The organism is Nocardia glycosmidis, assembly GCF_052545115.1.
In genome coordinates, this window is sequence record NZ_JBQWRH010000020.1 from 55,588 (window position 1) to 113,258 (window position 57,671).

Below are 57,671 nucleotides of genomic sequence, written 5' to 3' on the forward strand. Positions count from 1 at the left end.
GGTTCATGAGTTTGCGCGCGGCACTACAGCTCGGCGCGCTCCGCAAGGCCGCGTCCAGCGGTCCTGACCTGCGGATAGTCGCCGGTGGATCGGGAGTCGAGCGGGCGCTGGAGGTCACCGGTGTTCGGCCGCTGTTCCGACGCTACCCCTCGATGCGGACGGCACTGGACGCGTGAGCGGGCGAATAACGGACATAGCCGAGCGTCGGCGAATGAACCAGGACGCAGCACGCGCACGACGCAGCCATGCGTAGACAAGCCACTGTGGTGAACTGACCACGACTTTCGGTTCTGGCTCGTCGACCAGCGATGGGAATGGTCCGGACGAGGTGGCTCTGCTGCACGGCTATACGCCGGGATGCACGGCTGAACGCCAGGCATGGTGACACCGACAACGGCGCTGTGGCAGACACACAAGCACCCGACGACCGCGCGGCGGTGGCCCGGTGCCTTGGCGAGATCGGTGCAGGACGTGGAGCCGTTCTCCAGCCGCCATCGGATCGTCGATACCGCTGGTGCGATCCACCATGTGATCTTGGTGGCCGATCCCAGTAGCCGATCCCATGGTGGACGAGGCCGTCGGCGCGGTCGAGGAGCATCGGCAGGAAACGCTGGACGACGCGCTGGCGCGTTGTACGCCGCTCGTGCCGTGATCGAACAGGCGAAAGGCGCACGCATGCTGGTCGACGGTGTCAGCGCCGAGCAGGCATTCCGTGTGCTGTGCGGGCGGCCGCAGGAGACCGACGTGAAGCTGCGCCCCTGCGTGAGGCTGCGGCCCCCTGGCTGCGCGATTGGTCGCCGACTTGCCGGCATAACCGTTGGCCTGCGTACCGAATTCGATCACCTGCCGCTCGCCGCCCACAAGCGGAGCGACGCAGAATGACCAGGGGTTTCGATCCGGCGGCGCCGGGTACGTCACGACCGAGGAGCGCGGCGGTCATTCGATTCACATCCGCGGCGAATGCGGCGTCGCGGGCGGCTCGGGACAATCCGCAGCGGCACCCAGGTCGCCTTGCGGCGGCTGCGAGGACAAGGTGGTGATCGGCCATGGGGGAAATGGGGGAGTGGATCTCCCAATCCGCTACCGAGACGACGACGGTCGGCGTGCGCGTGCCCGCCCAGCTGGAGCAGCTGACCATGCTGCGCGCTCTTGCCGAAACCGTCGCCCTCATCGCGGACTTCGCCCTGGACGAGGTGACCGACATCCGGCTCGCACTGGATGAGGTGGCGACCTCGCTGATCCTGGACGCGGCGCCTGGCTCGATGCTCGACTGCGAGTTCACCTACGACGCCGACAAGATGTTCGTGCACGTCTCGTCGGTCGCTGCCGCGGAGTCGGTGATCGGCCAGGCGGGCTTCGGCTGGCACATCGTGCGGACCCTGACCGCCTCGCTCGCCGCTGCTCAGGGCTCCTACGACGGCATGCTCGGCGGACATCCGACAGTGATCGACTTCAGTTGGGTGCGGGGTGCCGCGGATGACGGGTGAGTCGAGATCGCGCGGTGACAGCTACGACAACATCGAACCTCTGTTCGAGAAGATCGCCGCCCTGGCCTCGGACGATCCGCGCCGGGAGGCGATGCGGCAGGAACTCATCGAACGCTGTCTTCCGCTGGCCGAGCACATCGCGCGGAAGTTCTCCGGGCGCGGCGAGAATTTCGACGACTTGCTGCAGGTCGCTCGGCTGGGGTTGGTGCAGGCCGCGGACAGGTTCGATGTGGCGCGCGGATCGTCGTTCCTGTCGTTCGCGGTTCCGACCATCATGGGCGAGGTTCGTCGGCATTTCCGGGACAACACCTGGGCCGTGCGGGTACCGCGCCGGACCAAGGAGATCCAGCTGAGCATCGGCGCGACCGTCGAGATGCTGTCGCAGCGCCTCGGCCGGATGCCGAAGGCCAGGGAGATCGCGGCGGAGTTGGAGGTCGATCTCGTCGAGGTGACCCAGGCCCTGATCGCGGGCAACGCCTACCAGTCGTCGTCCATCGACGCGGTGGCCGGCGACGACATCGAGAACGCCCCGTTGCCGCTCTTGGACAGCCTCGGCGCCGAGGAGCCCTCCTATCACCTGGTCGAAGACTTCATGGCGGTGAAACCGCTGATCGGCGAGCTTCCCGACCGCGAGCGTCAGGTGCTGATCATGCGATTCTTCGAGTCGCTGACGCAGAACCAGATCGCCGAGCGTCTCGGTGTGTCCCAGATGCATGTCTCGCGGATCCTGTCCAGGACCTTGAACTCGCTGCGTGAGCAGGCGCTGCGGGATTGAGCGCTGCGAGATCGAGCACTGTCACACCGCATCCGGCGGTCGGGGGTCCGGCGACGGTCCCGGTAGTCGCGGGGCCGGCGCGGGTCTGCCTGGTTCCGGCGGCGGCGCCGGTTCCGGAATCGGCGGCAGGGGGCCGGGGCCCGGTGGAATGGGATCGGGCGGAACAGGATTCGGGTTCGGGATGGGATCCGGTTCCGGAATCGGCGGCACCGGATCCGGTTCCGGGAAGGGCGGCACGGGGTCCGGCTCGGGCGTCGGGGGAACGGGATCCGGGACCGGCCGCGCCGTGCTGACGCTGCGCATGCGAACTCCTCCTCGTTTGTGTGATCGGGCCGCAGCCGTGTGATTCGCCGCAGGTGTGTGATTCGCCCGCCGCAGCCGTGTGATCGACCGCAGCGGCGGCGGGTGCGGCGCAGGTCCGATCACCGGCCGGTTACCCGCTGATTGCGGGACGAACCCAGCCGGCCCTCGGATTTCACCCGGCAGGGCCGACCAGTTTGCGGCGTTCGTCCCCCGGGTAGTCAGACAGGAGCCGGACAACAGATGCCGATGGCTCGAGGAGCTCGTCATGACCGACCAGCGCCGACCAGGCACCCGGAATCCGCAATTCGGGCCGGGTGGTTCTGGGTCGCCGACGCAGGCCCAGCGTGTTTCCGTCACGAGGAATCACGCCGTCATTCGCCGCTGGGCGCAACAGCGTGGCGCCCGGCCCGCGACCCTGCCGGGTAGCGAGTACGACGGTCGGCTCGGCGTGCTGCGCTTCGACTTCCCCGGGTACGGGGGCGCCGTGCTGCGCCGGGTGGGATGGGAAGAATGGTTCGCCACTTTCGACGCCAGAAAGCTGCGTTTCTGGTATCAGGAGCGCAACGCGGACGGGTCGCCGAGCAACTTCAACCGCCTCGAGGCGCCGCGGTAGCCGTGGGGCCGCTGTGATTCGAGTTCAATCCGGCCGCCTTTGATAGCCAGAATCCCGAATTGGTGGTGCAGAACACAATTTCACTGCCACCCCAGGCATGTCGCCAGCTCGTCGGCGGGGCATCGGTATTGGGTGCTGTGCTAGCGAAAGCAACTGCACCCGAGGGTATTTCGTGAAGATCCCGGTGGACTGCCCAGCACCCGCGCCGGCGCGATGTCCAGGTCAGCCGAGGACCCGATCGCCGCCGGGCTGGCGCGGCATATAGCGTGTACGGACGACCCGAGGAGGCTCCGAGCCGGTCTGCCGGACGTTTACCGGCCGGGATCTCGGGTACTCGAAGGCGAGCAAGGTTGCTCGAAAGCGGAAGGTCGCGTCGGTATGGGGATGCGGTTGTCCGCATCGTGACGCGCTTACGCATGTCTGCAAGGGATAAGGTCTTGAGCGCAAACCTGATGATCGTGGAAGACGACGACCGAGTCCGTGGCGCGTTACGCCTCGCGATGGAGGATGAGGGCTACGACGTCGACGAGGCGGAGGAAGCCGAGGATGCGCTCACCCATCTGCGCAGCAACGGCGTGCCCGATGTCATGATCGTGGATCTGATGCTCGGCGGCATGGACGGATTCGAATGTATCCGGGAGATCCGCCGCGACCACGACGTGCCGATAATCGTGGTGAGCGCCCGCGACGACACCCATGACGTGGTGGCCGCCCTGGAAGCGGGCGCCGACGATTTCGTCACCAAGCCGTTCGAGATCAAGGAGATCACCGCGCGGATGCGGGCGGTGCGCCGCCGCGCCCGGCTGACCGCTGAGCGCGAGACACCACAGGAGATGGTGCTGGAGGCCGACGACACGGCTCCGCTGGTGCTGGCGCAGGACAGCGGCGTAGTGCGCCGCGGCGACGAGGAGATCCGCCTCACACTCACCGAGTTCCGGTTGCTGTGCGAGCTGGCGGAGTCACCCGGCCGGGTGCTCAGCCGCACGGTACTGCTCGAACGCGTCTGGGACCGCGGGTTTTTCGGTGACGAGCGGATCGTGGACGTGCACATGCGCAGGTTGCGCACCAAGATCGAACGGGATCCGTCCGATCCGCGCGTCGTGGTGACGGTGCGCGGCCTCGGCTACCGCCTCGATGTCCGGCGCTGAGCGCCGCTTCGATGCGAAACGCTGGAGTCCAGGTGTCTGGAGCCTGCGCGCCCGGGTGACCGCGGTCTTCGCGGCGATTGCCGCGTTGATGTCGCTGGTGCTGGTCGTATCGATGTTCGTCGTCAGCCGCGGCTACCTGGACGTGCAGCGGCAGAGCGCGAGCGGCGAGCCGTCCGGTGACCTGAACGCCGATCTGGATCTCCTGCGTAACGTGCTGATCGGCTGTGCCGTCGCGGTCACTCTGATCGGCGCTGCGGTCGGCTGGTGGGCGAGCAAGCGGGTGCTGACCCCGCTGCACCAGCTCGCCGGCACGGCCGCGCGCATAGCCTCCGGAGACCTGGACCTGCGTCTGGCTGCCAGCGGGGACCAAGACCTGGCCACGACGGTCGAATCGTTCAACAGCATGGTCGACTCGCTGCAGCGGCGCATCGAACGTGAGCACCGCCTCTTCGGCGACGTCAGCCATGAGCTGCGCACCCCCCTGACCACTCTGATGGCCAGCGTCGACGTGCTCAACCGCAACCGCGGTGATCTGCCCGAACGCTCCCAACGCGCGGTCCAGCTGGTGACCGCCGAGGTGGACCACTTGCGCAGGCTGCTGGACGATCTGCTGGCGTTGGCCCGGGTGGAGGCGGGCATGCACCATGGCGACGCCGAGCCGCTGTCGGTGCGCGAGCTGCTCACCCACACGTTGGCCGATCGTCGCTACCCAGCGGAGCTGCTCACCGTCGACCAGGACGTCACCGTGCGCGGTCGCAAGCTGGAGCTGGAACGCACGGTGGCGAACCTGCTGCACAATGCCGATCGGCACGGCGGCGGTGTGGTCGCGGTCACCTTGTGCCGGGACGGCGCCGAGGCGGTGATCAGCGTCGATGACGCGGGACCAGGCGTGTCACCCAGGGACCGGACGCGCATTTTCGAGCGGTTCGCGACCGCGCGCGGCGGCCGCCGCTCGGCGGGTGGGACCGGGATCGGCCTCGCACTGGTCGCCGAAACCGTCGCGACTCATCACGGCAGGGTCGACTGCACCGAGCGGCCCGGCGGCGGCGCGCGGTTCGTCATACGCCTGCCCCGCCTCGACGACATCCATTCGTAACACGACCGTAAAGAACTCGACCACTTCAGCTCAAAGTCGCTTCGCAAGCCTGGATAAGTACTGCTGACCCGACGAGGGAGTTGTATGTCACTGCCAACCCTGTCTCCAGCGGAGATCGAACGATCGCACGTCGAAAACGCTGCGGCCGCTCTGGGATCCGCACCGTCCCGGAACCACACCGGGCCGGTCGTGGTCCTGCGCACACCCCGACTGGACGATGGCGCCGCGATGTGGCGGATCGCCAAGGATTCCGTGGTGCTGGATCTCAATTCGAGTTACGCCTACTTGATGTGGTGCCGCGATTTCGCCGGCACTTCCGTAGTCGCCGAACTCGACGGCCGCATCGTGGGATACGTGATCGGATATGTTCGCCCGCAGGCGTCCGACACCCTATTCGTCTGGCAGATCGCGGTGGATCAATCGCAGCGCGGCCGCGGCATCGGTGCCGAGCTGCTGCACACCTTGCTCGATAGTGTTGTGGCGCAAGGAGTTTCGGTACTCGAGACGACGATATCGCCGGACAACGCTGGATCCATCGCATTGTTCACGTCGGTGGCGAGAACGAGGGGGAGCGACATCACCGAGCGCCCCCTGTTCGATGCCGGCGTCTTCCCGGACAGCCACGCACCCGAAGAGCTGTACCGCATCGCACCGACCGCCCGAACCACCGAGGAGGATCACCGATGATCAACGCCGACACCACCATTTTCGAGAGCCTGGAATCCAACGTGCGGGGTTACTGCCGTGCCTGGCCCACCGTGTTCACCACCGCGAAGGGCAGTTGGCTGCGCGATGAGGAAGGCAAGGATTACCTGGACTTCTTCGCCGGAGCCGGTGCGCTGAACTACGGGCACAACAACGACGTGCTCAAGCGTTCGCTGCTGGACTACATCGCCTCTGATGGCATCACCCACGGCCTGGATATGTCCACCGCGGCCAAACGGGAGCTGCTGCATGCGTTGCGCGACACGGTCTTCACGCCGCGCGGCCTGGATTACAAGGTCCAATTCCCCGGCCCGACCGGGGCGAATGCGGTGGAGGCCGCGCTCAAACTCGCCCGCAAGATCACCGGCCGCGAGACGATCGTCAGCTTCACCAACGCCTTTCACGGCATGACCCTCGGTGCGCTGTCGGTCACGGGCAACGCCGCCAAGCGCGCGGGAGCGGGAGTGCCGCTCGTGCATGCCGCTCACATGCCCTACGACGGCTACTTCGACGGCACGACCGCCGATTTCCAATGGATGGAGAAGGTCCTCGACGACACCTCGTCGGGCTTCGACCGCCCCGCCGCCGTGATCGTGGAAACCGTACAGGGCGAAGGCGGCATCAACGTGGCGCGCGCCGAGTGGCTGCGGCATCTCGCCCAACTCTGCGCGGCGCGGGAGATCCTGCTCATCGTCGACGACGTGCAGATGGGTTGCGGACGCACCGGACCGTTCTTCTCCTTCGAGATCGCGGGTATCACCCCGGACATCGTCACCTTGTCCAAGTCGATCGGTGGCTACGGCTTGCCGATGGCGCTGGTGCTGTTCAAGCCGGAGTTGGACGAGTGGTCGCCGGGCGAGCACAACGGCACCTTTCGCGGCAACAATCCGGCGTTCGTCACCGCGACCACCGCGCTGCGGCACTTCTGGTCCGACAGCACCCTCCAGTCCGCAACCCAAGCCAAGGGGGAGCGGATCGCACGTGCACTCAGTGAACTGGCCGGGTACTTCCCGGGTGTCTCGACGCGCGGTCGTGGTCTCGTGCACGGCATCGTGTTCGACGACCCTTCGCAGGCGGGCAAGGTCTGCCAGATCGCGTTCGAGCGTGGGCTGCTGGTGGAGACTTCCGGCTCCACCGACGAGGTGGTGAAACTGCTTCCACCGCTGACGGTCACCGAGCAGGAAATCGAGCAGGGCCTGCACGTTCTCACCGGAGCGGTCGAGTCGGTATGCGGCGGAATCGGGGCGGCCGCATGATTGTGCGCACCACCGCGGAGATCACCGGCACCGAGCGAGACGTTGCGAGTACGGGCTGGCGCAGCAAGCGCATCATCCTCGGCGGCGATAACGTGGGTTTCTCCTTCCACGAGACCACCATCGACGCCGGCACCGTGCACGAGTTCCACTATCAGCATCATGTGGAAGCGGTGTGGCTCATCGAGGGCGAGGGCACGTTGACCGATCTGGACAACGACGTCAGCTACCAGCTCGCGCCCGGCTCGATGTACCTGCTCGACGGGCACGAACGCCACCGGCTCGAGGTTCGCACCCGGATGCGGATGATGTGCGTGTTCAACCCGCCGGTCACCGGGCAGGAGGTTCACGACAGCAACGGCGTCTACCCACTGGTCGCCGCGACGATCGGAGGATGAGCGCCCCAATGGTTCTGCGGCACACCGGCACCCGGCCCGAGACCGACCGCTACGATCGCTACCCGACCCGACTCGGCACACCCGCGCCGCATTTGGAGCGCGCCGACCCCACGGTGTGGGGGAAGATCGAGAGTCCGCAGCTCGCATCGTTCGACGCCGATGGTTTCGCCATCCTCGACGAGTTGCTCACTCCTGCCGAGGTGGCCGAGTTCGGCGCGGAGATCATCCGGCTCGCCGGGGATCCCGAGTTGCGCGACGACAAACGGCTCATCGTGGAGAAGTCGTCGAATCGGGTGCGCTCGATCTTTCAGGTGCACAAGCTCAGCGCGGCGGTCGCTGAGCTCGTGCGCGATCCCCGGGTGCTCCGGTTGGCCGAGCAGGTGCTCGGATCGGAGGTGTACGTGCACCAGAGCCGGGTGAACTACATGCCCGGCTTCCGGGGCACCGGTTTCTACTGGCACTCGGACTTCGAGACCTGGCACGCCGAGGACGGGATGCCGGCCCCGCGCGCGGTGAGCCTGTCGATCACGTTGACCGACAACTATCCGATCAACGGCAGCCTGATGGTGATGCCGGGCTCGCATCACACCTTCGTGCCGTGCCTGGGCAGTACCCCTGCCGAGCACTATCGGGAGTCGTTGCAGGAGCAGGAGATCGGGGTGCCGACCACCGAGGACATCACCACCTTGGCGAACCGGTACGGGATCAGCCAGTTCACCGGGCGGGCGGGCTCCGCACTGCTGTTCGACTCCAACCTGATGCACGGTTCGTCGAACAACATCACGCCGTTTCCCCGCTCGAACATTTTCGTGGTGTTCAACAGCGTGCACAATGCCCTTGTCGAGCCGTTCGCCGCGCCGGCGCGGCGGCCGGGCTATATCGGCAGCCGCGACTTCACGCCCCTGTCGGCCTGACCGATCCGTCGGCTGGGCAGCCTTCGGGCTTGTTCACGACTCGGCGCGGCCGCTTTTCGGCACGCCGTGACGTGATGTTCTCGAAGGCGCCCAGGCCGGATCCACGCCGCGGCACAACGGTCGAACGCGGCGCCGGATCACCGACCCGCCGCGGTTGGGCGGCGTGAACGCGAGGCCGGGGCAGTAGCGATACCGGTTGCGCAGCCGCAGGATGGCTGTGCCGACTCGCGGCACCAGCCGGAAGCTCTGCCTTCCGATGCGCGCGCTGCGGACACCATGGTGAGCCGGTACTCGTTGATCATCCGGAGGGCGGCCCGGCGACCACGTCGGAATGCTCGGCGGCGCCGGCCTGCCCCGAATCGGCCTCGGTGTGCTTGCCCTGCTGGGCGAGCAGGTCGGCGAGCCCGGCCATGGCGCGAGGTTCACGGCGGTCGGCGGCGGTACGCCACCAGGATTCGGCGCCGACCGGATCACCGTGCCGGTATCGGACCAGCCCTAGTTCGTATGCGGCGCCCGCGTGCCCTGCCGCGGCGGCCTGGGCCCATAGGCCACAGGCCTGTTCTTCCTCACCCATAGACGACAGGGCGACGCCGAGATCGTAGAGTGCGTCGCGATAGCCGGGGTCGCCCGAATGCTTGGTCTCCGTCGTGCGCTGCGGCGGCGCATCTGCCGCGGCGGGTTCGCCGACTGGCGGTGATGACGGCGCAGAGCCGAGAGCCGCAGCTGGGGGTGGCGAGTTCTGGGGGGACAGGCTGGGAACTGACTGCGTGGAACTCGTCGCGTTCGGCATCGTCGGGAACAACGGGCTGTCCTCGTCCTGCTGCGGGATGTGTGTTGTTTGCGTATTCGACGGCTGCGGGCGCAGCGCTGAGATCCAGGAATCAGCCTCCGGCTGGGTGTTCGCAACCGGCGGGCCGAAGGGAGGACTCGGAGCATCTTCAGTGTGCTGCACCGCATTCGACGCCTGTGGGCTGGAAGCGGGGCGCAGGATATCCGCTGCCGCAGACGTGGTCAGCGGGCTGGAAGATTTCCGGATGGCGGTAGTGGCGGATTCGACTGCAGCGGCGTCGATGCGCGGAACAGGCGTCGTCGGAGCGGTAGGGGGATCTTCTGGGGATGCGGACGAGGCCGCTGGTGTACTCATCGCCATCGGTGTCGTTGTGGGTTCAACGGCGGCGGGTGCATTCGGCGCGCCGACCGCGGGGGCGGTCGACACCTCCACGACCAGGTTGGCGAAATTCGGTGGTCCCTCACCGATACTGCACCACAAGACGACTCGCCCTTCGGGCTGGTGCTCGACCACGATTCCATAGTTTCCGGTCCACGACTTCTGGGTGCCGAATTCGTCCACCCAGACCGGCGTGAGCCGCACCAATGTGCTCGGCGCTGTCGGTGTCACGTGAAAACCGACGCCTGCTGCCAATGCGTCACTCCAGGCATCGACTCCGCCCAACAACCTTCCGTGCAAATCCACGTAGCCGTCCACCACGGATAGACCGATCCCCAGTCCGCGTAGTCCGGCGGGCGGGGCCGCGGAGAGCATTGTCACGGTGACGGTCGTCGGCGAAGGGCCGATCTGCTCGGTGTACATCGGATACACCATGCTGCCGCGCAAGCGAATCGGGTCAGCGCTCTGGTAGCGCGCGGCCAATGGCACGGCTTCGGGCGAATGCCGGGCCGCCCAGGACGAATACGGATCGTTCACGCTCGCGTCCGCCTTTCCGCCCTCTCCCGACCGCCGCCCCGCGCCGGGCGGCCGGGTATACGGTACTCGCCGCCAACCGGAACAGCGCCGCTATCCCATGGCACTCGGCAACACCCTGCGCGACAACGCTGCCGATGAGCTCACGGCGCTCCAGCCGCGCTCAGCGCGGGTCTGCGGTGTCTGATTCCGGTAATGGTTCGAACCTGTCGTGCACCCGGGTCCCGGCACGGACCGCGTATGCACCGAACGTAGCGTGAAGACATGGGCGAGCGACTGGTTGTTATCGGTGGTGACGCGACAGGCATGTCGGCGGCCTCGCAGGCGCGCCGGATGAAGGACTCGACCGCACTGGAGATCGTGGTCTTCGAGCGCGGCGAGTTCGCCTCGTTCTCGGCGTGCGGCATCCCGTACTGGGTGGGCGGCCACCTCAGCGAGCGGGACGCCCTGATCGCGCGCACAGCCGAAGAGCACCGCTCCCGCGAGATCGACCTGCGGATGCGCACCGAGGTGACCGAGATCGATGTCGCCGGAGGCCGGGTGCGTTTCCGCGCCCGCGATACCGGCACTCGAGCGTGGATGGCCTACGACCACCTGGTGATCGCCACCGGCGCCCGGCCGGTCCGTCCGCCGCTGCCGGGCATCGATGCGGGCGGCGTGCACGGCGTGCAGACCCTCGACGACGGCCAGGCATTACTGGAGACGCTGCAGCGAGCCCGGGGCAACCGCGCTGTGGTGGTCGGCGCGGGCTACATCGGCGTCGAAATGGCGGAGGCGCTGATCCGGCGCGGCTACGACGTCACGATGGTCAACCGTGGCGCCGCGCCGATGTCCACGCTCGATCCGGACATGGGTGCCATGGTCTGCGAGGCGATGTGCGGTATGGGCATCAAGGTCGTCGGCGAGGCGGAGGTCTCCGAGATCCGGACCGGGGACGACGGCCGGATCACCGCCGTGGTGACCGACACCGCCGAGTACCCGGCGGACGTCGTGGTCCTCGGCATCGGTGTGCAGCCGGAGACAGAGCTGGCACGCGCCGCGGGACTGCCGCTGGGAGAGCATGGCGGACTGCGGACCGATCTCGCCATGCGCGTACGCGGGCACGCGAATATCTGGGCGGGCGGCGATTGTGTCGAGGTCCTGGATCTGGTCTCCGGCCGCGAACGCCACATTCCGCTCGGCACGCACGCCAACAAGCACGGCCAGATCATCGGGGCCGGGATCGGCGGTGGATACGCGACCTTTCCCGGAGTGGTCGGCACCTCGGTGAGCAAGGTATGCCAACTGGAGGTGGCGCGCACGGGTTTGCGCGAAAAGGACGCGCGGGCAGCAGGCCTGCAGTACGTGACGGTCACCGTCGAATCCACCAGCCGCGCCGGCTATTACCCGGGTGCGGAGCCGATGACGGTGAAGATGCTGGCCGAGCGGCACACGGGCCGGCTGCTCGGCGTGCAGATCGTGGGACGCGAAGGCGCGGGCAAACGCGTCGACATCGCCGCCGTCGCACTGACCGCTGGGATGACCGTCGAGCAGATGACGATGTTGGACCTCGGCTACGCGCCGCCGTTCTCCCCGGTGTGGGATCCGGTTCTGGTCGCGGCCCGCAAAGCGGTGAGCGCCGTCCGTGAGCGCGGATAGCGGCGCGCTCAGCTGGTGGTGGCCTACCCGTTTCCGCGGCCTTCGCACGGCGCGTGCGAGCGGACCATGCCGCATGCTGCCCCAGCGGACCGAGGTCGGTATAGTCGCCGCGGATGAGTAGTGTCAGCGCCACAGCCGAAACGCCGATGTCCCATAACCGTCGACTCGGGCGTGTGCTGCGGCTGGCGCCGGTCTTGGCGGTCGCCTTCTCCGCTTTTTGTCTCCTGGCGCCGGTATGGCCCTTCCGGGAGATCACGGGAGGGTTCATCGATCTGCAGGTATATCGGCTCGGTGTCGATGCCATGCGACACGGCGCCGACATGTACGGCCAGCTGCCGCAGACCACGATCGGCGCGGGCCTTCCGTTCATCTATCCGCCGTTCGCCGCGCTCGCGCTGGGTCCGTTCGCGATGCTGCCCTGGGATGTGGCCGCGCTGAGTTTCTTCGTCTCCTCGGTGGCCGCGCTCACCATTGCGCTCTACGTGGTGGCGCGGCGGGTGTGGCCGGACGAGTCGCAGCGCAAGGTGGCGGTGTGGGCAACGGCCTGCGCGGCGCCGCTGGGACTGCTGCTCGAGCCGGTCCATTCGACGTTGGACTTCGGTCAGGTCAACCTGCTGTTGATGGCGCTGGTCGCCGCGGATTGCCTGACCCAGAAGCCGCGCTGGCGCCGGGGCATGCTGATCGGCATCGCCGCGGCGATCAAGCTGACACCGGCGGCATTCGTGCTGTACTTCCTGGTGCGCCGGGACTACCGCGCGGCGGCGACCGCTGCCGTCACCGGTGCCTGCGCAACGGCACTCGGCTTCGCGATCCTGCCGAAAGAATCAATCAAGTACTGGTTCGGTGGTCTCGGCAACGTGTCCGGGCTGAGCGGGTCCGCATTCCATACCAATCAGTCGATTCAGGCCGTGCTCTCCCGGTTCGAGGTGTCCGAGCCTGCCTTCACGGCGATCTGGCTGGTGCTCGGCGCCGCGCTGCTCGCACTGGTCGTCACCGCGATGCGCCGAGCTGCCGAGCTGCCCGCGCTCGCACTGGCCATCAACGCCGTCTTCACCCTGCTCGTCTCGCCGATCTCCTGGTCGCACCACTGGGTATGGATCGCGCCCGCATTGTTCGCTGTCGCCGGATACGCGACTCGTTTGCGTGGCAGGCACGCGATCTGCTGGTGGGCGACGTTCGCGGTCACCACGGCGGTATTCGTGATCGGTCCGCACAACTGGTTGCCCGATGGCGAGCATCGCGAATCGGCGTGGACGCCATGGCAGCACGTCATCGGCAACACCTACGTCTGGTACAGCGTGGTGCTGGTCGTGTTGTTCTTGTTCGGAAGCGGGCGCAGTGCCCCGCTGCGCCCGGAGCGGCCACACGCGGCGATCGACGCGGCCGCTGATGCCGCGACATCAGCTCGATGTGGCTAGCGGCCACCAGGATTCGATGCGCGGGAAAGAACCTGCCCGTCTTACGTCCGGTGCGGCAAGATGTTCAGAACCAGTGTGATCCCGGCCACGATGCTCCCGCACGCCACCAAGGTGGAGAAGGCTGACTGCGTGAGCGTCGCGATGCCGATCGAAAAGGCAAGGCACGTAGCTAAAGCAAGCGCGCCGGTTCCCCGTTCCACACCGGCGATCCGGCTTGGTCGGTGATCCGTCATAGCTGTGAGGTACCCAGGACGGCCGTTACGAAACCGTGATGCGAGGTCTGTTTTCTCCCATATTCATTCCGGGCGTACCGTACGGACGTACGGGTTTGGCAAGCGACCCCCGGAGTGGACGATGTGGGATCCTCGGCAGTACTTGGCTTTCGGCGACCACCGGTCCCGGCCCTTCTTCGACTTGCTGACCAGGGTCGGCGCCACTGAACCGCGGCGGGTGGTCGACCTCGGCTGCGGCCCGGGACATCTCACCGACGCACTCGCGCGGCGGTGGCCCGCTGCGTGCGTGCAGGCGCTCGACTCGTCACCCGACATGGTCGCGGCCGCGCGCGATCGCGGCATCGAAGCGACACTCGGCGCGGTGGAGGACTGGCAGCCAGGTGTGGATACCGATGTCGTCGTATGCAACGCTGTCCTGCACTGGGTGCCCGAACATCCCGCGTTGCTGACGAAATGGATGCGCCGACTGCCCGCGGACGCATGGTTGGCCATCCAGGTTCCCGGAAACTTCGACGCGCCCTCACATCGAGCGATCCGGCAGGTGGCCGCCCGAGGCGAATGGCGCGACCACCTCGGTCCGGCGGGCATCCTGGAACCTCCTGCAGTGCTCGATCCGGCGGGATACGCCGACCTGCTCGCCGCCGCGGGTGGCGTCGTCGATGCCTGGGAAACGACCTACCTGCAGCGTCTGGCCGGCGCGGACCCAGTGCTGAATTGGGTCACGGGGACCACGCTGCGCCCGGTCCGCGCGGCGCTCGATGATGAGCAGTGGCGTGAGTTCACCGCCCAGCTCGCCCCGCTCTTGCGGGATGCCTACCCACGCCGGGCCGATGGCACTACCTGGCTGCCGTTCCGCAGAGTGTTCGCCGTCGCCCAGAAGCGGTAGCCACCACATTCGGGCACTACCCGGCTACGGCGATCTGACACCTATTCCGGACTCACCATCGGCCGGCCGCGGATGTCCGCGGCCTGGCGGAGGGTTGACGGATGCCGCGTCGATCGCGATACTTCGATCGTCATAGCGATTGCGTATAACTTGTCCAGCGGCAACGCGACGGAGACAGATCAATGATGATCCATGCGGCAGTCGATGCCTTCCTGATGGCTCAGGTGGACGATCCTGTCCCCGAGGCTCCACCCAATTCGGACAAGATCCTCCAGCTACTCCGATACTTCACGTGGTTCGTGATCCTCTCCGGTGTCACCGGAATCATGTACGCGGGCGGAAGATTCGCCTGGGAGAAATGGCAGGGCGGTCCGCTCGCGTCGGCGAAAATGGTCGCGGGCGGCATGCTCGGCGGCGTCATCGCCACCAGCGCGGGGACGATCATGAACGCGCTGATCGGCTGAGCAGGTCCTGCGGCAGGGCGGCGTCGATTGCGGCGAGGCGAAATTCGGATTCGGCAATAGGCTGACCGCCGAATTCAGCTGGAGCGCAAAGCAAGAAAACGAATAGGCGCCGCCCATGGCGTACAGTTCGGGCGGCGCGGCCGGGGATTCGTTTCGGTTACGATCGGCAGCGTCGCCGCATCGGCTGATCGATGGACGGCGACAGCTGCAGGCTGCGCCTCCTAACTCACCTGATGACTGCGTCGAAATCTGCGAATGCAGGCCACATTCAGCTCACTGTGGTCCGCCGCGTAGAAGGCCTCAGATACACCAGACGACGCTACCGAGCGGAATGCATATGAAGGCCGAGCCGAAAGCCGGCGTCGCCGCGTCGGATGGCGTTTCGGCGGAGGCGGCGGGACCTGCGATGAGGCCAAGTGACAAGACCATTGCGGTCGCGGCGCAGATTTTCGTGATTCCTCTGGACATTGCGATCCTTCTACTGGATGACTCTTGAATCTGACTCACGGATTTCATGGTTCACCGTATGGCCGGCAAACGCTAGGCAAGGAAAAGTCAAGTTCGCTCGTGGTGCGTAACGGGAAGATCACCCCGAGGGACTTTTTCGGGGCGCGGGCCTCGAATCGCCCGCAGAAAAATACCGATAGCCTGTCGGAGGAAATCAAACCGTCCATGTCGCATGCGTTGTATCGGCCAGAAGGAACGTTGTGCCGGGTGACAGCAGTTCGGGAATTCTCTGCCGCCTCCCGTGGCGCGCGAAAGTGATCACATCGAAACGATCTTCGGATACGGACCCTGCCCGACTACCGGCGACCACTCGCCTCCCTCTTGCGTATCACCGGCTCGATCGGGTAGGCCGGATACCAGGAGGTGTTCGATGTCGTCGACACCCTATCCCGTGACGCGGACAGAAGAGGTCATCGTGCCGCCGGAACGTATCCGGCTGGCGGGGGTGCTGGCTGTCCCACAGGACTGCACCGCTGTGATTGCCTTCGCACACGGCAGCGGCAGTGGCAGGCACAGCCCGCGGAATCGTTTCGTTGCCGAGGTCCTGAATCGGGCCGGATTCGCGACGATGCTGGTCGACCTACTGACCCCGGACGAGGAGGGCGAGCGTTCGCGGATTTTCGATATCGAGTTGCTCGCCCAACGCCTGATCGAGACGACCCGCTGGCTGCGGACGCGTCCCGAATTGAGCGGACTGCCGACCGGTTACTTCGGAGCCAGCACCGGCGCCGCAGCGGCGCTGTGGGCGTCCACCGAACCCGGCGCCGAGATCGCGGCCATTGTCTCCCGCGGTGGTCGCCCCGACCTGGCCGGTCCGCGGCTGGCGCAGGTCCGGCCGCCGACGCTGCTCATCGTCGGCGGCAACGACCACTGGGTGCTCGAGGCCAACCGGGCGGCCCGGCTGCGGATGCCGTGCCCGAGTGAGATCGACGTGGTGCCCGGCGCGACACATCTGTTCGAGGAACCGGGCGCACTGGAACAGGTGGCGGATCTCGCCCGCGACTGGTTCCACCGCCATCTCACGGTCGTGCGGCGGTGAACACCACCGGGAAGTCATCGGGTCGCGACGCGACGCGGGTACCGAAGTCGTGGCTGATGTGCTCCATCATCTCGCACAGCCAGCGAGCTTCGCCCCGGGTGGCCCACTCGAGGCGCATGTGCCGTTCTCGCAGCGGAATCATGCGCACCTGCACCGTGTCGGCATCGATGGACGCGAGATAGAGCAAATGCAGTTCGGTGCGGTACCGCTCGTGACCGTGGATGCCCTCGTAGTCATCGATGACATCGCCGCATCCGTACAGAATCGGTTTGCCGCGGTAGATCTCGATCGGCCGCGGATGGTGTGCGGAATGTCCGTGTACGACATCGACCCCGGCGTCGATCAAACGATGCGCGAACTGCTTTTCGCTCGACGCCACCCCGTAGCCCCAGTTCGGTCCCCAATGCACTGAGACAATGGCGATATCGTGGTCGCGCTTGTGCGCCAATACTTTTGCGGCCACGTCATCGGCGGCCCGAGCGCTCGGTGATTCGCCGACCCGCCACAAGCCCGGCCGGTCGTGTCGCGCCGCCCAGGATTCCGGAACCCCGCTGGATCCGCCGGCGACCGAGACGATCACGACCCGGTGTTCGTGGTCGAGGTCCACGATCGCGGGTGCCTGTGCCTCGTTCAGATTCGCGCCCGCCCCGGCACGGCGGATGCCTGGGGAGTCGAGCGCTTCGAGGGTGTCGGCCAGCCCTGGGATACCGAAGTCGAGGACGTGATTGTTGGCCAAAGCGCAGACGACCGGCGCGATCGCGGTCAACACCGGCAAATTGTCCGGGTTCATCCGATAGTGGACGCTTTTGCCGGGCGCGAACAAGCCACCCGCGGTGATCGAGGTCTCCAGGTTGATCAGTCGAACCTCGGGGTCGACCTGGGAGAGCAGCGAGAGGACCGCACCCCAGGGCCGACCGTAATCGACCGGATAGGCGAACGCACCATATGCCCGCTCGGCCAGCTCCACATAGGTTCGCGCATCGTCGACGTACGGTTCGTGCAGCGTCGGCTCGCCCGGATGCGCCAGAATCTGGTCCACACCCCGGCCCAGCATGACGTCGCCGCCCAGCAGAACCGTCGACATACCACCATTGTCGATCTTCCGCCGGCCATGCGCTCGTGCAGGGACACGCTCGCGAGCGGGAAAATGCGCTCGGTGGTTCGCAACCACGCCCAGGATCGCGGAGCCGCACGGAGTCGGGTGTGGCCGGGAACGGATCAGCGGTTGGCCATCGAGAGCAACTGTTGCGGGTCGTCGGCATAGACCGTGGCGATGACGTTGGCGCGGGCCGCGAGATCGCGGGCGAGGTCACGGATGTCGACCGGTGCGGTCGGGTCGTTGTCGATCGCGATCAGCAAGTCTCGGGTATGGATCGCCGTTGCCTGCGCGCAGTGTCGCAAGCGCGCCTTGGCCACAGTGTCGAGCGCGGCGGGACTGAGGTAGCGCTGAATGTGCTCACCGCGGTCGGTGACCTGGTTGACGATCGGTTCCGTGGCCGCGTCGGTGAGCCATCGTTCCGCGTCGGCCGTAATTTCGAAGACCAGATCGTGGTCGCGGATATCGGTCGGATTCAGCGAGCTGGTCAGCAGGGCCATGCTCGCCCGCCCGATCGCGAGGAACCCGCTCATAGCGTGGGCGAGCAGGACATCCGGGTTTGCTGTGGGCAATTGGTGGAGCCGTTGCCCGACGACGGTCACCCAGCAGGCGAGATGCTCGGCCCCCGTGTCAATCGACGTCAGTGTCGGCATAGCGCGACCATACGCTGTTGCGCACACGCGACACACAGCGAAACGCTGAAAGTTCGCCGGATATCGTTGCCACGGGGAACGGATGGCCCGGCCGCGGCGAGCATTGGATCCGGATCCGAGGGGTTCCGGGTCGGGAACGATCGACCCTCTGAGCATCGGTTTTCCAGCGCTTCGTCGGCTTTTTCGCCAGGGCGCAGCGACGTGCGTGGCAGCTGTTGCCTCCGTTCGAGAAGCGTGTCAATCCGGCATGACGGGAGAGTCGGCATCTAGCCCGAGTGTTGCTGACCGCAGGGGAGTGCTGCGGATCGGATGGTGTCTCGCATTCGCGGTTTTCTGTATCGGATGCCGGGTACGCCCGCCACGAGCCGGCCCGGCAATCGACCGGCTTCTCGCAGCCCGGCAGGAGGTGACGATGCGTATCGGATACAAATTGGCGGCCGAGGCATACGGTCCGAATGAGCTTGTCCGCCAGGCGATTCGCGCGGACGAGCTCGGATTCGACTTCGTCGAGATCAGTGACCACTTCCATCCGTGGCTGGACAATCAGGGCCATTCACCATTCGCCTGGACCGTGCTCGGCGCCATCGCGGCGAAGACCGAGCGGATCCACCTGGCCACCGGCGTGACCTGCCCGATCCTGCGATACCACCCCGCGATCATCGCGCAGGCCGCAGCCACCCTGGCGATCCTGTCCGGCAACCGGTTCACGCTGGGGGTCGGCTCGGGTGAACGCCTCAATGAGCATGTGGTCGGTGGTGAGTTTCCTCCGGTGCGTATCCGGCAACGGATGCTGCGCGAGGCGCTCGAGATCATCCGGCTGCTCTGGCGCGGTGGCTATCACTCCTACGATGGGGAATTCCTGACCATCTCCGAGACCCGGGTTTTCGATCTGCCCGATGAGCCTGCGCCGATCGCTGTCGCCGCGGGTGGCCCGGAAGCAGCTCGAATCGCCGCGGAACTCGGGGATGGCCTGTTCGCCACCGAACCGAAGCCGGACCTCGTCGAGGACTACCGCGCAGCGGGTGGCTCGGGTCCGCGTTACGCGGAGGTCGCCGTGGCCTGGGCTCCGGACGAGGAGACGGCCGCCAAGGCAGTGCTGGACACGACGCGGTGGGCGGTCACCGGGTGGAAAGTAATGAGCGAACTACCCAACCCGGTCAACTTCGCCGCCGCGACCACCACGGTCCGTCTGGAAGATATCCTCCACAACTTCGCCTGCGGCCCCGACCCGGCCCGCTATCTGGACGCCGCGAAGCAGTACAGCGACGCGGGTTTCGATCATCTCGTCATGCAGAACGCGGGTCCCGACCCGGACGGCTTTCTCGACTTCTACCGGCGCGAACTCGACGAACCCCTGCGCGCGCTGAGCCCGAGCAGCTGAACCGCGGCTGAATTCCTTCGGCCGCTCCCGGAAATCGATCCGAGGGCAATGACGTACTGCGTTCGGGCCAGGTTCCGGCTTACGGAGCGAGGGGATTGTTGCGCGTGACGATCAAGGGATCGGTCGGCGTGAAGGGCAGGTCCGGGAGTTCGTCCAGGGCGACGCCGAAGGTCGCGGCGAGCACCGCACGAGAGTAGGCGCTCATCGAGGCGCGGTAGCCGATGTCCGCGGGTGTCGGTTGGTCGAAGAAGATGAGCAGGTGGATACGCGGCGCATCGATCACTTCGATGTGATGGGGATACGCGCGCGGTACGAAGTACACCTCACCCTCGCTGACGGTGTAGGTGTCCAGGGCGCCATCGGGATTCATGATCGTCATGCGGGCACAACCCTGATGAACGTAGCCCATTTCCGCGGTGACGGGATGCCAATGTGGTTCGCGCATGCCGTCTTCCCGGACTCGCAGCGAGTACATCGAGAGGTCGCGCAGTGCGGGCCAGAACTGTTCCCGTGCGGTCCGCGCGGAGCCGACCGGGGAATCCACCGAAGCCGGCATTGCTTCGATGGCGAAGTGGTGCGGGTCACCGAAATGGGCGGTGAACGGGATTTCCGGATCGCCCGCGCGGCGCACGATGAGTCGGGCTGTGGTGCTGCGCCGGATCTCGGCGAAGTCCGCGGCGGGCAGATCGTAGGTGTTGCCGAGCACGGAGTCGGTCATCGCGCCGAGCGCGGCGCTGAATCCGAAGTCCTCGGGTCGTTCGTGGCGAAAGGCGAGGATGAATTCCGCGTCGGTCTCGCCGATATTCTCCACGTGATGCAGCGCGCCGGAATCGATGTGGAACATTTCCCCGGCGCTCACCAGAAAGGAGGAGAAATTGCTGCCGTTGTCCAGCACCGAAACCAGCGCCTGCCCCGCGGTGCAGTAGGTGAGTTCGGTGGCGTTGGCGTGCCAGTGCGGTTCGCGGATCGCACCGGGCGTCAGAGTGAGACGTTTGATGGAGAGATTGCTGAGAATCGGGAAGTTGTCGGCGGTGAGCCTGGTCAGCGAGCCGAGTTCGCCGCGGTAGATCTCTTCGCCCTGCCACAGAGAGGCGACGTGAATCGAGGGAATGCGCACGGTTCCTCCTGGCTCGCGGATCGAAGTGCGGTTCGGGTCCGATCATGCCGGTAATCTCGGCGAACGCACGCGGGTATGGAAGCATTGGGAGCAATGCCGTTACATACCGTCGAGGACTTTCGGCAGACTGTTCGGCAGACAGCTTTTTCGACAGAGAGTTGCCGGTCGGGAAAGCCGCCGGAATATGTTGTGCCGCACGACTCCAGCTGCCGGCGACAATCGAAATACCGATAGCCTGGAAATGTTGCCGACCATCCGCTCGGTCCTTCGGTGGCGTCACCCACGGAAGGATGACCTCGGCATCCGAGGCGAATCAGAGGGCCGATGCGTGGACAAGACGTCGCGCCGGCGAACTGTGCGGCGGACCGACCGATCAGCCCGCGAACCAGCGGCCGAGCCGAGCGGCAGCTGAGGCGGCCTTCTCTTCGGCGAGCGCCACCGAGGGTGCGGAGAACGGCGCCACCGGCGCCGGACCGGAGAGGAAATCGGCATCGACCTTGCCGACCAGCCCCCCGCCGAACTCGATATGGCACACGCCCCGGCCGTGGAACCGCTCGGACGGCGTCGATCCACGCACCTTCGCGGCGATGCCCGCCGCGACCGTGCGGGCGGCGTCCTCGGCGAAGACACCCGCACGCGGGACCGGGGCATCGGCGCAGTCGCCGATGGCGTAGACGCCCGGATAGGGCGTTTCGAGGGTGCGCGGGTCGACGGCGATCCAGCCATCGGTCCCGCCCGCAGTCAGCCCTGACGCCTCGACGACGGCTGGGACTCGATGCTTCGGGATCCCGATGAACAGGTCGTAGGCGAGATCACCGGCCCGGGTGAGCGCCACGTGCCTGCTCGGATCGAGGGCGTGCACCTTGCGCCCGGGGCAGTACTCGATGCCGCGCTGGGTCAGCGCCTCGACGAGGGCGGCAGAGCTATCCGGGGACACCGGGATCGGCGAGTCCATCGGAGTGATCACCTGCATGTGGGTACGGGCGCGCACGCCGCGCCGAATCAGCTTCTCGTGCAGGAGCATCGCACCCTCGTAGGGCGCGGGCGGGCACTTGAAGGGGACGCTCAGGATCGCGAGGATCACTGTCCCGCCGTCGAAGCTGTCGAGCCGGTCCCGCAATCGGCATGTGCCGTCCATCGAGTAGTACTCGTACCCGTCGTCGACGAACCCAGGGGTCGCGGCCGGGTCGTAGTCGGCGCCGAGCGCCACGACGAGGATGTCCGGCTCGTATTCGGATCGGTCGGTCACCACATGGCGGGTCCGCGGGTCGATCGCGGTGACTTCTTCCCGCCGGAATTCGACACCTTGGTGCGCGAGGTCGCGGTAGGGAACCCGAACAGCGTGCGGCGGCACGTCCCGGAACAGGACCTCCAGCTTGGCGAAGCCGAAGTAAAAGGAGTCGTTCCGGTCGACGAGGACGACCGAGACTTCGCCGGGTAGGGAACCCGACAGACATGTGGCCAACTCCAACCCCCCGAACCCGGCACCGAGAATGAGCACGGTTCGCATGTCGCCATTCTTCACCCGGACCACCACTTGCGTGGGTGGAACGACCAGGTTGCCCCAGGTGCGAGCCGAGGCTCAGCGCAGTGGGACCTTCCAGCACAGCCGAGTCCCGGTCGGCTGCCCCGCTGGGCCGGTGCCGGAGGCGATCGTGAAGGTCCCGTTGGCTTCCTCGGCGCGCCGGGCCAGGTTCGTCAGGCCGCTGCGGGTGACATTCGCGGCCATTCCGCAGCCGTCGTCCTCGACGAGGATGGTCAGGTCATCGGCGACCGCGATGGCGACCGACACCGACTGGGCGCCGGAGTGCCGGACCGCGTTGCTGACCGCCTCGCGCACCACGGCTTCCGCATGGTCGGCCAACTCGGGTTCGATCACGGAGAGAGGCCCGGAAATGTGGACGGATGTACGGATCGGACAGGACCGGGTCTGCTGCCGGATCGCCTCCTCGATCCGCTGCCGGACCCGGGCGCTGTGGCCGTCGCCGCCGTGCAGATCGAAGATCGAGGTACGGATTTCCTGGACCACGTCCTGTAGGTCGTTGATCGCGTCGGCGAGCCGCTCCCGTACTTCGGGCACGCGCGATCGGGGCACAATGCCCTGCAGGCTGAGGCCGACGGCGAACAGCCGCTGGATGACGTGGTCGTGCAGATCCCGGGCGATCCGGTCGCGGTCGGACAAAATATCCAGTTCCCGCATGCGCCGTTGCGCGTCGGCCAATTGGATCGCCAGCGCCGCCTGGTTGGCGAAGACGGCGGTCAATTCGAGAGTTTCGTCCTCGTACGGCGCCGACTCCACCGAACGCAGCGCTATCAGCACACCGACGGTGGAGTCGGATGTCTGCATGGGCAGGACCAGTGCCGGCCCGGCGTCCGGGAAGATCTTGCCGAGATCGGCGCGGCGCGTGTCGTCGAGACGCTGCGGTGCCCGCAGCTGGAACGCCTTACCGATCGTGGTGTCCCCGAAGGGGAGCTTGACGGGCTGTTGGTTGGCTTCGGCGCCCGCGGCATGCGTGATCAGGAGTTCGGTGATGTCCGCCGGGCTGTTGTCGGGGTCCGGGACGACCGCGAGAAACATCTGCTCGGAGCCGGTGAGCCGACGCGTCGCGTCGACCAGATTCGCCAGCACCTGGTCGGATGCGGTGCCCGCGAGAAATTCGGTGGTGATGTCGCGAGTGGCCTCGATCCAGGCCTGCCGGGTGCGCGCGGATTCGTACAGGTGGGCGTTGTCGATGGCGATGCCGGCCGCCGCGGCCAAGGCCCGCACGATGACCTCGTCGTCCTCGGTGAACGGCTGGCCGTTGGCCTTTTCCGTGAGATACAGGTTGCCGAAGACCTCGTCGCGAATGCGGACGGGGACGCCGAGAAAGGTGCGCATCGGCGGATGATGCGCGGGGAATCCGACCGAGGAAGGATGGTCCGCCAGGTTGTCCAGCCGGATCGGTTTGGGCTGGCTGAACAACAATCCGAGGACACCGTGACCTTGCGGGAGATCACCGATCAGTTTCCTGGTCGGTGCGTCGATGCCTTCGTAGACGAACTGGATGAGTTGCTGTTCGTGGCCGCGGATGCCGAGTGCGCCGTAGCGAGCGTCGACGAGAGAGGTGGCGGCCTGCACGATCGTGTGCAGGGTGCGATCGATGTCCAGGCCGGAGGTAACCGAGAGCATCGCCTCGATCAGGCCGTCCATCCGGTCGCGGGCGTCGATGATCTGCTCGACGCGGTCCTTGACTTCGGCGAGCAGCTCCCGCAGCCGCAGCTGCGACAGCGTGTCGCGCACCGAGTAGGTATCGCTCAGCGGGTCATCGGTCATGATGGTTCCCGCGTCCCGGTTCGTGCATGGCAGGGGCCATAGAGCAAGGTTATTTCACGCACTGCTCGAAGTGAACGCACGGCAACCCGGCCACGGAAGTGGCGCGTGGCCGAATTCAGCTGATCAGCCGTCGGGCCCGAGTGCGTGCGCGGGTCGCGTTCGGCCAGCTGGGCGGCGGACGGGCCGGTAGCAGTGGCGAAGATCAGAAGTCGACCGTGGACCCGGATGACCGCGTCCGCAGTTTCGACGCGTAGACGGCCGCCTGGGTGCGCCGTTCGAGACCGAGCTTGGCCAGCAATCGGGAGACGTAGTTCTTGACCGTTTTCTCGGCCAAGAACATGCGCTGCGCGATCTGCCGGTTGGTGAGGCCCTCACCGAGTAGATCGAGCAGTTTGCGCTCCTGGTCGGTGAGTCCGGCCAATGGGCCATCCTGCTGGGTGTTCGCGCGAAACCGCTGCATCAGGGCGGCGGCCGCGCGGTTGTCGAGCAGTGAGCGTCCGGCACCGATCTCCTTGATGGCCTTCGCCAGCTCCATTCCTTTGATGTCCTTGACGACGTACCCGCTGGCGCCGGCGAGGATGGCGTCGAGCATGGCTTGTTCATCGGTGAACGAGGTGAGGATCAGACAGCGCAGATCCTCGAGTTTGGACAGCAGATCGCGGCAGAGCTCGATGCCGTTGCCGTCCGGCAGACGCACATCGAGCACGGCGACGTCCGGCCGCAGCGCAGGGATGCGGGCCAGAGCCTGTGCGACGTTGCCCGCCTCGCCGACGACGGACAGTTCCGGGTCCGCCGAGAGCAGATCGACCAGGCCGCGGCGGACTATTTCGTGGTCGTCGACCAGAAACACCGTGATCATGGTGGCGTCCAATCCGGAAAGAAGCGGTGGGGTCGACACTACGCAGCACAGTGGCCCTCTGGGTGGGGACCAAGGTCCCTTTTTCCGGACGACCGTTCGTCACATCGGCGTCCGACGGGCTCGGAGTTCGTCGAAGCATCGCACCGTAGCCGGCCCGGCGCCTGGGCTGATCCGTGGCGGATGGCCCCGCATTCGGTGACTTTCGACTGCTATCTGCGCGGCCGCATCGCGCGATGCTGAAGGAGGGCCAAGGCGGCGGTATAGCCAGCTGGAAGGTGCATATCCGTGGTTGAGTTCAACGGGCACGCGATGCCGCGAGCACATCCCGGCCGCGACACGCTTCGGATCGCCCTCGCCGCGGCGGTGCGGGCGCCATCGGTGCACAACACCCAGCCATGGTTGTGGCGGGTCGGTGACAGCACCGTGGACCTCTATGCCGACGAGAGCCGATGGCTGCCGCATACGGACCCGGATGGCCGCGATCTGCTGTTGAGTTGTGGGGCGGCACTGCATCATCTGCGCGTAGCGGTGCGCGGATTCGGGTGGGAGACAGTGATCCATCGACTGCCGGATCCTGCCGAGCCACGGCACCTGGCCGTCGTCGAATTCCAGGCCGCCGCCGCCACTCCCGAAGCGATTCGGATGGCCGGCGCCATCGACCGGCGGCATAGCGATCGCCGGCAATACGCCGCCAGGACCGTACCCGGCGCATACCTCGCGGCCGTCGCCGCCGCTGCCGGGAACGGGGTCCATGTGCGCGGCGTCGATGCCGAACCTGGTCGGACCCAGTTGCTGCTCGCATTCGAGCAGGCGGCCTGGGAACACGCCCGCGACTTTTCCTACGGTCTGGAACTCGCGCAGTGGAGCGGCAGGCACGGCGCACCTGGGCATGCGGTGCTGCTGGCCGCCGATCCGACCGTGCGGCCGTTCTCGAATCCAGGGCTGCCGCAGGCGGTTATCGGCGATGGCGAGGCCGCCGACCGGCTGCTGCTGCTCAGTACGCCCAGAGACGATCGGATGTCACGATTGCGGGCCGGCGAGGCCGTCAGCGCGGTGTTGCTGGCCGCTACGACACTCGGTCTGGCGACCTGCCCATTGACGGAGCCGCTGGAGCTGTCCGGCACCAGAAACCGGATCCGCACGAATGTTCTCGGTGAGAACGGTTACCCGCACATCGTCGTCCGGATCGGTTGGGCGCAAGAGGGTGCCGGCCCGGTGCCGGCAACACCCCGCCGTCCACTCGACGAAGTGCTGCATCCGCTGGACCCGGCTGTCTCTGACGCGGGTGCTCGAGAGAGGTGATCCAGGTGCCGCAGTATCCCTCGCCCGTGGTTCGGCTGTGGCGATCGCAGCCGTGGAGCGCCAATCCGCTGATGCGCGCCTCGGACCGCTGGGAGGCGCTGGTGCGACTGCTGGCCGCGGTGGTGGTCCTGATCGCGGTTCCGGTGGCGGGTGCGGCCGGGACAGCGGGTTACACCTGCGCCGTAGCGCGGATTCGTACCGAGAACGCCGAGAAAGTCGCGGTGACGGCCACCGTAACCGGTGAACCGGAGCGGAGGGTGACGGCAGCCCGCTACGAGGGCATTCAAGAACAGCGCGAAGCCCCCGTGCGTTGGACCTACGGCGACCGGGAACACACCGCGACCGTGGAGGTTCCCGGTGCGACCGAACTCGGCGGCCGCGTCACGGTGTGGCTCGGCTCGGATGAAAGCGTCACCACGCCGCCGCGGCCGGCCTCCGACGCGGCCTGGGCCGGAATACTGGCCGGTTTGGCGGCGCTGGCCGGAATATGTTGTGCTGCCGTAGCTCTGGTGCTGACTACCAGCTGGTTGCTGGGCCGGATGCACAGCGCGGCCTGGGAGTCCGAGTGGCGGCGGATGAGCAGGCCGATCGGCACGGACACCTAGTGACGCATGCGGAGCGTGCACCATGACGGAACTGCGACCTCTCGATTCGGGCTTCATGGAACTGGAGGACGCCGACCGGCACCTCAGTCTCGGCATCGGTGCGGTAGCCATCATTTCCGGCATGCCGCCGAGCCGGGATGAACTCAGCGCCATGCTCACCAAAGGCATGGAACAGAACATCCGCCTGCGCCAGAAGGTCCGCCGAATGCCGCTCGACCTGGCCACGCCGGTGTGGGAGAACGACCCGAATTTCGATCTCGCGCACCACGTCAAATGGACCGCGCTGCCGGAGCCCGGCGACGAGCCTGCCCTGTGCGAACTCGTCGCGACCGAACTGGAAGAGCGGTTCGACCGCGATCACCCGCTCTGGCAGTGCGTCGTGGTGGAACATCTCGCCGGGGACCGGTGGGCGCTGATCGTCAGAGCGCATCACAGTCTGGTCGACGGCGTATCGGGAATCTCGGTCTTCGAGAATCTCTGCGATCCGGTCGCGGCGCAGCCGGACCAGGCTGCGCCGCAGTCGCGGGTCTGTGCGGCGCTGAAATGGCTGGGTTTCGCTCGCCGCGGAGTCCGGCTGCCCGTCATCATGCCGCGATACCTGATCGGCGTGCTGCGCACTCTGGTCCCGTTGGCTGCCGCCGCCGTCTCTCCGGCCGCCGCGTGTTCGCTCAATGGCCCCATCGGGCGCCAGCGCCGGTACGTGGTCGCACGCGCCGCGCTGTCGGATTTCCGGGCGATCGGCGCGGCGTTCGGTGCCACCGTCAACGATGTGGTTCTGACCGTCGTCGCTGCCGCCTACCGTGATCTTTTGCTCAGCCGGAACGAGCGGCCGACCCCCGACAAGCTGCGCATTCTGGTTCCGGTGTCGATGCGGGCCGCCGAGGGGAAATATGCTCTCGACAACCGTGTTTCGGCGATGCTGCCATTCCTGCCGATCGATGTGGCCGATCCGGTCGAGCGACTGGACGTGATTCGCGCGCGGATGTCGAGGCACAAGTCGAGCGGGGAGGCCCGCGCGGAGAGTTCGATAATCGCGCTTGTGGGGCGGTTGCCCTTTGCGCCTATGGCGTGGGGTATCCGGCTGCTGGCACGCTTCCCGCAGCGAAGTGTCGGCGCCATCGCGACCAATGTGCCCGGCCCGCGTCACGAACTGACCATCCGCGGACGGAGGGTGTTGGAGTTGCTACCGGTGGTGCCGATCGCCATGCGGTTGCGCACCGCGATCGCGATCCTCAGTTATGCCGACCGTCTGACGTTCGGCGTCACCGGAGACTACGACACCGCACCCGATATCGCCGTGATCGCCGACGGTATCGGGCGGGAGATCCAGCGGCTACGGGAACACGCCGAGGTACGGCGGCTGCGTCGGCCGATCTAGCCGGTCCCCGCATCGCGCCGCGCCCTGACCGATCAGCGCGCGGCGGCGGCGGACCCGGTGAGACCTTCGGCGAGCAGTATTCGATGGGCTTGCTGAGCGGCGGAAACCCGCACCGCGTTGTGCGCTTCGCCGCCGAGCGGTTCCTCGAGACCACGAACGAGCGCCGCCACAGCGTCCGACAGCGCCCGCAACCGGTTGTCGAATTCGTCGAAGCGAGTCGATTCCGGTTGGGCGACACCGGCGGTCGCGGTCAACGTGCTGGCGAGTTCGGAGCCCCGCAGGATGGACCGCAGATTCGCTGGCAGCAGGGCGAAAACGTGGTCGAGTTGCCCAGGGGAGAACAGGTCGGTGAGCGAGTCGGTGACCGCGCCGGCGAGCGCGACCGCCTCGTCACGCGAAACGCCGGCCTCTGCGGCGAACTGGGCGAGGAACGACGGTACATCGTGGCGAACCGGAACGTGAGCGGGAACCCAGCCCTCGTAGAAGATCCCCCGCAGCAACTCCGGCAGCTGGGCGCTCAGGTGTGCGGCCGGGCTGACACCGATGCGGTCACGCACCGAGTGCAGCCAGGCACGCAGTGCGCGATGCGCGAAGGGCCGGTCATCGGTGCCGAGTCCGTCGGCGACAGCGCGTAGCCACTCGTGTGCGGTATGGACCGCAGGGGCGAGGGGATCACGGTGATAGCTCATGGGTTCGCCTTTCACGGATGGGTCGAGGTGGAGGATGCCGTGGGCGGGCCCGCAGCGCGACGCCTGCGCGCACGTAGTCGATGGCGGGTAGGAGCTCCATGGTGTGTACGGCACTACCCGGCACGAGGGTGTTGAAACTGGGCCTGTGCCATATCGATGAGCCTGCCGGGGTGCGCCCGGCCGCGTGAGAGGCCTCGTGCCCGTGCCGGTGGGACCATTGTCCCCGTTGGTCGAGCGGGCGACGGTCGATGGAGCCGGTTGCTGCCCCAGGCCACGATGCGTTCATGTCGATGCCGGTGCCGAATCGCGGAGACTGTCCAGTGCGGCGGCGAGTGCCCGACGCGCGTCATGGGCCACCGCGCCCAGCGTCGGCTGGGGGCTGACGCGCACCAGCTGATCAGGATCGGTGGCTTCGACCAGCGTGCCGGTGCCGACGGAACGCACCACCACCGTGCCGGACAGCAGCGGCCCGGCTTCGCGGTCGGCCGTCAGCGCGCGATGGGCCAAGCGGGGTTCGAGCACCCCCAGCAGCAGGTAGTTTTCGATCTCCGCGCCGATCTTCTCGCGCAGTGTGGTCTGAACATCGACCTCGCTGATCACGATGAACCCCTGATGGCGCAACGCCTCGCGGGTTCGTCGCGCGGCGTCATCGAACGGCGCGTCCAGATGTATCGCGATGGCCGGTGCGGGCGTCACCGGTAAACGGATCTCCGTGAGCAGCCGCCGCGGATCGGTCACCTCGTCGGGACCGATCAGGTACGCCTCGGTCGGTGGTCCAGTGGTCCGATATCCGAAGTTGTGCAACCACTCCCGCAGCGCCGCGTAGGCGGCGCCGAGATCCCGGTAGCTGCCGCGGTGGCAGGTGCGAGCGACGAGCGTACCGGGCACCACCACCACTTCCGCGCCGGAACTCGGGCCGAGCTCGGGCGCCGGCTCCACCGGCACTCCGAATTCCACCGCGATCGCTTCATCGGCGGGCAGCTCATGGTGGAAGGTGATCGTCGGCGCACCGCTGGCGGTCAATCCGGCGCGCTGCGCGATCTGGGTCAGTTCCCGCATCCCGTCGACGATGTCCTCGCCGAGCAAATTCGGGTTCGGACGGATCTCCCGTGGTACCCGCAGCACCGTCTCTGGTGCCGATTCCACCAGGGCCACCCGGTACTCCATCGAGGCCTCCTCTGGTCGTTGTGCGATGAGCGTGCGCTGCGCCGATGACCACTGCACAGGGGCGAAGGTCCCGCAATGGTGGGCATTACCGACATCAGGTGACCCTCGTCCAAGCGAATTCCGGAAAGGTCGGCGCGGCTGCGGCCAGGGTCGAAGATCCCATTCCCCCGAGACCAATTGCCCTCACGGACACCACACGCGCAGTCGCACGATGTTTCGATGGAGCTGACCGCGGTGCGCATCGACAAACCGGACGATCTCAATGTGATCATCGGGCAGTCGCATTTCATCAAAACGGTGGAAGACCTGCACGAGGCACTGGTCGGGATCGGTCCGCAGCTGCGTTTCGGACTCGCCTTCTGCGAGGCATCCGGTCCGCGGCTGGTCCGTCGCTCCGGCAACGCGGACGATCTGGTCGAGCTCGCCACGAAAAACGCTGTCGCGCTCGGCGCCGGACACTCGTTCATTGTGTTCCTGCGCGAGGGATACCCGGTCAACGTGCTCAATGCGGTCCAACGCGTTCCCGAGGTCTGCGGCATCTTCTGTGCCACCGCTAATGCCGTCGAGGTGCTCATCGCGGAGACGGAGCTGGGCCGGGGCATAGTAGGCGTGATCGACGGCGCCGTGCCACTAGGGGTGGAAGGCGCGGACGACGAGGAAGACCGGAGGCAGTTGCTCCGCCTGATCGGCTACAAGCTGTAGCGCGGACGCGGCGGCCGGGTATCCGGGGCCAGATGCGGTGATCCTATTCGGGCATGTCGAGGATCTCGGTGAGCGGTCGCCGTGGCGTCGCAGCAGCTGCTTCGGCGTGTTCGGGCGCTGTACCGACGCGGATCAGGACCTGGGGCAGGCGGGAACGCCCGATCAGCTCCCGCACCAGGGCGCGGCTGCGCGGCACTTCGGTCAGGTGGGTCAGCGGACACGTCGCGAACCCCGCAAGGGTGCATTCCAGCAGGACGGTGGACAACACCTCGCCGCAGCGCAGCAGGTCGTCGGGTCCGTCGCTGTCGGTGGACAGGACGAGGATGACCGAGCGGTCGGCGCTGATCTCGCTGCGGCGAGGTGTGCTGGTGGTGCTCGTGGGGAACTGGCGTCCTACGGTCACCCGCTGCCGTTCCTCCGGCGAGATCAGGGTTTCCCTGGGCACGCCGGAATCCGCGACGGTGTGACCGGTCCACCACTGCAGTTCGGCGTGATATGCGGAGTCGTAGCGGCGCAGGGACACCGTCATCTCCGAGGCGCGAGCCAAAATAGGGCGGCTGTCGTTGTGCAGTACGTCCAGAGTGGCGTCGTCCGGATCGAATGTGGTCCGCAGGACCGATTCGAAATCAGACCATCCGGTCGGTGCTGCGAGCGGCAGCCGGTCTGTGTGCCGCTGGAGGATGGCATCGGCACGTGCGCGGTCACCGTCCGTCACGATCTGGGCCGGCCGGAAGGTGAGGGTGGCCAGGTGATCACGACAATTCGGGTCGGGGAAGCGGGCGACGAGAATCCGCCAGCCGGCCGCGGCCATGGCCACCCGCAGGTGGTTGAGTGCGATACCGCAGCTGATCAACATCTGCCTGCCAGCGACATCCGTCGCCGGGAGCATGCGTTCGGGCACAGCGAACAGGCGCAGCGCTGCACCGTCGAACATCCAGCGCCAGGGTTGACTATTGTGCAGCGACGGCGCCCGGCCGGCGAGCAAGACAGCCTTCTCGATGGTTGCACCGGTTGGTAGCTGGTTCATATCGCCGACGGTAGATCTCGGACGCCCGGTGCTGGAGGAGTCATTGGTCCCGAATCCCGCCGCGGGTGGCCTCGATGCCGGCTGTTGTCGCGGACTTTTGCCCCTGGACGGGGCGAATCGCCTCGGTCAGGCTGGAAGCGTGGACAACGGTGCACCCGGAGCGCCGCGAATCGATGCACGCCACTACGACGCGGTGATCTTCGATATGGACGGAGTGGTGACCGACAGCGCGTCTATTCACGCGGCGGCCTGGGCGGAACTGTTCGACGACTTCCTGACCCGACGTCCGGCCGGCGCTGGTCAAGACCGGTCCCCGTTCACCGAAACCGACTACCTGCGCTGCGTGGACGGTAAACCACGGTATCAGGGCGTGGCGGACTTTCTCGCCGCGCGAGGTATAGCGCTGCCCTGGGGGAATGTGTCCGACCCGGAGACAGCCGAAACCGTGTGCGGGCTCGGCAATCGCAAGGATCGCCTGTTTCTGGACCGCCTCGCGCACGATGGTGTGCGGGTGTTCGAATCGACCGTCACGCTGGTTCGGCGGCTGAACGCCGTGGGAATCCGCTCCGGCGTGTTCTCCGCCAGCCGCCACTGCGCGCAGGTGCTCGCGGCCGCCGGCGTCGGCGACCTGTTCCTGGCGCGGGTGGACGGTATCGATGCGGCGAAACTGGGCCTGCCGGGAAAACCCGCACCGGCGATGCTGCTCGAGGCCGCGCGCAGACTGGACGCCGAGCCTGGCCGCACCGTTGTCGTAGAGGATGCCGAGGCCGGGGTGGCGGCCGGTCGAGGCGGCGGCTTTGCGCTGGTCATCGGGGTCGACCGGCACGCGCGGGCCGACCGATTGCTGGCCGAGGGCGCCGACGTAGTGGTCGACGACCTCGTGCGGGTGCCGGTGCGCGGGGGCTTCCGGCGGATGTCGGAGGTTGCGGACGTCATCGAATGCTGGCCGCGCGTCGCCGATCTCCTCGGCGCCGCGACGGTCGCGGTACTGCTCGATTTCGATGGCACCCTGGCCGAGATCGTCGCCGACCCGGCCGACGCGAAACCCGTCGACGGCGCGGCGGCGACACTGGCGGAGCTCGCCGCGCGATGCCCGGTCGCCGTCATCAGCGGACGCGATCTGAACGATCTGCGTGCGCGCGTCGGCGTCGGCGGAATCTGGTACGCGGGCAGCCATGGATTCGACCTGCTGGCACCGGATGGCACTCATCATGTGCACGACGCCGGCCCGGGCACCGAACAGGCGCTGGCCCGAGTCGCCGGCGAACTGCGCGAGCGACTCGGGACAATCGCGGGAGTTCTGGTCGAGCACAAGCGATTCGCGGTCGCCGTGCATCACCGCAATGTCGCCGACAAGGAGGTCGGCGGTGTCGTCGCCGCGGTGCACGAGGCGGGACGCACGGCCGGCTTGCGCGTGACGCACGGCCGGCGGGTCGCCGAATTGCGCCCGGACATGGACTGGGACAAGGGCACTGCGCTGCGCTGGATTCTGCAGCATGTCAGCATCCCGGTGCGGCCGATCTACCTCGGCGACGACCTGACCGACGAAGACGCATTCGACGCCGTCGAACCGGACGGGCTGGCGATCGTGGTGCGTCACGACGAGACCGGCGACCGGCACACCGCTGCCCGGTTCGCGGTCGCCGGACCACGCCAGGTACCTGATCTTCTGGATCGACTGGTACGGCTGCGCCATGCTGAAACCATTGCAGCCGAACGAGATTCGTGGACGCAGACCTTCGACGGCTACGACCCGGCGCAGGAGAAGCTCCGGGAGGCGCTCTGCACGGTCGGCAACGGCTACTTCGCGACTCGCGGCGCGGCGCCGGAATGCAGGGCGGGGGCGGTCCACTATCCCGGCACGTATGTCGCCGGGGTGTACAACCGGCGCTGCGACCGGATCGGCGGAAACGTCGTCGACAACGAGAGTTTGGTGAATCTACCGAACTGGTTGCCGGTGACCTTCCGGATCGCAGACGGCGACTGGTTCGACCTGGATACCGCCGATCTGCTGGACTACCGGCAGCAACTGGATCTGCGCCGCGCTGAACTCGTGCGGGAGTTCCGCTTTCGTGATTCTTCGGGGCGAATCACCGCGGTGACCCAGCGCCGGTTCGTCGCCATGCACCGGCCGCACCTGGGCGCGCTGGCGACGACGATCACCGCCGAGAACTGGTCGGGACGCCTGACCGTCCGTTCCGTGATCGACGGCTGTGTGCGCAATCGTCTGGTCCCGCGGTATCGCGATTTGGCGGACACTCACCTGGTCACCGACCACAGCGTTGTGCTGCCCAACGATTCGGTGCTGCTGGCCGTGCGAACCGACCACTCGGTCATACCGGTGGCCGTCGCAACCCGCAGCACGCTGTACCGCGGCGAACAACCCGTCGACTCGACGCGCGAACCGATCGATCACGACGGCCTGATCGGGCACGACTTCACCCTCGACATCGCCGTCGGCGACTCGATGACGCTGGAGAAGATCGTCACCGTCTTCACCGGACGCGACCACGCGAGCGCGGGACCTCAGGAGGAGGCCGCGCGCTGGCTCGCAATCAGTGGCGGCTATGCGGAACTGTTCGAGGGACACGTCGTTGCCTGGCAGCACCTGTGGGCACGCTTGCGCATCGACCTCGACGGCAGGGAAAACGCGAGCCGCATCGTGCGTTTGCACTTGCTCCACCTGACGCAGACGCTGTCGCCGAACACCATCGATCTCGATGTGGGCGTCCCCGCGCGCGGACTCCACGGAGAGGCATACCGCGGCCACGTGTTCTGGGACGAACTGTTCGTCCTACCGGTGCTCAATCCGCGCTTCCCGGAGCTGACCCGCGCGCTGCTGCGGTATCGCTACCGCCGTCTGCCCGAGGCCCGCCGTGCCGCCGCGGCGGCAGGATCGGCCGGTGCGATGTTCCCCTGGCAGTCCGGCAGCGACGGTCGCGAGGAGAGTCAGCGGCTGCATCTGAATCCCCTGTCCGGGCGCTGGAATCCGGACCCCAGCCGACGCGCGCACCACATCGGCATCGCGATCGCCTACAACGTCTGGCACTACTACCAGGCGACCGGAGACCGCGAGTTTCTCGTCGAATGCGGCGCCGAACTGTTGCTGGAGATCGCGCGGTTCTGGTCGAGCTCGGCCCGATACGACAGGGAACGCGACCGCTACACCATCCGCGGTGTGATCGGCCCCGATGAATTCCACTCCGGCTATCCGCACGCGCCCGACGCGGGCATCGACAACAACGCCTACACCAACGTCATGGCGGCCTGGGTAATCCTGCGGGCGGCGGACGCCTTGGCCGTGCTGGCGCCGCGCGCCCGGTCGGATTTGCTGGAGAAGCTGTCCGTGCCGGCGTCGGAGCAGCAGCACTGGCAGGATGTCGCTCGCCGCATGTACGTTCCGTTCCACGACGGAGTCATCAGCCAGTTCGACGGCTACGATCAACTGGCCGAGTTGGATTGGGATCGCTACCGGCGGCGCTACGGCAACATCCAGCGGCTGGACCGGATTCTCGAGGCCGAAGGCGACAACGTCAACCGCTATCGGGCGGGCAAACAAGCCGATGTGCTGATGCTTTTCTATCTGCTGTCGGCCGACGAACTGCGAGAACTACTGGGCCATCTCGGCTACGAGCTACCGGGCGAGATGATCCCGCGCACGATCGACTACTACCTGGCGCGCACCTCGCACGGGTCGACGCTGAGCGCGCTGGTGCACGCATGGGTGCTGGCCCGTGCCAACCGCGATCGCGTGGTGGAGTTCTTCGAACGCGTGCTGGAGTCCGATGTCGCCGACATCCAGGGCGGCACTACCGCGGAGGGGATTCATCTCGCCGCGATGGCCGGCAGCGTCGACCTGCTTCAGCGCTGCTTCACCGGGCTGGAGATCCGCCGCGACCGGTTGATCTTCTGCCCGTACTGGCCGGAATCGCTCGGCTCCCTGTCGTTCCCGATGATCTACCGCGGCCACCGGCTCGGCGTTCGGATCAGTGGCGACGGCGTCGAGGTCAGCTCGGAGCCGGGTGGGTCGCCGCCGATCGAGATCATCTGCCGGGACCAGGTCGCACGGCTGGCGCCCGGGGACACGGTCCGGCTACCGCTGAACGCGGCAGCAGGATCCGCCGCGCACAGAAATCCTCTGTCGCATCGAGTCGGCGGCTTATCCACCGACGGGTGATGGAATCCTTTCGCCGGTTCGCCGCACCGATTCAGCCGATATATCGTCCGGAGAATTCTCGGCAGCGGTACCGGGCGCTGGGTACGTCTGATCGAGGCGCGAGACCCGCTGCGGGAATTGCCCATTGCCCCGCAGACCTGCGCCGCGGACATCGGACGTGCTGATTATTCCGCCGTCCGGCCGATCACCCTGTCGCAACCGGTTCGACCGATCCAGCCAGGAGGCCCCGAATCTCGGCCGCGACCGGCAGATGCCCGTCCGAGTTCGGTTCCGCGGACCGGGGGCGCCGGGTGGCCGCGGCGGCACCACTCCAGCCGCCTTGTCGGGCCGTGACACTGTCGATTACTCATCCTCGAGAGGAAATTCGATAACACGGAATCCGTTATCGAAAAAAACCCTTACGAATCCCCGATTCCGTACTTCATAGATTCTCTTCGCCGATTGAATCCAGAGGCCTAGAAGAGGTAGCCGGGGTTGTATTTTGGCTAGGTTTAAAATTGGGATAGAGCGACGAAATACTTTTGTTGCCAGTTTATTGCCGTAAAGGTTGCGATATGCGAATTTTCGTGGCGACGTTGTGTCCGAGCGTGGTGCGGTGGCACGCGAACCGACCAGTATCAATCGCCCGAGGCCGAGGTCGCCCATCCACGGTGGGGTTCGATCCGAACGTAGGATGTACCATCCTCGATCGGATCGTTTAACCACGTGGATCGGGTTGTATCACAGACGATGCTGCGGACGATAGGGGTGCGGAGTGGTCGTGTCGAGCGCGTCCATCGCGGAAACCGCGCTCGAATAGAGATCGAAACACCCGGCTCGCAAGCGGAGTCGGGTGATCGAGATGACTACACTGAGTCGGACTGCTGTCAGATTGCTTGTACCACCTGATCGTTACTGTGCCATCGCAAGTTCAAAGGTCTTGTTTTCAGATTTCGAGACGTCGAAAAAATGCGACAAACGGGAGGTGAGGGAGCCGCGGTAGAAGTCTTCACGGAGCCGGGTCGAGATTCCGGGCCCGGATGGATCGAGCTGTACGCGGTACCCGAGCGGTGCGTCGAAGAGCAGGGGTAGCACCGTTCAGAAGCAGACAAAGTGCATATCAAAGGCAGATTTCGGATGCGGTGAGCCGGTGTGCTTCCGCCGTGCTTTCGCGCGTCCGGGTATGAAGGGGTCATGCGATGAATCTGAAGTCAGACGCAACCGCCGACGGCGATCTGGGGCTGATTCCACTCTCGAGGGCGCAGTACGGCATGTGGCTCGCCGACCACATGCCCGGCGGACCGGCTGTCAACATCGCACAGTATGTCGAGATCGAGGGTCCGGTGGACATCGACGCGTTCGCGCGGGCGGTGTACGACGCCGGGCACGAAACCGAGTCCCTCGTCGTACGGGTGGTCGAATCCGATGGCCGCCCATACCAATTCGTCGACCGCAGCATCGGCTACGACGATCCGGTGCTGGACGTCAGCGACGCCGACGATCCGGTCGCGACGGCGATGGAATGGATGCGGCGCGACTACAACACCAAGGCGGTCGACCTGAGCCGAGACCGGCTCACCGAGACGCGGCTGATCAAAGTCGGTGAAGACCACTATTTCTGGTACGGACGCGCCCACCATCTCGTCATCGACGGCTACGGCGCCTTCAACGTCATCACCCGGATCGCCGAGCATTACAACGCCTTGGTCGAGGGAAGGCCGCCGACGCGCTTGGTCGCGGCGAGCTTGCGGGACATCGTCGAGGCCGAGCGCACCTACCGCGCCAGCACCCGATTCGAATCCGACAAAGCGTACTGGCTCGACAAGGTCGCGGACATCCCACCGCCGGTGAGCCTGTCCGGCCGCACCGCGCGGTCCGGCAAAGTCGACCGCGTGGCCGGCCTGGAGCTGCCGTCGCAGTTGTCCGACCGGCTCGATCGCTTCGCCGACGAGACGGAAGCCTCGGTCGCCCAGGTGGTGATCGCCGCGTTCGCCGCGTTCCTCTCCCGGATGACCGGCACCGATGAGGTGGTGCTCTCCATGCCGGTGAGCGCGCGCGTGACGAAGCGCCTGCGCAATGCCGCCGCGATGCTGGCGAACATGGTGCCGATTCGGTTGGCCGTCGATGCGACGACCACCATCGACGAGGTGGTCCGCGCGTCGGTGTCCGAGCTGGTGTCGGCGATGCGGCACCAGCTGTACCGATTCGAAGACTTGCGGCGCGACTCGGACGCACTGGACGCGTCCGCGAATTCGTTCGGTCCGATCGTCAACATCCTGTTCTTCGACTCCGAGATTCGCCTCGGGTCGGCCGCGGGCCGATACCGTGCGCTGACCTCCGGTGCGCTCGATGACCTGCAGCTGAACCTGTACCGCTCCGGCGCCGCCGCGCCGCTGCTCATCGAGTTGCACGGCAACGCGAACCTGTACGGACAGGACGAACTCGAATCGCACGCGCGCCGGTTCATCGACTTCCTGTCCCGGCTGATGCAGTCGCCGCTGGACACGCGGATCGCCGACATCCAGCTCGTCACCCCCGCCGAGGAACAGCGGATCATCCAGGAACTCGCGGGCCGCGACGGTGCACACCCTGCTGCGACATTGGTGGATCTGCTCACGCGACAGGCTGCCGCCACGCCGTCCGCGGTGGCCGTCACGTCCGGCGCGACCGCCCTCACCTATCGGGAGCTGGACGAGCGGTCCAGCCGGTTCGCCCGCAGGCTCATCGCGCTCGGCGCGGGACCGGAATCGCTGGTGGCCATCGCCATGCCACGCGACGCCGATCTGATCGTCGCGGTGCTGGGTGTGCTGAAATCGGGTGCGGGGTATCTGCCGTTGGATGTGGCCCACCCGGCCGACCGGATCGAATACGTGCTGAACGACGCCGGTCCGATCGCCGTGGTCACGACCGGCAGCATGCGCGAGCAGGTCCCGGGCGATCCCGGCCGCCTGGTGCTGTTCGATGATATGCCCGCCACCGGCGACGACGACGCGGAGCCGATCACCGACGCGGATCGCCGGACCCCGCTGCGGCCCGGCCACCTCGCGTATGTGATCTACACCTCCGGATCGACCGGTCGGCCGAAGGGCGTGTCGATCAGCCATCGCGCCGCCGCGACCTACTTGGTGAACTCGTGTGCCGAGATCGGAATCCGGTCCGAGGACGTATGGACGTTGTTCCACTCGTTCGCCTTCGACTACTCGGTCTGGGAGATCTTCGGCGCGTTGGTCACCGGCGGCCGCGTCGTCGTGATGGACAGCCTCACCACCCGTTCGCCCGATGACGTCGTGCGCCTCGCGGCACGCGAGAAGGTGACCGTCTTCAGTCAGACGCCGTCGGCGTTCTACCAATTCGCCGCCGCCCACCAGCGGTACACGCATGCCGGTGCGCCCGAGGGGGAGCTCGCTCTCCGATTGGTGATCCTGTCCGGCGAAGCGCTGAACCCGGCCGGGTTGGCCGACTGGTACGAACACAACCCGAATCTGCCCGTGCTAGCGAACAGCTACGGCATCACCGAAACAACTGTGTTCGTCACCTACACCGATCTGACCCCGGACATCGCGGTGCCGGGCGCGCCGAGCACGGTCGGCCCGGCGCTGCCGGGCTTGCGGACATATGTCCTCGACAATCGGCTCCGCCCTTGCCCGCTGGGCGCGTGGGGTGAGATCTACGTTGCCGGAGAGCAACTCGCTCGCGGCTACCTCAACCGTCCCGCGCTGACCGCGGGCCGCTTCGTCGCCGATCCGTTCGGCGCCTCGGGTGAGCGGCTCTACCGCAGCGGCGACGTCGCACGCTGGAATCACCAGGGCGAGTTGGAATATCGCGGCCGGGCCGACCAACAGGTGCAGTTGCGCGGGTTCCGGATCGAGCTGGACGAAATTCGCAATGCGCTGCTGACCCATAGCAGTGTGTCGGCCGCGGTCGTCGTTGTCCATCTCCCCGGCACCGAGGCGGCGCGCCTCGTCGGATACGTCGTGCCCGCCGGCGACGCCGAGTGCGCGGCCGACATCCTCCGCGCGCACGTCGGTACCCTGGTGCCGGAGTACATGGTGCCGTCGAGCATCGTCGTGATCGACGCGCTGCCGCTGACGGTCAACGGCAAAATGGACTACCGGGCGCTGCCCGAGCCGGTATTCGATTCCGCTGCCGCATATGTCGCACCGCGTACCGTGGTCGAGGAATCGATCGCCGACGTGTTCGCCGAAGTACTCGGCACCGAGCGGGTCGGGGTATTGGACAGCTTCTTCGAACTCGGCGGCAATTCGATCACCGCGACCAGCGCCGCCGTGCGGATCGCGGAGGTCACCCGGTGCGACGTGTCGGTGCGCGACCTGTTCATCAAGCAGACCGTCGCCGAACTCGCCGCGCACCTCGAAGACGGGCATCATTCCGACCGGCCCGTCCTGAAAGCGGCGCCGAGACCCGAACCCATCCCGTTGGCCCCGGCGCAGAACCGGATGTGGCTGGTCAATCAGGCCGACCCGGAGTCGGCGGCGTACAACATCCCCCTTGTCGTGCAGCTGTCCGGACGGCTCAACGCCGAGGCGCTGCGGGACGCGCTGCGGGATGTGCTCGATCGGCACGAGTCGCTGCGCACCTGCTATCCCGCGGTGGATGGCGTGGGGACGCAGGTCATCATGTCCGCCGAGCAGGTCGTCGCCGATCTCGATCTGACCCCGCAGCCGACCGAACCCGACGATATCGCCCCCCGGATTCGCGAGCTGGCCTCGGTCGGGACCGACCTGCGCGAAGGCCCGCCGATCCGGGTTGCGCTGCTGGCGACAGCCGACCGGCGGCGGCATGTGCTGGTCGTGGTGCTGCACCATATCTGCTGCGACGGGTCGTCGCTGCGGCCGCTGGCCGCCGACGTCGCGACCGCCTACGAGGCGAGGGCGGAAGGCAAGACGCCGGACTGGCAGCCCTTGACCGTGCAGTACGCCGACTACAGCCTCTGGCACAGCCGTCTGCTCGGCGTCCCGGGCGATGCGGACTCGCTGGCATCGCGCCAGATGCGGTACTGGGCGCAGCAACTGGCCGGCATACCGCCGGTGCTCGAGCTTCCGGCCGATCGTCCGCGTCCACCCCGCCAATCCATGCTCGGCGACATCGCGGACACCGTGATCCCCGCCGAGACCTTCGCCGGAATCGAGCGTTTGGCCCGGGCGGCCAACGTCACCACCTTCATGGTGGTCCATGCCGCACTAGCGGTGCTGTTGGCCCGGCTGGCGGGTTCGGCGGACATCACCATCGGAACCCCGGTCGCGGGTCGCGGCGAGCGGGCGCTCGAGCCGCTGGTCGGCATGTTCGTCAATACCGTGCCGCTGCGCACCGACATACGTTCCGACGAACAGTTCATCGCGTTCTTGGCGCGGGTCAAGGACATCGACGTCGACGCTTTCGCCAATAGTGATCTGCCGTACGAGCGCGTCGTGGAGGAACTGCATCCGAAGCGATCGCCGGCCTACGCACCGTTGTGCCAGGTGTACCTCGCCTTCGAGAACATGGACCGCGCGAGCTTGGAATTGTCCGAACTCACGGTCGAACTCCTCGATCCGGGCGCCGAACCGGCGAAGGTGGACATCATTGTCACCGTTGCCGAGAACACCGCCGGCGGCGGCGATGTCGCACTGCGGATCAACTACGCTACCGACCTTTTCGATCGGGAGACGATCGAGGAACTGGCGGCGCGACTGAATCGAGTCCTCGATACGTTCGTGTCCAATCCGCGGGCGCGGGTGGGTGATGTGGACCTTTTGTCGGGGATCGAGCGGTTGGGATTGGTCCCGGCGTCGGGTGGGCATGCGGAGGCTCCGCAGGTGTTGGCGGACCTGTTCTCGGTGGCGGATCGCAATGCGCCCGCAGTGGTGTCGGCGGAGCGGGTGGTGTCGTACGGAGAGCTGGATGAATGGTCGAATCGTGTCGCGCGGGTATTGATCGACTGGGGAGTGGGTCCCAGCGATCGGATCGCACTGGCGATGGGGCGGTCGGTGGAGTTCGTGGTCGGGGTGTGGTCGGTGGCCAAAGCCGGCGCCGCGTTCGTGCCGGTCGACCCGCGGTACCCGAGCGAGCGGGTGGCGCATATGGTCGCCGACGCCGAGGTGGAGGTCGCGATCACGGTCGACGTTTCGCGCTCCCTGCTTCCCGGACAGGTGCGGCAATTGGTCCTCGATGACCCGGGTACGGCGGCGTTCGTCGCGGCGCAGTCGGCGGCCGCGGTGACCGACGCGGACCGTTTGCGGCCCTGCCGCATTCTCGATACGGCGTACGTGCTGTACACGTCGGGATCGACGGGCACGCCCAAGGGTGTCGCGGTCACACACGAGGGCCTGGCGAATTTCGCGATCGAGCAGCGGGAACGGTATCGGGTCGAGCCGCGGTCGCGGGTGTTGCAGGTGGCGGCCCCCGGGTTCGACGCCGTGATGCTCGAGTTGCTGATGGCCCACGCGAACGGCGCGGCGTTGGTGGTGTCGCCGCCGGAGGTGTTCGCGGGGATCGAGTTGGCGGAGTTGATTCGCGCGCAGGAAGTGTCGCACGCGTTCGTGACACCGAGTGTGCTGGCGACGATGTCGCCTGCCGGGCTGGATTCGCTGCAGGTTCTGGTCGCGGGCGGAGAGGCGGTGTCGGCCGAGACGGTGTCGGTGTGGGCGCCGGGACGGCGGCTGTACAACGGGTACGGGCCGACCGAAACCACGATCATGGTCGCGATCAGTGATCCACTGTGTGTCGGTGACCCGGTCACGATCGGCAGCCCGATCCGCGGCGTCGACGCGGTGGTGCTGGATGGCCGGCTGCGACCTGTCCCGGTCGGCGTGACCGGGCAGTTGTACGTCTCCGGCGTACAGCTGTCCCGGGGCTACCAGAACCGTCCCGCCGCCACGTCGGTCACGTTCGTCGCCAATCCCTACGGTCCGGCCGGGACCCGCATGTACGGCACCGGTGACTTGGCGCGCTGGACCGCCGAGCACACCCTGGAGTACCTCGGGCGCACCGACTTCCAGGTGAAGATCCGCGGGCAACGGATCGAACTCGGCGAAATCGAAGCCGTGCTCGCCGGACATGCCACGGTGGCGACGGCGGTCGCGGTGGGCGTCACTACGGACGGCGGTTCGCGACTGGCCGCCTACGTGGTGCCCGCCGACGGCGCCCTCGACCCGGCGGAGCTGCTGAGATACGCCGCGCAACGATTACCGTCGCATATGGTCCCGGACACAGTGATGGTCCTCGACACGCTCCCGCTGTCGTCGGTGGGCAAAGTCGACCGCCGGGCGTTGCCGGAACCGGAATTCACCTCGACCACCGAATTCGTCGCGCCGCGTAACACGACCGAGCGGATCGTCGCCGATATCTGTGCGGAAGTCCTCGGCGTCGAACGCGTCGGCATCCTGGACAGTTTCTTCGATCTCGGCGGCAACTCGCTGTCGGCGACCCGGGCAGCGGCGCGACTGAGCGGCGCGTTCGGTGTCGATGTGCCGCTGCGCACGATTTTCGAGACGCCGACCATGGGGGCCTTGGCGCAGCACCTGCGCACCGCCGAGGCGGCCGGACGGGAACCGCTGGTGCCGCAGGAGCGCCCGGACCGGATTCCGCTCTCACCGGCCCAGGCTCGGATGTGGTTTCTCAACCAGTTCGACACGAGCTCGCCGCTGTACAACATTCCGCTGGTCGTTCGGATGTCGGGCGAACTCGACGTGGCCGCCATGCGCACCACGATCGCGGATGTGCTGGAACGCCACGAGTCCCTCCGGACCGTCTACCCGGACAGCGACAGCGGGCCGCACCAGGTGATCGTCTCGCTGGAGACGGCGCTGCCCCAGCTGACGCCGGTGCCGGTCGCTCCCGATGACGTCGAGGCGCGTATCGCCGCCGAAGTGACCGTCGGGTTCGACGTCACGTCGGAGGTGCCGCTGCGAATCGCGTTGCTGCGCAGCGCACCCGACGACCACACGCTGGTACTCGTCGTCCATCACATCAGCTTCGACGGGTCGTCGCTCGCGCCGTTGGCCGCGGACCTGATGACCGCCTACAAAGCCCGCGTCCGGCGACAGGCGCCGCAATGGGCGCCGCTGCCCGTACAGTACGCGGACTACGCTCTGTGGCAACGGAAGTCGCTCGGCAACGAGGACGACCCGCACAGTCCGACCGTCGCTCAGACCGAGTATTGGCTCGGCGCGCTCGCTGCTCTGCCCGAGGTACTCGACCTGCCCACCGACCGTCCGCGGCCGGCGAAGCAGTCGTTCCGTGGTGCGGCGGTGTCGACGACGCTGCCCGCCGAGCTGCATCGTGCGGTCGTCGCGTTGGCCCGCCGCCAGGACGCCACCGTCTTCATGGTGATGCACGCGGCGTACGCCGCGTTGCTGGCGCGGCTTTCCGGGACCGGCGATATCGCGGTCGGCACGCCGATCGCCGGCCGGGGCGAGCCCGGACTCGACGGCCTGGTCGGCATGTTCGTCAACACGCTGGTGTTGCGGACCCAGATCGAGCCCGGCGCTTCCTTCATCCAGATCCTGGACCAGGTCCGGGCCACCGACCTGGCCGCGTTCGAAAACGCCGACATCCCGTTCGAGCGCCTGGTCGAGGTGCTGAATCCGCCCCGAACGACGGCACACGCGCCGTTGACGCAGGTGGGATTCTCGTTCCAGAACATCGAGATTCCCACCGTGGAGTTCGATGGCCTGACGGTGTCGACCCGGATGGCCGATCCGAGCGTGGCCAAATACGACCTGCATCTCAATCTCGTCGACGCTCTGGAGCCGGATGGCGAACCGGGCGATATGACGGTCGAATTCGGTTACGCGACAGACTTGTTCGATGAAGCGACGGTCACGTCGATGTTCGACCGTTACCTGCTGCTGTTGCGTGCGGTCGTCGAGGATCCGGCCCGCGTGGTCGGTGACATCGGTGTGCTGACCGCGGCCGAAGTCCGCGAGCTGGCCGCGCGATCGGCCGGAGCGAAGACGCGAACGCCGTCGACGACCATCGCGGACTTGTTCGCCGCGCAGGTCGCGGCTACGCCCGACAGTCTGGCGGTGCTCGACGACGAAGGTGGTGCTCGGCTCACCTATCACGCGTTCGCGGCACGGGTGAACTCGCTGGCCCGAGCACTGATCGGACGCGGTGTCGGTCCCGGCACCGTCGTGGCGGTCGCGATGCGGCGCTCGGTCGATCTGCTGACCACGCTCTATGCGATCCATGCGGCGGGCGCGGCATACTTGCCGATCGATCCGGACCATCCGGTCGAGCGCGTGCGTGCGGTCCTCACCGCCGCGCGGCCGAGGGCAGTCCTCACCCGTCCGGTGGACGCCGCGAGTCTGCCCGACGATATGCGGGTGTGGGCGCTCGGGGGACTCGAGGCCGAGGTCACGGATTCGTCGCCGGTGACCGATGCCGATCGGACCCGGTCGCTGCATCCGGGCGATCTGGCGTACGTCATCTACACCTCCGGCTCGACGGGCGTGCCGAAGGGTGTGGCGGTACCGCATGCCGCGGTGGTGAATCAGCTCCGGTGGATGCGCGAGTACTACGGGCTCGGCGGCGACGACGTCATGCTGCTGCGGACACCGGTCACGTTCGACCTGTCGGTTTGGGAGCTGTTCTCGGCGCTGACCTGTGGCGCGGCATTGGTGGTCGCGGGTGCCGACGCGCAGCGCGACCCCCGCGCCGTGGCCCGGGTGATAGCCGAATATGGCGTGACGACAGTCGATTTCGTGCCGTCTTTGCTCTCGGCATTTCTCGAGGTGGCTGCGCCGCACGAGTTCCCGGCGTTGCGGCGAGTGCTGTGCATCGGCGAGGCGCTTCCGGTCGAGACCGTTCGACGCTTCCGGGATCTCAGTGACGCGCGGATCGACAACTTGTACGGACCGACCGAGGCCGCGGTGAGCGTCACCGTCCACCACATCGACGCCGTCGACGGCGTCGCAGTACCCATCGGTGTCCCCGAGGCGAACGTCGTCGTCCATGTGCTGGATTCGCGGCTGCATCCGGTTCCGGTCGGGGTGACCGGTGAGTTGTATCTGGGCGGTATTCAGTTGGCCCGCGGGTACCACCGGCGTCCCGGTCCGACGGCGGGGACGTTCGTCGCGGACCCCTTCGGCGCCACGCCCGGTTCCCGGCTGTACCGCACCGGTGACCTGGTTCGCTGGGACGAGGCCGGCAGTTTGCGTTACGTCGGCCGCGCGGACACCCAGGTGAAGGTTCGCGGCCTGCGCATCGAACTCGGTGATATCGAGGCGGCGCTGGTCGCGCACGAGCAGGTGAGCGCGGCCGTCGTGCAGGTTCGCACCGACGGCGCCGATCAGCGTCTAGTCGCCTACCTGGTTGCCGGAGAGGCGGTGGACGCCAAGCAGGTTCGGGGCTTCCTGCTGGAGCGGCTGCCGGCCTACATGGTGCCGTCGTCGCTGGTGCGCATCGACGCGATCCCGCTCACGGCCAACGGCAAGGTCGACTACCGGGCGCTGCCGGCACCGGACCCCAGCGATGACCAGACGGAGTACCGGGCGCCGCGCGGGCTCGTCGAACAGACCATCGCCGCGGTTTTCGGCGAGCTGTTCGACCGGCGGCAGATCGGCGCCGACGACAATTTCTTCGACCTGGGCGGCAATTCGCTCATCGCGACGCGCGCGCTGAGCCGCATCGGCGACGTCGTCGACGTATCCATCCCGGTCCGGGTGATCTTCGAAGCGCCAACCGTCGCAGACCTGGCCGAGCGCGTCGCGCAGTTGCGTGCCGTGCCGAGCCTTCCGGCGCCGGTGCGCAAACCGCGGCCGGATCGTATTCCGCTGTCGCACGCGCAAACACGGATGTGGTTCCTCAACCAGTTCGACCCCGATGCGCCGGGATACATTGTGCCGCTGGCGATTCGTCTCGAAGGAGTGCTCGACCTCGCGGCGCTGACCGCGGCCGTCGGTGATGTCATCGAGCGGCACGAGAGCCTGCGGACGATGTATCCGGCCGTCGATGGCACGCCGAACCAGGTCGTGCTGGATGCGGCCGATGTCCTCGCCACATTCGATCTCACGCCGCAGCCGGTCGGCGAGCGCGAGCTGTCCCGTCTGCTGACGGAGTTCTCCGGCGGCGGATTCGACGTGGCGAAGGCCGTGCCGGTGCGCATAGCGCTGTACCAGTTGTCGGATGAGGCATGGACGGTCGCGTTTGCCGCCCATCACATCAGCTGCGACGGCTTCTCGGTGGCGCCGCTGGCCACGGACCTGGTGACGGCCTATCAGGCGCGTTCGGGCGGGAATGCGCCGGACTGGGCACCGCTGACGGTGCAATTCGCCGATTACGCCCTGTGGCAGCGTGAGGTACTCGGGTCCGCGGACGACCCGGATTCCTACGTGGCTCGCGACATCGCCTATTGGCGAACCCAACTCGCGGGAATCCCGGACTTGATCGAGTTGCCGACCGATCGGCCACGGCCGGTCGAGCAGACCCAGCGGGGCGCGGTGATCCATGTCGCGATCCCCGGTGAGCTGCAGGGGAGGGTCGAGTCGCTGGCCCGCCGAGCGGGAGCCACGACGTTCATGGTGGTGCACACGGCATTGGCGGTGTTGCTGTCGCGCCTTTCCGGCAGCGATGACGTCACCATCGGTGTGCCGCACGCCGGACGTGGCGACCGGTCGCTGGACAACCTTGTCGGCATGTTCGTCAACACCTTGGTGATGCGCACCCGGATCACGCTCGACCAGACCTTCCTGAGTCTGCTGGATCAGGTGCGGCGCACGGACATCGAGGCCTTCGACCACGCAGGCGTCCCGTTCGAGCAGTTGGTGGACGCGCTGAACCCGGCGCGGTCGACCGCGCACACCCCGTTGTTCCAGGTGCTGCTGGCCTACCAGAACATGACGCTAGCGCGCGTCGAACTTCCGGAACTCACCGTCGAGAGCGTGGATCCCGGCGACCATGCCGCGATCTACGACCTGCTGCTCATGATGACCGAAGGACGCGGTTCGCATAACGAGCCGACCGGCATGACGCTGCGCCTGACCTACGCCACGGACCTTTTCGACGAGGACTCCGTCCGGCGCTTCGCCGAGCGATTCATCCGCGTTCTGAACGCCGCTGCGACCGACGCCGAGGCGACGATCGGAGCGTTGGATCTGCTCGGCGATGCCGAGCGCGACCAGGTGCTGGGGCAGTGGAATGACACCGGAGGCTCCGCCGCGCCGGGCCGGACACTCGTCGACGCGTTCGACGAACAGGTCGCGCGTACCCCGCACCGTCCCGCGCTCCGGCTTCCGGACACCGGCACGGTGTCCTACCGGGACTTCGACACTCGGGTCAATCGTCTGGCCCGGTGGCTCATCGAGCGGTGCGCCGGACCGGAAACGGTGGTGGCGGTGGCGATTCGCCGGTCGGCCGACCTCGTCACGGCGCTGTACGCGGTGGTGAAGGCGGGAGCCGCGTTCCTGCCCATCGACCCGGATCACCCGAGCACACGGATCGCCACCGTACTGAGCTCGGCGCAGCCGCTGATGGTGCTCACAACTTCCGGCGATGGCGGGGCTCTGCCCGAGACCTGCGAGTGCGTTCCGATTGATCGGCTGGACCTCGCCGCTCTGCGCAAGGGACCGATCACGGACGAGGAGCGGCGAGCGCCCCTGCGGCCGGACAACATCGCCTACATACTGTTCACCTCCGGCTCCACCGGTGTCCCGAAGGGTGTCGCGCTGACCCACGCCGCGACGATGAGCCAGCTGGCGTGGGCGCAGCGGGAGTGGCCGCACGATACGTCCGACGCGGTGCTGCACAAGACACCGATCACCTTCGACATCGCGGTGTGGGAGTTGTTCTGGCCGCTGCAGACCGGGGCGCAGATAGTCATCGCCGAACCCGGCGGGCACCGCGACCCGGGGTATCTGGCCGACATCATCGGCCGTCATCGGATCACCACAGTGCACTTCGTTCCGTCGATGCTCGACGTTCTCCTGGAGTCGACCGGTGCCCGGTTGCCGTCGATCCGGCGGGTGTTCGTCGCGGGCGAGGCGCTGGCGCAACGGACCGTCGAGGCCGCCGCGCGGGTGTTCGAGAACGCGGATCTGGTGAACTGGTACGGGCCGGCGGAGGCCGAGGTCGTCACGGCGCAGCGGTGCGTGCCCGAGGTGGTGGCCACGACGGTGCCGATCGGTGCACCGGCGTCCGGGATGAAGGTCTATGTCCTGGACCCGCGGCTGCGGCCGGTGCCGGTGGGTGTCGTTGGTGAACTGTATGTCTCGGGCGTTCAGTTGGCGCGCGGTTATCATGCGCGGGCCGAACTCACGTCCGGCGCCTTTGTCGCGCACCCGTTCGGCGCACCGGGGGAGCGGCTGTATCGCACCGGCGACCTGGTTCGGTGGCGTGCCGCCGGAGAGCTGGAATACTTGGGCCGCAGCGACTTCCAGGTGAAGGTGCGCGGCCAGCGGGTGGAGCCGGGTGACATCGAAGCCGCATTGCATGCGATTGCGCAGGTCACCCGGGCAGTGGCGATCGTGACGGCCGAACGGATCGTCGGCTATGTGACGTTGGCTCCAGGCGCGGTCATCGACGGCCGCGCCATCCGCGACCAACTCACTCGCACCCTGCCCGCCTACCTGGTTCCCGATGGCGTGCAGGTGCTCGATGCGATGCCGTTCACCGCGAACGGCAAGCTCGATCGCGCTGCGTTGCCACGACCGGTATTCGACAGCGGCGAGACCTTCGTCGCGCCGCGAACCGACCACGAAGCGGAGCTCGCGAATCTGGTCGCGACACTCACCGGCGCGGATCAGGTGAGTGTGCTGGCGAACGTCTTCGAAATCGGTGTCAACTCGCTGTCCGCGGCTCAGCTCGCGGCGCGAGCCCAGGCCGCCCTCGGCGTCGATGTCGGCATCCGGGACATCTTTGATGCGCCGACGATCGCCGCTTTGGCCGAACGCATCGCCACGCGAACCCGTTCCGTGGTCGTGCCGCTCACACCCCGGCCACGTCCCGCGGCCATCCCACTGGCGGCCGCGCAACGACGGATGTGGTTGCTCAACCAGTTCGACACCGCGTCGGCGGCGTACAACATCTGCTTCGCCGCCCGTTTGACCGGTGCGCTGGACATCGACGCGCTGCGCGCGGCGTTCCTCGATGTGGTGACCCGGCACGAGCCGTTGCGGACGGTGTATCCGGCTGTCGACGGTGAGCCGTGCCAGATCGTGCAGGAAGTCACGGCGATGGCCGCCGACGTGGTTTTCGACCCCGAGCCGGTGGGCGGGGAGACGGAACTCGCCGAACGCATCGGATCCGCTGTCGGGACAGGATTCGACATCGCCGAATCTGTGCCGGTGCGGGCGCGACTGTTCGAGACCGCGGCCGACGATCACGTGCTGGTGCTCGTGGTGCATCACATCGCCGCCGACGGCTCGTCGATGGCTCCGCTCGCCCGCGATGTGTTCGCCGCCTACCGGGCGCGGGTCAGTGGCGGGGCCCCGCACTGGGAACCGTTGCCGGTGCACTACGCCGACTATGCGATGTGGCAGCGGGAGATGCTGGGCTCCGAGGATGATCCGGGGTCGCTGATCGCGCGCCAGATCCAGTACTGGAGCGAGGCTCTCGGCGATGCGCCGGAACTGCTCGACTTGCCGACCGACCGGCCGCGGCCGGCGACGATATCGACGGCGGGCGGAAACATCCGCTTCGAACTGCCTGCCCGGCTGCACGATGACATCGTGCGGCTGGCGCACCGTGAGGGCGTCACGGTATTCGTCGTACTGCACGCGGCCTTGGCGATCCTCCTGGCACGCACCGCGCACAGCGACGACATCTCGGTGGGCACGCCCGTCGCCGGTCGCGGACGGCCGGAGCTGGACGACCTGGTCGGCATGTTCGTCAACACCGTGGTGTTGCGGACGCGGATCCAGCAGGACCGCTCGTTCCGGGAACTCTTGACCGAGGTACGCGACGTCGACCTGGCCGCACTGGCGCACGCGGACCTGCCCTACGAACGACTGGTCGACATCCTCGACCGTCCGCGTTCGACGGCGTATTCGCCGCTGTATCAGGTGATGTTCGGCTTGCAGAACACCCGCGCGGCCCGGTTCGAGCTGCCCGGCGTCGGAGTGGAACTTCTCGACCCCGGTATCGCACAGGCGAAAGCCGACCTCACGGTGTTGCTGACCGAGCGGCTCGACGGTCCGAGGGCCGCCGGTATCGAAGGCGAAATCATCTACGCCACGGATCTTTTCGTCGAAGACACCGCGATTTCGATGGCGGCGAGGTTCCTTCGTGTTCTCGAAGCGGTCACCTCCGATCCGGCCCGTTCGATCGGCGCGATCGGGCTGCTGAGCGCCGAGGAGACCGAAACGCTGGTGCCGGCGCAAGGCCCCGACGCCGCGCAGCCTTGCCTGCTGCCGGATCTGCTGAGGTCGGCGGTGGCAGCGGATGCGTCGGCGGTCGCCCTGATCGGCGACGGCGAGACACTCACCTACGAAGAGCTCGACCACCGGGCCAACCGGCTCGCCCATCACCTGCTCGATCAGGGTGCACGACCGGGGGTGTGCATCGCGTTGGCCGTGCCGCGGTCGGTCGATTACCACGTCGCGATGTGGGCGATAGCGAAGACCGGTGCGACGTTCGTTCCGGTGGATCTGCGGTATCCAGCCGAGCGAATCGCGCACATGGTGCACGATTCCGGCGTCGAGGCCGGGATCACCCTCGCGGGCGCACGCACGGCACTGCCGGACGGTGTCCGATGGCTCGTGCTCGATGATCCGCGTTCGGCCGCCGAGATCGCCGCGCGGTCCGAGCACGCGGTCACGGACGCGGATCGCGGTCGCGCGCTGCGGGTTCAGGATGCGGCATATGTGATCTATACGTCGGGATCGACCGGAACGCCGAAGGGCGTCGTGGTCACGCACGAGGGGCTGGCGAACTTCGCGGTCGAGCAGCGCGAGCGTTATCGCGTGGATGCCGCGTCGCGGGTACTTCAGGTGGCTTCGCCCGCCTTCGACGCGGTCCTGCTCGAAGCGTTGATGGCGCAGTACGCGGGCGCGGCGCTGGTCGTGTCGCCGCCGGAGGTGTTCGGTGGCCCGGATCTGGCCGAGTTGATCCGCACGCACCAGGTGTCGCACGCGTTCCTGACGCCGAGTGTGCTGGCGACGATGTCACCGACCGGTCTCGAGTCGGTGCGGATGCTGGCGGTCGGCGGGGAGAAGGTGCCCGCGGACCTGATCGCCGCATGGGCGCCGGGACGACAGTTGCACAACATCTACGGTCCGACCGAGGCCACGATCGTGATCACGATGAGTGACGCGGTGCGCCCCGCCGACCCGATCACCATCGGCGGCCCGATCCGGGGCGCGGAAGCCATGGTTCTGGACGCGCGGTTGCGTCCGGTACCGGTTGGGGTGGCGGGAGAGCTGTACGTGTCGGGTGTGCAACTGGCGCGCGGATACTTGAACCGGCATGGGGCGACGGCGGCCGCGTTCGTGGCGAATCCCTACGGTGGGCCCGGTTCCCGGATGTATCGCACCGGTGACATCGTTCGCTGGAACGCGCAGCGCGCATTGGAATACGTCGGCCGCAGCGACTTCCAGGTCAAGATTCGTGGCCAGCGCATCGAACTCGGCGAGATCGACGCCGCGCTGCTCACCCATCCGCGGGTGGCCGCCGCGGTGACCGTGAGCCGCCGCGGACCCGGAGGGCAGCCGCTGCTCGCCGCGTACCTCGTACCGGAACCGGGTACGGTCGTCGACGCGAGCGCCGCGCTCGATCATGTCGCCGCGGTATTGCCCGCGCACATGGTGCCGTCGACGGTCACCGTGCTCGACCGCATGCCGATCACCTCGACCGGCAAGGTGGACCGGAAAGCCCTGCCCGAACCGGTGTTCCAGCCCGCCGGAGACGACGCGGTCGCGGCGACGACCGACCTGGAGCGCGCCATCGCGGCTGCGTTCGCGGACGTGCTCGGTATAGCCTCGGTGGGGGCCACCACCTCGTTCTTCGCGCTCGGCGGTGATTCCATCCTGTCGATCCAGTTGGCGTCCCGGCTGAAGTCGGCCGGTGTCGTCGTCACGGCACGGGACATTTTCGAGCACAAGACCGTTCGCGCTTTGGCCGGTGTTGCCGACGCCGCGGAGCGAGTCGCGCTCGATGAACTTCCGGGGGGCGGCGTCGGCGAGATTCCACTCACGCCGGTCGTCTCCTGGTTCACCGAGCGGCTCGGGGCCGCACCGCGGTTCGCCCAATCGATGCTGGTCCGTCTGCCGGGTGACGCGCGCGTCGAGGAGGTGACCTCGACCGTGCAGGCAGTGCTCGACCGGCACGACATGCTGCGCTCGCGGCTGCGGTCACGCCGGTTCGAGGTTATGCCGGCGAGCACTGTCGATGCCGCGGATTCGGTCCGCAACCGCACCTTCACGGCGGACCAGACGCCCGGCAGCGCCGGGTTCACCGCTGTGCTCGACGCAGCACTTGCCGAGGCTTCCGACCGCCTCGACCCGGCGGAGGGCAGGATGCTGCAAGTTGTGTGTCTGCTTCCGGAATCGGGTGTGGACGCCGAGGCCCGCGCCCTCCTCGTGATCCATCACCTGGCCGTCGACGCGGTGTCGTGGCGGATCCTGATCCCCGACTTCGCGGCCGCCTGGCAGCAGGTGACCAGGGGACAAACAGTCGACTTGCCCGAACCGGGCACCTCGATGCGCCGCTGGGCGCACGCGTTGGCCGACGCCGCCGCCGACCGGGCCGATGAGGTCGAGCTGTGGCAGCGGATGGGTGCGGCGGCCGATCCGCTGCTCGGCCGCGCGGCGTTGGACCCCGCCGTCGACACCCAGTCGACCGTGCGCCATCTGGCGGTGTCGCTGCCGACCGAGGTGACCTCGGCGTTGCTGGACGCGGTGCCCTCCGCGGTCCGCGGCAGCGTCGATGACGCGCTGCTGGCCGGTCTGACCGCTGCGCTGACGCGCTGGCGCAGTCGGCGCGGCATCGCCCACGCGGGCATGAAGATTCTGTTGGAAGGACATGGGCGCGCGGAGCAGATCGCGCAGGGAGCAGATCTGTCGCGCACGGTAGGCTGGTTCACCAACACTTACCCGGTGGCGCTCGATCTGAGCGGCATCGAGGCGCAGGACCCGCGCGCGGCGGTGAAGTCCGTGAAAGACCAGTTGCGCGAGATCCCCGACAAGGGGATCGGCTACGGCCTGCTGCGTTACCTGGACACCGACACAGCCGAACGGCTGGCCGCATTGCCCGAGCCGCAGATCAGTTTCAACAATCTCGGCCGGGTCGGCGTCGATCTCGCGGCACTGCCGGACCTCGCGTGGATTCCGACCAGTGAGCAGTTCGACCAGCGAGCCGCGTTCGATCCGGACATGCCCGCCGTAGCGGCCATCACGTTCGACGTGAACATCGTCGACCACGCGGGCGGACCCCAACTGTCGGCGCACGTCGGATACGCCTCGCGGTTGCTCGATCACGACGAGGTAGCCGAACTCGTCGACGATTGGGTCGAGGCCGTCACCGCCATCGCTGCCGCGGCCGGGCCGGCCGACGACTGGGGATTCTCCCGGGCCGACGTTCCGCTCGTCGATGTCACACAGTCCGACCTGGACACCTTCGCCAGCCGCTACGGAAGCCTGTCCGACGTATGGTCACTGGCGCCGCTGCAGGCAGGACTGCTGTTCCATGCCGAACTCGCCGCGGGTGAACTCGATGTCTACACGGCGCAATCGGTACTCGGCCTGTCCGGCGTCGTCGATGAGGACCGGCTCGAACGATCGGCGGCCGCGCTGCTCGCGCGGCATCCCAACCTGCGCGCCGCCTTCGTCCGCACGGCGGACGGCGTCCCCGCACAGGTCGTTCCCGCCGCGACCGCGGTGCCCTGGCGAAGAATCGATCTGACCGGCGGCACCATGACACCGGATGAGCTGATCGCGGCGGAGCGGGCGGTCCCGTTCGATCCCGCCGATCCTCCGCTGCTGCGGTTTCTGTTCCTCGCGGTGACCCCGCACGAGTTCCGGCTCGTGCTGACCGCACACCACCTGCTGCTGGACGGCTGGTCGCTGCCGCTGCTGTGGCGTGAGCTGATCGGCTTGTACGCGGTGGGTGCCCGGGTGGACCTGTTGCCGGCCGTCGCGTCGTATCGCACCTACCTGGAATGGCTGGATCGCCGCGAGTTGTCCACCGGTGTCGAGGTGTGGCGAGATGTGCTGCGCGAGTTCACCGAACCGACGCTGGTCGCCGATGCATGGACCGATGCCACTGTCGACATCCCGATCGACCTCGAGGTCGTGCTCGGTCGCGCGGCCACCGCCGAGTTGGTGGAGTTCGCGCGATCACGGGCGGTCACGATGGCGACGATCGTGCAGTTCGCCTGGGCAATGGTGCTGGGGAACCTGCTCGGCTCCGAACGCGTGGTGTTCGGTAGCACGGTCTCCGGCCGTCCCGCCGAACTGCCCGGCGTGGAGTCGATGATCGGTCTGTTCATCAACACGATTCCGATCGCCGCGCACGTGCGCCGGGACTGGACCATCGAGGACGCACTGGGTCGGTTGCAGGCCGACAACACTCGCCTGCTCGACCATCACGACGTCGAGTTGTCGCGGATCCTGTCGGCCGCGGACACAGCCCAGCTGTTCGACACCCTCGTTGTCTTCGAGTCGTATCCGGTCGACAGCAGCGGACTGGGCGAGGCGGACATCGACGGTATGCGGGTGGTCTCGTCCGACGGCAGCGACGCCGCGCATTACCCGATCACCGTTCAGGCGCACCAGACCGACGAGCTGCACGTCAGGATCCGCTACCAGCGCAGCCGCATCGATGACCGGATGGCGTCCGGCCTCGCCGAGCGCCTGGAAACCGTGCTGCGCGTCATCACGATCGCCCCGCGGGTCCGGCTCGGTACGGTCGATCTGTTGTCCGTCGGCGAGTGGCGTGATCTGGTGCCCGCTTCGGGCGGCCGGGCCGAGTCACCGCGCGTGCTCGCGGAGTTGCTGTCGGCCGGCGTGGCGCTGAATCCCGATGCGGCGGCGTTGGTTTCGGGTGAACGCACGGTGTCCTACGGCGAGCTGGATGCCTGGTCGAACCGGGTCGCGCGGCAGCTGATCGACTGGGGTGTCGGCGCGGGCGACCAGGTCGCGTTGGCGATGGCCAGGTCGGTGGAATTCGTGGTCGGCATATGGGCGGTGGCCAAGGCCGGCGCCGCGTTCCTTCCGGTCGATCCGCGGAATCCGGCCGAACGAGTCCGGCACATGGTCGCTGACGCCGAGGTGCGGGTAGCGCTCACGGTCCAGGCGTACCGAGACCTGCTGCCGGACGTCGTCCGGCTGCTGGTTCTCGACGACCCGGACACCCAGCAGTCGGTCGCGGCGCAATCGTCGGCCGCGGTGACCGATACCGATCGCATGCGGACAGTGCACGTCAAGGAGACCGCTTACGTCCTCTACACCTCGGGGTCGACGGGGACGCCGAAGGGGGTCGCGGTAACCCATGAAGGGTTGGCGAATTTCTCCGCCGCCCAGCGGGACCGGTTCGGTGTGGACCGTGGCTCGCGCGTGTTGCAAGCGGCCGCTCCAGGGTTCGACGTAGCGGTACTCGAGGTGCTGCTGGCCCACGCGAATGGAGCTGTCCTGGTGTTGCCGCCGCCGGATGTGTTCGGTGGCCCCGAGCTCGCGGAATTGATTCGGGCGCAGCGGGTGTCGCACTCGTTCATTACACCGAGTGTGCTGGCGACGATGTCGCCCGAAGGGCTGGAATCGTTGCAGGTGCTGATGGCGGGCGGCGAGGCGGTGACGCCGGAAACGGTCGCGGTGTGGTCTTCGGATCGGCAATTGCTCAACGGTTACGGTCCGACCGAGACCACCATCCTGGCCGGGATCAGCGATCCGCTGCACCCCGGTGATCTGGTGACGATCGGTGGACCGATCCGTGGCGTCGAAGCCGTCGTACTGGATTCTTGGCTGCGGCCGGTGCCGGTCGGTGTGGCGGGGGAGCTGTATCTCGCGGGCGTGCAACTGGCCCGCGGGTATGTGAACCGGCCCGCGACAACGGCCGGTGCATTCGTGGCAAATCCGTTCGGTGCGGCGGGCTCGCGCATGTATCGCACCGGCGACCTGGCGCGCTGGACGCCCGAGCACACCGTGGAATACCTCGGCCGGGGCGATTTCCAAGTCAAGATCCGTGGTCAACGCATCGAACTGGGTGAAATCGAAGCCGTCCTCGCCGGACATCCCGGCGTGGAACACGCGGTCGTCGTGCTGCGCGCCGACCAGCGCGGCATCAACCGGCTCGTGGGCTACGTCGTCGGCGACGAGGCGGTGGATCCGACCGAGGTCAGAACTGCGGCACGGCTGCGGCTGCCTGCTCATATGGTGCCCGACGTCTGCGTGGTGCTGGACGAACTGCCGCTCACCAGGAACGGCAAGCTCGATCGGCTGGCACTGCCGGCACCGGAGTTCTCCGAGGACCGGGAGTGGGTCGCTCCGCGGACCGGCCCCGAGCGACGCGTGGCGGAAGTGTTCGCCCATGTTCTGGGCGTCGATCGGGTCGCAGCGACGGACAGCTTCTTCGACCTCGGCGGCAACTCGCTGTCGGCGACCCGGGTCACCGCCCAGTTGGGTTCGGCGCTCGGAGTGAGCGTCAGTGTCCGTGACCTCTTCGAAGCATCGACGGTCGCCGATCTCGCCGCACGGCTGGCGAGTTTCGAGCGGCGGGCG

General features: G+C 67.2%; 34 protein-coding genes (2 of these 34 only partly in view). 24 read left to right on the forward strand and 10 right to left on the reverse strand.

What is annotated here, in order from left to right:
• The 11 genes from ACT86A_RS22890 to thpD form a co-directional block, all read left to right on the forward strand.
• Window positions 1–176, forward strand: the end of a protein-coding gene (locus ACT86A_RS22890; protein ID WP_445094249.1) for an STAS domain-containing protein. The gene continues 238 nt to the left of window position 1, outside the view; the window shows 176 of its 414 coding nt (coding positions 239–414); its start codon lies beyond the left edge, outside the window; it ends in the stop codon at window positions 174–176.
• Between the two features lie 472 nt (window positions 177–648).
• A complete protein-coding gene (locus ACT86A_RS22895; protein WP_445094250.1) occupies window positions 649–882 on the forward strand; it encodes an ANTAR domain-containing protein in 234 nt (77 codons plus the stop codon).
• A gap of 164 nt (window positions 883–1,046) precedes the next feature.
• Entirely contained in the window at window positions 1,047–1,487 is a 441-nt protein-coding gene (locus ACT86A_RS22900) for an ATP-binding protein (protein ID WP_445094251.1), read from the forward strand.
• Window positions 1,477–2,262: an RNA polymerase sigma factor SigF gene (locus ACT86A_RS22905; protein ID WP_445094252.1), complete on the forward strand. Its 786-nt coding sequence runs from the start codon at window positions 1,477–1,479 to the stop codon at window positions 2,260–2,262. The genes ACT86A_RS22900 and ACT86A_RS22905 overlap by 11 nt, the downstream gene beginning before the upstream one ends.
• Before the next feature lie 568 nt (window positions 2,263–2,830).
• Window positions 2,831–3,178, forward strand: coding sequence for a hypothetical protein (locus tag ACT86A_RS22910; protein ID WP_445094253.1), 348 nt, complete (start codon window positions 2,831–2,833; stop codon window positions 3,176–3,178).
• Window positions 3,179–3,615: 437 nt separating this feature from the next.
• Window positions 3,616–4,326 (forward strand): response regulator transcription factor, encoded by a 711-nt coding sequence (locus ACT86A_RS22915; protein WP_040778878.1) that lies wholly within the window; start codon window positions 3,616–3,618, stop codon window positions 4,324–4,326.
• Window positions 4,313–5,422 carry an ATP-binding protein gene (locus ACT86A_RS22920; RefSeq protein WP_445094254.1) on the forward strand — a complete coding sequence of 370 codons (1,110 nt, stop codon included), beginning with the start codon at window positions 4,313–4,315 and terminating at the stop codon, window positions 5,420–5,422. The genes ACT86A_RS22915 and ACT86A_RS22920 overlap by 14 nt, the downstream gene beginning before the upstream one ends.
• A gap of 84 nt (window positions 5,423–5,506) precedes the next feature.
• Window positions 5,507–6,109, forward strand: coding sequence for a diaminobutyrate acetyltransferase (gene ectA, locus ACT86A_RS22925; RefSeq protein WP_445094255.1), 603 nt, complete (start codon window positions 5,507–5,509; stop codon window positions 6,107–6,109).
• The gene (ectB, locus tag ACT86A_RS22930; protein ID WP_445094256.1) at window positions 6,106–7,383 is read left to right on the forward strand and encodes a diaminobutyrate--2-oxoglutarate transaminase; all 1,278 of its coding nucleotides are present in this window, start codon (window positions 6,106–6,108) and stop codon (window positions 7,381–7,383) included. Before ectA ends, ectB begins: the two co-directional genes overlap by 4 nt.
• On the forward strand, window positions 7,380–7,778 hold the full coding sequence (locus tag ACT86A_RS22935) for an ectoine synthase (RefSeq protein WP_445094257.1): 399 nt from the start codon (window positions 7,380–7,382) through the stop codon (window positions 7,776–7,778). Before ectB ends, ACT86A_RS22935 begins: the two co-directional genes overlap by 4 nt.
• Window positions 7,775–8,692, forward strand: coding sequence for an ectoine hydroxylase (gene thpD, locus ACT86A_RS22940; protein WP_445094258.1), 918 nt, complete (start codon window positions 7,775–7,777; stop codon window positions 8,690–8,692). Before ACT86A_RS22935 ends, thpD begins: the two co-directional genes overlap by 4 nt.
• Before the next feature lie 298 nt (window positions 8,693–8,990).
• On the opposite strand, the gene ACT86A_RS22945 is transcribed toward thpD, so the two are convergent.
• Window positions 8,991–10,397 carry a tetratricopeptide repeat protein gene (locus tag ACT86A_RS22945; protein ID WP_445094259.1) on the reverse strand — a complete coding sequence of 469 codons (1,407 nt, stop codon included), beginning with the start codon at window positions 10,395–10,397 and terminating at the stop codon, window positions 8,991–8,993.
• Between the two features lie 261 nt (window positions 10,398–10,658).
• On the opposite strand from ACT86A_RS22945, the gene ACT86A_RS22950 reads away from it, so the two are divergent.
• From ACT86A_RS22950 to ACT86A_RS22975, 6 genes are all read left to right on the forward strand, one after another.
• The gene (locus ACT86A_RS22950; RefSeq protein WP_445094260.1) at window positions 10,659–12,032 is read left to right on the forward strand and encodes an FAD-dependent oxidoreductase; all 1,374 of its coding nucleotides are present in this window, start codon (window positions 10,659–10,661) and stop codon (window positions 12,030–12,032) included.
• A gap of 113 nt (window positions 12,033–12,145) precedes the next feature.
• On the forward strand, window positions 12,146–13,450 hold the full coding sequence (locus ACT86A_RS22955) for a glycosyltransferase 87 family protein (RefSeq protein ID WP_445094261.1): 1,305 nt from the start codon (window positions 12,146–12,148) through the stop codon (window positions 13,448–13,450).
• A gap of 354 nt (window positions 13,451–13,804) precedes the next feature.
• Window positions 13,805–14,569 (forward strand): trans-aconitate 2-methyltransferase, encoded by a 765-nt coding sequence (locus tag ACT86A_RS22960; RefSeq protein ID WP_445094262.1) that lies wholly within the window; start codon window positions 13,805–13,807, stop codon window positions 14,567–14,569.
• A 185-nt stretch (window positions 14,570–14,754) separates the two neighbouring features.
• Window positions 14,755–15,033, forward strand: a complete 279-nt coding sequence (locus ACT86A_RS22965) for a hypothetical protein (protein ID WP_445094263.1) — start codon at window positions 14,755–14,757, stop codon at window positions 15,031–15,033.
• A gap of 337 nt (window positions 15,034–15,370) precedes the next feature.
• Complete coding sequence (locus tag ACT86A_RS22970) at window positions 15,371–15,529, forward strand: hypothetical protein (RefSeq protein ID WP_445094264.1); 159 nt, start codon at window positions 15,371–15,373, stop codon at window positions 15,527–15,529.
• Between the two features lie 381 nt (window positions 15,530–15,910).
• Window positions 15,911–16,579, forward strand: coding sequence for a dienelactone hydrolase family protein (locus ACT86A_RS22975; RefSeq protein ID WP_445094265.1), 669 nt, complete (start codon window positions 15,911–15,913; stop codon window positions 16,577–16,579).
• Here ACT86A_RS22975 and ACT86A_RS22980 read toward each other — a convergent pair.
• Window positions 16,560–17,663, reverse strand: coding sequence for a CapA family protein (locus ACT86A_RS22980; protein ID WP_445094266.1), 1,104 nt, complete (start codon window positions 17,661–17,663; stop codon window positions 16,560–16,562). The genes ACT86A_RS22975 and ACT86A_RS22980 overlap by 20 nt on opposite strands.
• A 134-nt stretch (window positions 17,664–17,797) precedes the next feature.
• Window positions 17,798–18,328, reverse strand: coding sequence for a hypothetical protein (locus tag ACT86A_RS22985; protein WP_445094267.1), 531 nt, complete (start codon window positions 18,326–18,328; stop codon window positions 17,798–17,800).
• A 412-nt stretch (window positions 18,329–18,740) separates the two neighbouring features.
• Here ACT86A_RS22985 and ACT86A_RS22990 point away from each other — a divergent pair, with 412 nt between their 5' ends.
• Window positions 18,741–19,709 (forward strand): TIGR03557 family F420-dependent LLM class oxidoreductase, encoded by a 969-nt coding sequence (locus ACT86A_RS22990; RefSeq protein WP_445094268.1) that lies wholly within the window; start codon window positions 18,741–18,743, stop codon window positions 19,707–19,709.
• Window positions 19,710–19,788: 79 nt separating this feature from the next.
• Here ACT86A_RS22990 and ACT86A_RS22995 read toward each other — a convergent pair whose 3' ends face one another.
• The 4 genes from ACT86A_RS22995 to ACT86A_RS23010 all read right to left on the reverse strand — a co-directional run bounded on the left by ACT86A_RS22995 (window position 19,789) and on the right by ACT86A_RS23010 (window position 24,998).
• Window positions 19,789–20,826, reverse strand: coding sequence for a cupin domain-containing protein (locus ACT86A_RS22995; protein ID WP_445094269.1), 1,038 nt, complete (start codon window positions 20,824–20,826; stop codon window positions 19,789–19,791).
• Between the two features lie 373 nt (window positions 20,827–21,199).
• Window positions 21,200–22,336, reverse strand: coding sequence for an NAD(P)/FAD-dependent oxidoreductase (locus tag ACT86A_RS23000; RefSeq protein ID WP_445094270.1), 1,137 nt, complete (start codon window positions 22,334–22,336; stop codon window positions 21,200–21,202).
• A 72-nt stretch (window positions 22,337–22,408) separates the two neighbouring features.
• Complete coding sequence (locus ACT86A_RS23005) at window positions 22,409–24,139, reverse strand: GAF domain-containing sensor histidine kinase (protein ID WP_445094271.1); 1,731 nt, start codon at window positions 24,137–24,139, stop codon at window positions 22,409–22,411.
• Window positions 24,140–24,341: 202 nt separating this feature from the next.
• Window positions 24,342–24,998 carry a response regulator gene (locus ACT86A_RS23010; RefSeq protein ID WP_445094291.1) on the reverse strand — a complete coding sequence of 219 codons (657 nt, stop codon included), beginning with the start codon at window positions 24,996–24,998 and terminating at the stop codon, window positions 24,342–24,344.
• A gap of 285 nt (window positions 24,999–25,283) precedes the next feature.
• Between ACT86A_RS23010 and ACT86A_RS23015 the strand changes: the two genes are divergently transcribed.
• Genes ACT86A_RS23015 through ACT86A_RS23025 form a run of 3 tightly spaced genes read left to right on the forward strand, consistent with a single transcriptional unit; the run spans window position 25,284 to window position 28,283 of the window.
• Window positions 25,284–26,300: an Acg family FMN-binding oxidoreductase gene (locus ACT86A_RS23015; RefSeq protein ID WP_445094272.1), complete on the forward strand. Its 1,017-nt coding sequence runs from the start codon at window positions 25,284–25,286 to the stop codon at window positions 26,298–26,300.
• A 5-nt stretch (window positions 26,301–26,305) separates the two neighbouring features.
• Window positions 26,306–26,905 (forward strand): Rv1733c family protein, encoded by a 600-nt coding sequence (locus ACT86A_RS23020; RefSeq protein ID WP_445094273.1) that lies wholly within the window; start codon window positions 26,306–26,308, stop codon window positions 26,903–26,905.
• Between the two features lie 22 nt (window positions 26,906–26,927).
• Window positions 26,928–28,283 carry a wax ester/triacylglycerol synthase family O-acyltransferase gene (locus ACT86A_RS23025; protein ID WP_445094274.1) on the forward strand — a complete coding sequence of 452 codons (1,356 nt, stop codon included), beginning with the start codon at window positions 26,928–26,930 and terminating at the stop codon, window positions 28,281–28,283.
• Between the two features lie 32 nt (window positions 28,284–28,315).
• On the opposite strand, the gene ACT86A_RS23030 is transcribed toward ACT86A_RS23025, so the two are convergent.
• A complete protein-coding gene (locus ACT86A_RS23030) occupies window positions 28,316–28,972 on the reverse strand; it encodes a DUF2267 domain-containing protein (RefSeq protein WP_445094275.1) in 657 nt (218 codons plus the stop codon).
• A gap of 282 nt (window positions 28,973–29,254) precedes the next feature.
• Window positions 29,255–30,139, reverse strand: a complete 885-nt coding sequence (locus ACT86A_RS23035; RefSeq protein WP_445094276.1) for a DUF302 domain-containing protein — start codon at window positions 30,137–30,139, stop codon at window positions 29,255–29,257.
• A gap of 219 nt (window positions 30,140–30,358) precedes the next feature.
• Between ACT86A_RS23035 and ACT86A_RS23040 the strand changes: the two genes are divergently transcribed.
• Complete coding sequence (locus ACT86A_RS23040; RefSeq protein WP_445094277.1) at window positions 30,359–30,841, forward strand: adenosine-specific kinase; 483 nt, start codon at window positions 30,359–30,361, stop codon at window positions 30,839–30,841.
• A 43-nt stretch (window positions 30,842–30,884) separates the two neighbouring features.
• Here ACT86A_RS23040 and ACT86A_RS23045 read toward each other — a convergent pair whose 3' ends face one another.
• Entirely contained in the window at window positions 30,885–31,868 is a 984-nt protein-coding gene (locus ACT86A_RS23045; protein ID WP_445094278.1) for an Acg family FMN-binding oxidoreductase, read from the reverse strand.
• Between the two features lie 139 nt (window positions 31,869–32,007).
• On the opposite strand from ACT86A_RS23045, the gene otsB reads away from it, so the two are divergent.
• Together otsB and ACT86A_RS23055 are read left to right on the forward strand one after the other, a co-directional pair.
• The gene (gene otsB, locus ACT86A_RS23050) at window positions 32,008–36,045 is read left to right on the forward strand and encodes a trehalose-phosphatase (RefSeq protein WP_445094279.1); all 4,038 of its coding nucleotides are present in this window, start codon (window positions 32,008–32,010) and stop codon (window positions 36,043–36,045) included.
• A gap of 1,178 nt (window positions 36,046–37,223) precedes the next feature.
• Window positions 37,224–57,671 carry the 5' portion of a non-ribosomal peptide synthetase gene (locus ACT86A_RS23055; RefSeq protein ID WP_445094280.1) on the forward strand. 4,005 nt of this gene lie beyond the right edge of the window, so only the first 20,448 of its 24,453 coding nucleotides appear in the window; its start codon is at window positions 37,224–37,226; the stop codon falls past the right edge of the window.

Coding starts and splice junctions, on each gene's coding strand:
- ACT86A_RS22900 (WP_445094251.1), top strand. CDS start 1,047: ATGGGGGAAATGGGGGAGTGGATCTCCCAATCCGCTACCGAGACGACG.
- ACT86A_RS22905 (WP_445094252.1), top strand. CDS start 1,477: ATGACGGGTGAGTCGAGATCGCGCGGTGACAGCTACGACAACATCGAA.
- ACT86A_RS22910 (WP_445094253.1), top strand. CDS start 2,831: ATGACCGACCAGCGCCGACCAGGCACCCGGAATCCGCAATTCGGGCCG.
- ACT86A_RS22920 (WP_445094254.1), top strand. CDS start 4,313: ATGTCCGGCGCTGAGCGCCGCTTCGATGCGAAACGCTGGAGTCCAGGT.
- ectA (WP_445094255.1), top strand. CDS start 5,507: ATGTCACTGCCAACCCTGTCTCCAGCGGAGATCGAACGATCGCACGTC.
- ectB (WP_445094256.1), top strand. CDS start 6,106: ATGATCAACGCCGACACCACCATTTTCGAGAGCCTGGAATCCAACGTG.
- ACT86A_RS22935 (WP_445094257.1), top strand. CDS start 7,380: ATGATTGTGCGCACCACCGCGGAGATCACCGGCACCGAGCGAGACGTT.
- thpD (WP_445094258.1), top strand. CDS start 7,775: ATGAGCGCCCCAATGGTTCTGCGGCACACCGGCACCCGGCCCGAGACC.
- ACT86A_RS22950 (WP_445094260.1), top strand. CDS start 10,659: ATGGGCGAGCGACTGGTTGTTATCGGTGGTGACGCGACAGGCATGTCG.
- ACT86A_RS22955 (WP_445094261.1), top strand. CDS start 12,146: ATGAGTAGTGTCAGCGCCACAGCCGAAACGCCGATGTCCCATAACCGT.
- ACT86A_RS22960 (WP_445094262.1), top strand. CDS start 13,805: ATGTGGGATCCTCGGCAGTACTTGGCTTTCGGCGACCACCGGTCCCGG.
- ACT86A_RS22965 (WP_445094263.1), top strand. CDS start 14,755: ATGATCCATGCGGCAGTCGATGCCTTCCTGATGGCTCAGGTGGACGAT.
- ACT86A_RS22970 (WP_445094264.1), top strand. CDS start 15,371: ATGAAGGCCGAGCCGAAAGCCGGCGTCGCCGCGTCGGATGGCGTTTCG.
- ACT86A_RS22975 (WP_445094265.1), top strand. CDS start 15,911: ATGTCGTCGACACCCTATCCCGTGACGCGGACAGAAGAGGTCATCGTG.
- ACT86A_RS22980 (WP_445094266.1), bottom strand. CDS start 17,663: ATGTCGACGGTTCTGCTGGGCGGCGACGTCATGCTGGGCCGGGGTGTG.
- ACT86A_RS22985 (WP_445094267.1), bottom strand. CDS start 18,328: ATGCCGACACTGACGTCGATTGACACGGGGGCCGAGCATCTCGCCTGC.
- ACT86A_RS22990 (WP_445094268.1), top strand. CDS start 18,741: ATGCGTATCGGATACAAATTGGCGGCCGAGGCATACGGTCCGAATGAG.
- ACT86A_RS23000 (WP_445094270.1), bottom strand. CDS start 22,336: ATGCGAACCGTGCTCATTCTCGGTGCCGGGTTCGGGGGGTTGGAGTTG.
- ACT86A_RS23005 (WP_445094271.1), bottom strand. CDS start 24,139: ATGACCGATGACCCGCTGAGCGATACCTACTCGGTGCGCGACACGCTG.
- ACT86A_RS23010 (WP_445094291.1), bottom strand. CDS start 24,998: ATGATCACGGTGTTTCTGGTCGACGACCACGAAATAGTCCGCCGCGGC.
- ACT86A_RS23025 (WP_445094274.1), top strand. CDS start 26,928: ATGACGGAACTGCGACCTCTCGATTCGGGCTTCATGGAACTGGAGGAC.
- ACT86A_RS23030 (WP_445094275.1), bottom strand. CDS start 28,972: ATGAGCTATCACCGTGATCCCCTCGCCCCTGCGGTCCATACCGCACAC.
- ACT86A_RS23035 (WP_445094276.1), bottom strand. CDS start 30,139: ATGGAGTACCGGGTGGCCCTGGTGGAATCGGCACCAGAGACGGTGCTG.
- ACT86A_RS23040 (WP_445094277.1), top strand. CDS start 30,359: ATGGAGCTGACCGCGGTGCGCATCGACAAACCGGACGATCTCAATGTG.
- ACT86A_RS23045 (WP_445094278.1), bottom strand. CDS start 31,868: ATGAACCAGCTACCAACCGGTGCAACCATCGAGAAGGCTGTCTTGCTC.